The 42,197-nt window shown below is 34.4% G+C and carries 35 protein-coding genes, 1 other RNA gene and 1 pseudogene; 15 read left to right on the top strand and 22 right to left on the bottom strand.

Annotated features, from left to right (window positions below):
- Positions 1-2,890: protein translocase subunit SecDF (gene secDF, locus RMO83_RS00515; protein ID WP_310557712.1), on the top strand; the 2,890-nt coding region annotated here is incomplete at its 5' end.
- A gap of 394 nt (positions 2,891-3,284) precedes the next feature.
- Here the strand turns inward: secDF and lgt are convergent.
- The 5 genes from lgt to RMO83_RS00490 form a co-directional block, all read right to left on the bottom strand.
- A complete protein-coding gene (gene lgt, locus RMO83_RS00510; RefSeq protein WP_310557711.1) occupies positions 3,285-4,238 on the bottom strand; it encodes a prolipoprotein diacylglyceryl transferase in 954 nt (317 codons plus the stop codon).
- A 61-nt stretch (positions 4,239-4,299) separates the two neighbouring features.
- On the bottom strand, positions 4,300-4,581 hold the full coding sequence (gene yidD / locus RMO83_RS00505) for a membrane protein insertion efficiency factor YidD (protein WP_310557710.1): 282 nt from the start codon (positions 4,579-4,581) through the stop codon (positions 4,300-4,302).
- A gap of 234 nt (positions 4,582-4,815) precedes the next feature.
- A complete protein-coding gene (gene cysS / locus RMO83_RS00500; protein ID WP_310557709.1) occupies positions 4,816-6,300 on the bottom strand; it encodes a cysteine--tRNA ligase in 1,485 nt (494 codons plus the stop codon).
- 40 nt (positions 6,301-6,340) lie between these two features.
- A complete protein-coding gene (gene folE, locus RMO83_RS00495; RefSeq protein ID WP_310557708.1) occupies positions 6,341-7,012 on the bottom strand; it encodes a GTP cyclohydrolase I FolE in 672 nt (223 codons plus the stop codon).
- A gap of 131 nt (positions 7,013-7,143) precedes the next feature.
- Positions 7,144-8,340 carry a pyridoxal phosphate-dependent aminotransferase gene (locus tag RMO83_RS00490; protein WP_310557707.1) on the bottom strand — a complete coding sequence of 399 codons (1,197 nt, stop codon included), beginning with the start codon at positions 8,338-8,340 and terminating at the stop codon, positions 7,144-7,146.
- A 125-nt stretch (positions 8,341-8,465) separates the two neighbouring features.
- On the opposite strand from RMO83_RS00490, the gene RMO83_RS00485 reads away from it, so the two are divergent.
- The gene (locus RMO83_RS00485) at positions 8,466-9,797 is read left to right on the top strand and encodes a PDZ domain-containing protein (RefSeq protein WP_310557706.1); all 1,332 of its coding nucleotides are present in this window, start codon (positions 8,466-8,468) and stop codon (positions 9,795-9,797) included.
- Positions 9,798-9,852: 55 nt separating this feature from the next.
- On the opposite strand, the gene RMO83_RS00480 is transcribed toward RMO83_RS00485, so the two are convergent.
- Positions 9,853-10,239, bottom strand: coding sequence for a DUF1573 domain-containing protein (locus RMO83_RS00480; protein ID WP_310557705.1), 387 nt, complete (start codon positions 10,237-10,239; stop codon positions 9,853-9,855).
- 164 nt (positions 10,240-10,403) lie between these two features.
- Between RMO83_RS00480 and RMO83_RS00475 the strand changes: the two genes are divergently transcribed.
- Entirely contained in the window at positions 10,404-13,037 is a 2,634-nt protein-coding gene (locus tag RMO83_RS00475; RefSeq protein WP_310557704.1) for a valine--tRNA ligase, read from the top strand.
- 130 nt (positions 13,038-13,167) lie between these two features.
- Here RMO83_RS00475 and RMO83_RS00470 read toward each other — a convergent pair whose 3' ends face one another.
- From RMO83_RS00470 to RMO83_RS00455, 4 genes are all read right to left on the bottom strand, one after another.
- On the bottom strand, positions 13,168-14,478 hold the full coding sequence (locus RMO83_RS00470) for a hypothetical protein (RefSeq protein ID WP_310557703.1): 1,311 nt from the start codon (positions 14,476-14,478) through the stop codon (positions 13,168-13,170).
- A gap of 196 nt (positions 14,479-14,674) precedes the next feature.
- Positions 14,675-16,846: a TonB-dependent receptor domain-containing protein gene (locus RMO83_RS00465; protein ID WP_310557702.1), complete on the bottom strand. Its 2,172-nt coding sequence runs from the start codon at positions 16,844-16,846 to the stop codon at positions 14,675-14,677.
- 25 nt (positions 16,847-16,871) lie between these two features.
- Positions 16,872-17,969, bottom strand: a complete 1,098-nt coding sequence (locus RMO83_RS00460; protein WP_310557701.1) for a cytochrome c peroxidase — start codon at positions 17,967-17,969, stop codon at positions 16,872-16,874.
- 185 nt (positions 17,970-18,154) lie between these two features.
- Positions 18,155-18,628: a DUF6265 family protein gene (locus RMO83_RS00455; RefSeq protein ID WP_310557700.1), complete on the bottom strand. Its 474-nt coding sequence runs from the start codon at positions 18,626-18,628 to the stop codon at positions 18,155-18,157.
- A 298-nt stretch (positions 18,629-18,926) separates the two neighbouring features.
- Between RMO83_RS00455 and RMO83_RS00450 the strand changes: the two genes are divergently transcribed.
- Both RMO83_RS00450 and RMO83_RS00445 read left to right on the top strand, forming a co-directional pair.
- On the top strand, positions 18,927-19,523 hold the full coding sequence (locus RMO83_RS00450) for a pseudouridine synthase (protein WP_310557699.1): 597 nt from the start codon (positions 18,927-18,929) through the stop codon (positions 19,521-19,523).
- Positions 19,524-19,585: 62 nt separating this feature from the next.
- Positions 19,586-20,041, top strand: coding sequence for a tRNA (cytidine(34)-2'-O)-methyltransferase (locus RMO83_RS00445; RefSeq protein ID WP_310557698.1), 456 nt, complete (start codon positions 19,586-19,588; stop codon positions 20,039-20,041).
- A gap of 57 nt (positions 20,042-20,098) precedes the next feature.
- Here RMO83_RS00445 and RMO83_RS00440 read toward each other — a convergent pair whose 3' ends face one another.
- The 4 genes from RMO83_RS00440 to RMO83_RS00425 form a co-directional block, all read right to left on the bottom strand.
- The gene (locus RMO83_RS00440; protein WP_310557697.1) at positions 20,099-20,740 is read right to left on the bottom strand and encodes an alpha/beta fold hydrolase; all 642 of its coding nucleotides are present in this window, start codon (positions 20,738-20,740) and stop codon (positions 20,099-20,101) included.
- A 110-nt stretch (positions 20,741-20,850) separates the two neighbouring features.
- Positions 20,851-21,183 carry a hypothetical protein gene (locus RMO83_RS00435; RefSeq protein WP_310557696.1) on the bottom strand — a complete coding sequence of 111 codons (333 nt, stop codon included), beginning with the start codon at positions 21,181-21,183 and terminating at the stop codon, positions 20,851-20,853.
- Between the two features lie 117 nt (positions 21,184-21,300).
- On the bottom strand, positions 21,301-22,566 hold the full coding sequence (locus RMO83_RS00430) for a dihydroorotase (protein ID WP_310557695.1): 1,266 nt from the start codon (positions 22,564-22,566) through the stop codon (positions 21,301-21,303).
- Between the two features lie 30 nt (positions 22,567-22,596).
- Positions 22,597-24,525, bottom strand: coding sequence for a BatA and WFA domain-containing protein (locus RMO83_RS00425; protein ID WP_310557694.1), 1,929 nt, complete (start codon positions 24,523-24,525; stop codon positions 22,597-22,599).
- Between the two features lie 150 nt (positions 24,526-24,675).
- Between RMO83_RS00425 and RMO83_RS00420 the strand changes: the two genes are divergently transcribed.
- On the top strand, positions 24,676-24,978 hold the full coding sequence (locus tag RMO83_RS00420; protein ID WP_310557693.1) for a hypothetical protein: 303 nt from the start codon (positions 24,676-24,678) through the stop codon (positions 24,976-24,978).
- A gap of 186 nt (positions 24,979-25,164) precedes the next feature.
- Positions 25,165-26,277: a lactonase family protein gene (locus tag RMO83_RS00415; protein WP_310557692.1), complete on the top strand. Its 1,113-nt coding sequence runs from the start codon at positions 25,165-25,167 to the stop codon at positions 26,275-26,277.
- Between the two features lie 57 nt (positions 26,278-26,334).
- On the opposite strand, the gene RMO83_RS00410 is transcribed toward RMO83_RS00415, so the two are convergent.
- Positions 26,335-27,384 carry a glutaminyl-peptide cyclotransferase gene (locus RMO83_RS00410; RefSeq protein ID WP_310557691.1) on the bottom strand — a complete coding sequence of 350 codons (1,050 nt, stop codon included), beginning with the start codon at positions 27,382-27,384 and terminating at the stop codon, positions 26,335-26,337.
- An 88-nt stretch (positions 27,385-27,472) separates the two neighbouring features.
- Here RMO83_RS00410 and ffs point away from each other — a divergent pair.
- From ffs to RMO83_RS00380, 6 genes are all read left to right on the top strand, one after another.
- An RNA gene (ffs, locus tag RMO83_RS00405) (signal recognition particle sRNA small type) lies at positions 27,473-27,570 on the top strand.
- Positions 27,571-27,727: 157 nt separating this feature from the next.
- Positions 27,728-28,531: an SDR family oxidoreductase gene (locus RMO83_RS00400; RefSeq protein ID WP_310557690.1), complete on the top strand. Its 804-nt coding sequence runs from the start codon at positions 27,728-27,730 to the stop codon at positions 28,529-28,531.
- A 72-nt stretch (positions 28,532-28,603) separates the two neighbouring features.
- Entirely contained in the window at positions 28,604-29,260 is a 657-nt protein-coding gene (fsa, locus tag RMO83_RS00395; protein WP_310557689.1) for a fructose-6-phosphate aldolase, read from the top strand.
- A 656-nt stretch (positions 29,261-29,916) separates the two neighbouring features.
- Positions 29,917-30,195: a hypothetical protein gene (locus tag RMO83_RS00390; RefSeq protein ID WP_310557688.1), complete on the top strand. Its 279-nt coding sequence runs from the start codon at positions 29,917-29,919 to the stop codon at positions 30,193-30,195.
- Positions 30,196-30,249: 54 nt separating this feature from the next.
- Positions 30,250-32,544, top strand: a complete 2,295-nt coding sequence (gene bglX, locus RMO83_RS00385) for a beta-glucosidase BglX (RefSeq protein ID WP_310557713.1) — start codon at positions 30,250-30,252, stop codon at positions 32,542-32,544.
- Between the two features lie 304 nt (positions 32,545-32,848).
- Positions 32,849-33,808, top strand: coding sequence for an aldo/keto reductase (locus RMO83_RS00380; RefSeq protein WP_310557687.1), 960 nt, complete (start codon positions 32,849-32,851; stop codon positions 33,806-33,808).
- Positions 33,809-34,062: 254 nt separating this feature from the next.
- On the opposite strand, the gene RMO83_RS00375 is transcribed toward RMO83_RS00380, so the two are convergent.
- The gene (locus RMO83_RS00375) at positions 34,063-34,335 is read right to left on the bottom strand and encodes a type II toxin-antitoxin system YafQ family toxin (protein ID WP_310557686.1); all 273 of its coding nucleotides are present in this window, start codon (positions 34,333-34,335) and stop codon (positions 34,063-34,065) included.
- Positions 34,336-34,536, bottom strand: coding sequence for a hypothetical protein (locus RMO83_RS00370; RefSeq protein WP_310557685.1), 201 nt, complete (start codon positions 34,534-34,536; stop codon positions 34,336-34,338).
- Positions 34,537-35,352: 816 nt separating this feature from the next.
- Between RMO83_RS00370 and RMO83_RS00365 the strand changes: the two genes are divergently transcribed.
- Positions 35,353-35,772, top strand: coding sequence for a hypothetical protein (locus RMO83_RS00365; protein WP_310557684.1), 420 nt, complete (start codon positions 35,353-35,355; stop codon positions 35,770-35,772).
- An 88-nt stretch (positions 35,773-35,860) separates the two neighbouring features.
- On the opposite strand, the gene clpB is transcribed toward RMO83_RS00365, so the two are convergent.
- On the bottom strand, positions 35,861-38,491 hold the full coding sequence (clpB, locus tag RMO83_RS00360) for an ATP-dependent chaperone ClpB (RefSeq protein WP_310557683.1): 2,631 nt from the start codon (positions 38,489-38,491) through the stop codon (positions 35,861-35,863).
- A 154-nt stretch (positions 38,492-38,645) separates the two neighbouring features.
- Between clpB and ytxJ the strand changes: the two genes are divergently transcribed.
- Entirely contained in the window at positions 38,646-39,050 is a 405-nt protein-coding gene (ytxJ, locus tag RMO83_RS00355) for a bacillithiol system redox-active protein YtxJ (protein ID WP_310557682.1), read from the top strand.
- Between the two features lie 88 nt (positions 39,051-39,138).
- On the opposite strand, the pseudogene RMO83_RS00350 reads toward ytxJ, so the two are convergent.
- The 4 genes and pseudogenes from RMO83_RS00350 to RMO83_RS00335 all read right to left on the bottom strand — a co-directional run.
- Positions 39,139-39,438, bottom strand: a pseudogene (locus tag RMO83_RS00350) (argininosuccinate lyase); the annotation flags it as partial.
- A gap of 36 nt (positions 39,439-39,474) precedes the next feature.
- A complete protein-coding gene (locus tag RMO83_RS00345; RefSeq protein WP_310557681.1) occupies positions 39,475-40,347 on the bottom strand; it encodes a hypothetical protein in 873 nt (290 codons plus the stop codon).
- Positions 40,348-40,476: 129 nt separating this feature from the next.
- The gene (locus RMO83_RS00340; RefSeq protein ID WP_310557680.1) at positions 40,477-41,295 is read right to left on the bottom strand and encodes a hypothetical protein; all 819 of its coding nucleotides are present in this window, start codon (positions 41,293-41,295) and stop codon (positions 40,477-40,479) included.
- 148 nt (positions 41,296-41,443) lie between these two features.
- Positions 41,444-42,064: a hypothetical protein gene (locus RMO83_RS00335; RefSeq protein WP_310557679.1), complete on the bottom strand. Its 621-nt coding sequence runs from the start codon at positions 42,062-42,064 to the stop codon at positions 41,444-41,446.
- Between the last annotated feature and the right edge of the window lie 133 nt (positions 42,065-42,197).

The raw sequence follows: 42,197 nt of genomic DNA, 5'->3' as shown, positions 1-42,197 counted from the left end.
CGTTTCAAGTAAAATCAAAAGCGATGCTAAAACATTTGCTAAGGGTAATCCTGAAAAAGAATTAAAATATTTGGATTCCATTGGAAAGGAAAATGTGTTCAATCTTGGGTTTACCAATTTTACTTTCAACGAAGTAAAAGACAAGCAAATCAATAAAGGTCTTGACTTAGAGGGAGGTATCAACGTGATATTGCAAATTTCAGTTAAAGATGTTTTGAAAGGATTAGCTAATAATTCTAAAAATCCAGTTTTTAATAAATCCCTAGCCGATGCAACTGCAAATATGCAGGGAAATAAATCATACATCGACAAGTTTTTTGAAGCTTTTGAGGCTAACTCGAAAGGAACGGTAAAATTGGCTTCTCCTGATATTTTCGCAAACAGAACTTTGCAAGGAGAAATCGATTTTAAAATGACCGATAGTGAGGCTCAAAAAGTAATCAGACGAAAAGTAGATGAATCTGTAGATAGTGCTTTTGGAGTATTAAGAAAACGTATAGACAAATTTGGTGTTACTCAACCGAACATTCAAAAATTAGGCGAAACTGGAAGAATTCTTGTAGAACTTCCTGGTGCAAAAGACGTTGATAGAATTAAAAAGTTATTACAAAGTACGGCTCAATTGGAGTTTTGGGAAACCTATAAAATTGAAGAAATTGGTAATTTCTTGATGGCTGCAAATGAGGCATTGAAGAAAACTGAAATCAAAACTACCGAAGTTAAAACGGTGGCCAAAGATACATTGAGTGCTTTATTAACTGACAAAAAAGATTCAGTTGATGCTAAAAAAGGGAATAATCCAATTCTGGATAAAATTATTCAACAAGGTGGCGGACCAGTTTTGGGTATGTTTGCACCTAAAGATACTGCAGCTGTTGGAGGTTATCTAAGAAGAGCTGACATCAGAGCTTTATTGGCACCAGACCAGTTTTATGCTAAATTTGTTTGGGGGAAACCAACAACGCTTACTGATGCAAAAGGAAAAGTTATTGATGCGGTAGAACTGTATGCATTAAAAGGTAACAGAGACAATGTTGCATCAATGGGTGGAGGAGTTGTTACCGACGCTAAAGATACTTTTGATCAATCAGGAAAACCAGCAGTTTCGATGCAAATGAATGGTCAAGGAGCAAAAGCTTGGGAAGAATTGACAGGTAGAGCTTATACGCAAAAAAGTAGTATTGCTATTGTTTTGGACAATATTGTTTATTCGGCTCCAGGTGTTTCTAGTGGACCAATTTCAGGTGGAAGATCAGAAATTTCGGGAAATTTTGAAATTGCAGAAACAAAAGATTTAGCTAATGTACTAAGAGCTGGTAAACTTCCCGCCGCTGCAGACATCATCCAATCTGATGTTGTAGGTCCATCATTGGGTCAAGAAGCAATAGATAATGGAACGAATTCAGCACTTTTAGGATTGCTATTAGTATCACTGTGGATGATGGTGTATTACGGAAGAGCTGGTTGGTATGCTAATATTGCATTGGCGGTAAACTTATTATTCTTATTTGGAATCTTAGCCAGTTTAGGTGCTGTACTTACACTTCCGGGTATTGCTGGTATCGTGTTGACAATGGGAACTGCGGTAGATGCGAATATCATTATCTATGAAAGAGCAAAAGAAGAATTACGTTCGGGTAAAACATTAGATGAAGCCGTTATAGCCTCGTACAGTTGGAAAGGAGCAATGCGTTCTATTGTAGATGCGAATGTTACTCACATCTTAACGGGTGCCGTATTGTTTATTTTTGGTTCAGGACCGATCAAAGGTTTTGCAACTACATTATTAATAGGTATAATAACCTCTTTGTTTACATCTATCTTTATTGCTAGAATCTTCATTGACAGAAGAATTTTACAAGGTGGGAAATTATCATTTGTTACTAATTTTTCTAAAAACTTCTTTACCAACTTCCATTTTGATTTCCTTAAAATCAAAAAATGGACGTATGCTTTTTCAGCAATTGTAACTATTGTAAGTATTTATTCATTAGCTACAAATGGTTTAGATCAAGGAGTTGACTTTGTTGGAGGTAGAACTTTCCAAATCCGATTTGAAAAACCGGTAGAAGTTGAAGGAATAAAAGCAGAATTAGTTAAAGTTTTTGACGGAAGTGCCGAGGTTAAAATTATTGGTAATAACAATCAATTAAAAATAACTACAAAATACAAAGTTGCAGAACACGGAAGTGAGGCAGACGAAGAAGTTAACAAATTATTATATGATAATTTGAAAAAACATTATTCTGCTGGATTGACTTATGATAAATTTGTAAATGCTTATGAAGGTAAACAATTGGGTATTTTACAAGCTTCTAAAGTGGGACCAACAGTGGCTGAGGATATTAAAAACAACGCTTATTGGGCAGTTCTTGGAGCCATGCTTATTGTAGGATTGTATTTGGTTATCAGTTTTAGAAAATGGCAGTATAGTTTGGGTGCGATTGCAGCGGTAGTTCACGACGTAATATTTGTATTGGGAATTTATTCATTGTGCTATAAATTTATGCCCTTCGGAATGGAGATTGATCAGCACTTTATTGCAGCGATTCTGACCGTTATTGGATATTCAATGAATGATACTGTAATTGTATTTGACAGGGTTCGTGAATTTTTAGGAGGTAAAAAAGCCAAAGGAAATTTCAATAGTATCGTAAATCAATCTATTAATAGTACAATGTCAAGAACCATCAATACTTCATTAACTATGATTTTGGTATTATTGATTATGTTTGTTTTTGGTGGAGATTCAATTAGAGGATTTATTTTTGCAATGCTTATTGGTATTATTGTAGGAACGTATTCTTCGTTATTCATTGCAACTCCAGTTTTGTGTGATACAATGTCAGAAGAGGAGCATTTAAGAATCGAAATAGAACACAATACTTAGAATAAAAGTTTTATAATTATTGAAAAGACTCGAGTAAAATTCGAGTCTTTTTTTTGATATAAATATTTTGCGATGTCGTCACTACAGGAAAAGTGTTTAAAATATATAGTACTTATTGTAGTTTCGATAGCTGTAGCAGTCTATCAGAGCTTTGATGTCGAGTCATGCAGCTACTACTAATTTTCTAGGACAACCTATTAATAATATTAACTTTGTTTTTTACCAACGCTAAGTATTGCCGAAGTGTTGTTCAGTTTGTTGATAGTTTTTTTTAGACAAAACCAAATACTTCCTTTAACGGGGGATATTATAAAAAAACACCCCCAAATAGTGTCTAACTTTTTGGGGGTATTCTATTATATAACGATTTTGTTGCTATATTTTTTTTACTAAATTAGATGTGAACAGGTTTTTCTGCAGTAAAAACAAAATACAACCCTATTAATATAAAAGGAATACTGAGCCATTGTCCGGTAGATAAGAGGCCTAAAGCACTTTCGAAGCCACCTTGACTTTCTTTTACATATTCCACAATAAAACGAACTGACCACAAAAGTACAAGAAAAAGACCAAATAAAAACCCTGATTTTTCTCTTGCGTCGGTTTTCCAATACAAGAAAAAGAGTATGGCGAAAACAAAAATATAACAAACGGCTTCATACAATTGTGCAGGGTGTTTAGCAGGAACTTGAAGTAATAAATCAGCAAACTGTGGGTTGGTTGCTATGGCATTGTAAGCCTCATTTGGCGATGCTAATTGTGTTGAATTCACCGCTTCTCGCGCAGTAAACTGATCCCGTACAAATCGAATTCCAAAAGGAGAATTAGTTACGTTTCCAACAATTTCTGAATTGAAAAAGTTGCCTAAGCGGACGAATATCGCTCCACTTGCCACAGCAATAACAATTCTATCTAAAATCCACATTTGAGGTCTTCTCAAAATGTTTTTACTAAAAAAGTACATTGTGATTATTATTGAAATAGCTGCTCCATGGCTTGCCAAACCTTGATAACCTGTGAATTCCCAGCCATTTATGAAGTGAAAAAGTGTTCCTTCGGGATTTTCTCTAATGGGTAAAAGAATTTCAACTAAATGATTGCGATAATATTCCCAATCGTAGAAGAAAACATGACCCAAACGAGCTCCAGCCAATGTAGCCAAAACGATCCAAATAAATAAGGAGTCTAATTTTTCCAACGATTCGTAGTCACGTTCAAATATTTTTTTCATTATGAACCAACCCAATCCAAAAGCGATTACAAACATCAGACTATAAAAGCGAATTACAAAAAAACCTAAATCAATTCCTTCTGACGGATTCCAAATTATATTTAATGCTTGTGTCATATACTGTTTTTTATAGATTGTAAAAATATATATTTAAAGAAGAGTATGTCTTTATAAAAAGTTAATGTTTGTGAGAGCTTTTGTTTTTAGACTCAATGCTTTGAATTGATTGTGATGAGGACGGCACAGGGTCATAGTCCGTTTTTCCCCAAGGGTGACAACTCATTATCCTTTTTATTCCTAAATAACCACCATAAAATAACCCATGCTTTTGTAAAGCCTCAATCATATAACTCGAACAAGTAGGCTCAAATCTACAAGTGGAGGGCGTAAATGGAGAAATCGCAGTTTGGTAAATCCGAACCAAAAAGACAAAAGGAAATATAAGGGTTTTCTTTAACATACTTTATCAGAGTGTTCAGTGTTCAGTCTATGAGTGTTCAGTCTATGAGTGTTCAGTTTATGAGTGACTAGTGTTCAGTTGCATAGTGTTCAGTTAATAAGTGTTTAGATACTATTATATAAAATTTTTAGTAATCTGTCTACAACCTGTTCCCGAAGCTTCGGGACTAAATTCTGCAATCTGATTACTGATAAATGTAACTGACCACTAAAAAACTGACCACTGACCACTAAATTATTGGATACTAAAAGTAGTTCCTTCTTTTCCGTCTTTCAACTGAATTCCTAAAGCAATCAATTGATTTCTTATTTGATCTGACATTGCAAAATTTTTGTTGGCTCTAGCCTCATTTCGCATACCTATTAACATATTGACTACACCTTCTAGTTTTTCGTTGTTGTTTTCAACACCTTTTTCGTCTTTAAGTCCCAAAACATCAAAGATAAAAGTACTTATCGAATGGCTGAATAATTTTAAATCTTCGGCAGTCAAGCTGGCAGAATTATCATTTAACAAATTGATGTACCGAATTCCTTCAAATAAATTAGCAATTAGAATTGGAGTATTAAAATCGTCATTCATTGCGTCATAACAATTTTGATTCCAATCGGTTACTGAGAAAGAGGAAGTCGTGTTGGGCTGAATGGTTGCCATCAATTTTACACCTTCAAGCAATCTGTTTAATCCTTTTTCACTGGCTACCATGGCTTCGTTCGAAATATCCAAAACACTGCGGTAATGCGCTTGCAAAAAGCAAAATCGAACCACGTTGGGTTGAAATTTCTTTTCAAAAAAAGTATTTTCGCCCGAAAGCAATTCCATTGGTAAAATATAATTTCCAGTCGATTTACTCATTCGTAAACCGTTCATCGTAAGCATATTGGTATGCATCCAAATATTTACTGGTGTAGTTCCGTTACACGCTTTTCCTTGAGCCACTTCGCATTCATGATGAGGGAATTTCAAGTCCATTCCGCCTCCGTGAATATCAAAATGTTCTCCTAAATATTTGGTGCTCATTGCGGTACATTCCAAATGCCAACCTGGAAAACCTTCGCCCCAAGGAGAATTCCAACGCATTATGTGTGCAGGAGAAGCATTTTTCCACAAGGCAAAATCTTGCGGATTTTTCTTTTCGTTTTGACCGTCTAAATCTCTAGTGTTGGCAAATAATTCATCAATATTTCGGTTACTTAATTCACCATAATTTAATCCTTTTTTGTTGTATTCATAAACATCAAAATAGACAGAACCCTCAGTTTCATATGCAAAACCATCGGAAATTAGTTTTTGAATGAGTTCTATTTGTTCAATAATATGTCCCGTTGCTGTAGGCTCAATTGTGGGAGCTAAAAAATTAAATTTTTCTAAAACCTGATGAAAATCGACTGTGTATTTTTGGACCACTTCCATCGGCTCCAATTTTTCTAGCCGAGATTGTTTTACAAAACGGTCATTTTCTACATTTCCGTCATCGGTCAAATGTCCAGCATCGGTAATATTTCTAACATAACGTGTTTTGTAACCCAAATGCAAAAAATACCTGAAAATTACATCAAAAGACATAAAAGTTCTCACATTTCCAAGATGGACATTGCTGTAAACCGTAGGTCCACAAACATACATTCCAACATTTCCTTCGTGAATGGGCACAAAATTTTCTTTTTCTCCCGAAAGCGTATTGTATATTTTTAAATTTTGGGATTTGTATAGAGGCATTCTTGCGTGATTTGTGATTTGCTGTAAAAACAATAAACTTTTAAAACTTCGTTTCTAGCTTTATATATTCTAAAAGTTCTCTGCGAGTTTGTTCTTCTTTAAATTTACCCCCAAATTCAGAGGTTACCGTGCTGCTTTCGATGTCTTTTATTCCTCTTGAATTGACGCAAAGGTGTTTGGCATCAATAATACACGCCACGTCTTGAGTACCTAAAGCAATTTGAAGTTCTTGTACAATTTGCATCGTTAAGCGTTCTTGAACCTGAGGTCTTTTCGAATAAAACTCAACTATTCTGTTTATTTTTGATAGTCCAACAACCCTTCCGTTTGAGATGTAACCAACATGCGCTCTTCCTATTATGGGAAGTAAATGGTGTTCACAAGTAGAGTATAGGGTTATGTTTTTTTCGACTAGCATTTCTCCATACTTGTAGCCGTTTTCAAATGTCGAGGCTTTGGGTTTTCGGGAAGGATTTAGACCCCCAAAAATTTCCTTTACAAACATTTTGGCTACTCGATTGGGAGTTCCTTTTAAGCTATCGTCTGTCAAATCCATTCCGAGTGTAAGCAAAATATTTTCGACATCTTTTTTTATTCTTTCGATTTTTTCATCGTCCGATATATCAAAAGCGTCTTCTCTTACTGGGTTTTTTGCTGATGAACTAATATGATTGTTTCCTATTTCGTCCTGAAATTCTTCGTTGTTTATCATTAAAAGTTACAATTATTGTAAAATAAATTAGGGAGTAAAGATAATTAATTAAAGCTAAAAAATTTCTATAGCTTTTAATAATTAATTCTGATAAATTGTGTTCAATTTTGAAAATGAAATTATGAGTTTTCTTATTTTGAATTATAGACTTTAATGGCTTCTTTTAAGATTTGTACAGCACGAATTAAATCTTCTTTTTTCAATACATAAGCAATTCGAACTTGATTCAAACCTACTCCTGGAGTCGAATAAAATCCCGCTGCAGGAGCTACCATTACGGTTTCTCCATCTAAATTATAGCTTTCAAGTAGCCATTGTGCAAAATCATCGGTATTATCTACAGGCAGTTGCGCAATGCAATAAAAAGCCGCTTTTGGAGTGGTCACGATTACACCTTCAATTTTATTTAACTCAGTAATTAACGCGTCTCTTCGTTCTCTGTATTCAGAAATTACTTCGTCAAAATAACTTTGAGGAGTATCAATTGCAGCTTCGCAGGCGATTTGTTCAATTGTTGGAGGGCATAAACGAGCCTGAGCAAATTTCATTGAGGCACCAATAACTTCTCTATTTTTAGTAACCATACAGCCAATTCGAGCACCACACATGCTGTATCTTTTGGAAACAGAATCAATCATAATGACGTTTTGTTCAATTCCTTTTAGGTTCATAACCGAAAAGTGTTTGTCTCTGTCGTCGTATATAAATTCGCGATACACTTCGTCGGCAATTAGAAATAAGTCGTGTTTTTTAACCAATTCTCCTAATTGATTAATTTCTGATTCGGAATACAAATACCCAGTTGGATTATTTGGATTACAGATTAAAATCGCTTTGGTTTTTGGAGTAATCGTTTTTTCAAATTCTGCAATCGTTGGCAAGGTAAAACCGCTTTCGATGTTAGAAATCACAGGTACAACTCTTGCGCTTGATTCTGCTGAAAAAGCACTGTAATTGGCATAAAATGGTTCTGGAATAATGACTTCGTCCTCCGGATCCATAATGCTGCCAAGCGCAAATAATAATGCCTCAGAACCACCTGTAGTAATCATTATATCTTCAAACGAAACTCTTACATTTTGACTGGTGTAGAATGAAGCTAGTTTTTTTCTGTAACTTTCATAACCTGCTGAAGGACCATATTCTATAATATCTAAATCAATATTTTTTATGGCTTCAATGGCTTTTTCTGGACTTTTTATATCGGGTTGACCAATGTTTAAATGATATACTTTATGACCTTTTAGTTTGGCCAAGTCAGCAAATGGAGCCAACTTTCGAATTGGCGATTCGGGCATTTTTCGACCTCTAATTGAAATGCTAGGCATGTTTGTGAAAATTTGGTGCAAATTTGCGATTTTTTTTTCGAAATAAATCGATTCGATTCTGTTTATTTGTTAATAAAAGACCTTTAATATTCAATATTTTACTATTTTTATGAAAATATATTAGGATGAGACTACTATTCATTTTTTGTTTTTTTACTATTTCTACTTTACCGGTTTTTGGACAGGATGAATTTCAGTTTGAAAATGGAACCGATAAAGTAATTATCCCTTTCAAAATTATCAATAATTTAATATTTATTCCCATAAAAGTTAATAAGGTTGAATTGTACTTTCTCTTAGATTCTGGTGTTGAAGAAACCATTCTTTTTAGTATGGAAGATAAGAAAGAGGTAAGTTTTTTTAATGTTGAAAAGATATCTTTGAGAGGTTTGGGAAGTGAAACATCCATAGAAGGGTTAAAATCTAAAAATAACACTTTAGAAATTAAGGATCTAAAATCTGAAAATCACTTATTGTATATTGTTTTAGATCAAAGTTTTAACTTATCATCACACATTGGAATTCCTGTAAATGGTATTATTGGTTATAATTTTTTAAAATCGAATCTAGTTGAAATTAACTATGACAGAAAACGAATTACGGTATATAAAGATAATGAAAAGAATAGAAAACGAATAGTAAACAAATATCAAATGGTTCCCATAACTATCGAAAAATCAAAACCATATGTACTAGGTACTGCTAGTATCGATTCTTCCGAGATTTCGACGAAATTATTAATTGATATCGGCAATAGTGATGCCCTTTGGCTTTTTGAAAATAAAGATAAGTCAATAAAAATTCCGGCAAAAAATTTTGAAGATTATTTAGGAAAAGGGTTTAGTGGAGATGTTGAGGGAAGAAGAGCTCAAATTAAAAAATTTACTTTTTCAAAATTTGCATTTAGTAATCCGATAGTAGCTTTTCCTGATTCGACTTCTATAAAAAATGTTAGAATGGTAAAAGATCGCGCTGGTTCAATAGGTGCCGAAATTTTAAAAAGATTCAATTTAGTTTTTGACTATCCAAACCAACAATTATTTATAAAGAAAAACAGCCACTATAAAACACCTTTTTATTATAATAAAAGCGGCATCGAAGTTCAACACGATGGTTTGCAATGGGTTCAAGAGACGGTTAGTCTTGAAACTGTTCCAATTATAATAGGGAATGCTGTTGATAATAGAGGTAACAATTCAAATAATAATTTTAAATATAAATTTGTTTTAAAGCCAATTTACATAATTGCAAATGTTCGAAAGAATTCACCTGCGTCCGTCAGTGGACTGCAAAAAGGAGATGTAATTGTTAGCATTAATCAAAAACCTGGTTATGAATTCACTTTAGAAAAAATAAATTCAGTATTGAAATCTGAAGAGGAAAATTGGATAACTTTTGAAGTTGAACGTGAAAGCCAAATTCTAAAGTTTAAATTTCAATTGCTGAATGTATTATAAAACAAAACGCTTCTTAAAATTAATTACAAAGCGTCTTTACGAATTTTTATAGGTTTTAATCAGCAATAACATCGCCCTTAATTTTCAAAGGAATTCTGCCACCTTCATAATTTACGGCGTTTGATTCTACGGTAATAGTTTTTCGTATTGGACCAGGTATCATGCTGTATTTTACTTCAATTTTTCCAGTTTTCCCTGGCATTACAGGGTCGTTAGGTTTTGAAGGTATCGTAAAACCTGGAGTTGAAAGCACATTGCTAATAATTAAAGGGGCATCTCCAGTGTTTGTAAATTCAAAATAACGAACACCATTATCATTTTTTTTAGCGGTAGTTCCATAATCTATAGTATTGTCTTTTGCCTTAAATTCAATTTTAGGACCTTGGGCAAAACCGAAACTACTCATCAATACCATTGCTATTAAAGTGGCTCTATTTTTCATTTTGATTTTTTTTTAAATTCTGTTCAGTAAAATTACCTTTTTTAATTAAGCGTACAATTATTTATTTCTCTTTTTATACTGTACTTAATTATTTACTTTTGTTCCCTCTTTTAATTACAAATATCAGACCAAAGTATAATTTTGGTTTTAACAGTTGCTTTTTTATGACAATTCCTGCACAATTTGACGCAAAGACTATTGAAAATAAGTGGTATGACTACTGGATGAAGAACAATTATTTCCATTCGGAACCCGACCACAGAACGCCATATACCATTGTAATTCCTCCGCCAAACGTGACTGGAGTTTTACACATGGGACATATGATGAACAATACTATTCAAGATGTTTTGATAAGAAGAGCGCGGTTGAAGGGTTTCAATGCTTGCTGGGTTCCTGGAACAGACCACGCTTCGATTGCTACTGAAGCTAAAGTGGTAGCGAAACTAAAATCCGAAGGAATCAATAAATCCGATTTAAGTCGTGAAGAATTCCTAAAACACGCATACGATTGGACTGACAAATATGGAGGAACAATCTTAGAACAATTGAAACAATTAGGTTGTTCTTGCGATTGGGATAGAACCAAATTCACAATGGATCCTGATATGTCGGCATCGGTAATTAAATCTTTTGTTGATTTGTATAACAAAGGCTTGATTTATCGTGGTTATCGAATGGTCAATTGGGATCCAGAAGCCAAAACTACTTTGTCGGATGAAGAGGTGATTTATGAAGAGCGTCAAGGGAAATTATATTTTTTGAAATATAAAATTGTAGATTCGACAGAATTTGTTGTTGTTGCAACAACAAGACCTGAAACCATTTTTGGTGATACGGGTTTGTGTTTTCATCCCGATGACGAACGCTACCAACATTTGAAAGGGAAGAAAGCTATTGTGCCTATTTGTAATCGTGAAATTCCAGTTGTTTTTGACGATTATATTGATATGGAGTTTGGAACAGGAAGTCTGAAAGTGACTCCTGCTCACGATATCAACGACAAAAATATTGGAGAAAAATTCAATCTTGAAATTATTGATGTTTTTAACGATGATGGTACATTAAATAGTTTTGGATTGCATTATCAAGGCAAAGATCGTTTTGTAGTTCGTGATGAAATTGCCAATGAATTAGGAGCAATTGGAGCTTTGGCAAAAACTGAAGTCTACTTAAACAAAGTTGGAACTTCGGAACGAACCAAAGCGGTAATCGAACCTCGTTTGTCCGATCAATGGTTCTTGAAAATGGAAGATTTGGTAAAACCAGCAATTAAATCCGTTTTGGTGGATGGAGAAATCAAATTGCATCCAACTCGTTTTAATAATACCTATGCGCATTGGTTAAACAATATTCGTGATTGGAATATTTCCCGTCAATTGTGGTGGGGACAACAAATTCCTGCCTATTTCTACGGAGACGGAAAAGAAGATTTCGTCGTTGCAGAGAATATTGACGAAGCGTTGGCTTTAGCCAAAGAAAAAACTTCTAACTTACAACTTCTAACCTCTGACCTTCGTCAAGACGTTGATGCTCTCGATACTTGGTTCTCCTCTTGGTTGTGGCCAATGTCGGTTTTTGGCGGCATTATAGATCCTGAAAACGAAGATTTCAAATACTATTATCCAACGAATGATTTGGTAACTGGTCCCGATATTTTGTTTTTCTGGGTAGCTAGAATGATTATTGCGGGTTATGAATATACAGGCAAAAAACCATTTACAAATGTTTATTTAACAGGCTTAGTTCGCGACAAACAAAGACGAAAGATGTCGAAATCGTTAGGAAATTCGCCCGAACCGTTGGAATTAATTGAAAAATTTGGTGCCGATGGCGTTCGTGTTGGACTGCTTTTGAGTGCTTCTGCCGGAAACGACATTATGTTTGATGAAGAATTATGCAACCAAGGAAAAGGATTTACCAATAAAATCTGGAATGCTTTTAAATTGATTAAAGGTTGGGAAGTTTCGGATTCAATTCCGCAACCAGAATCTTCGAAAGTAGCGATAGAATGGTACGAAGCGAAGTTGCAACAAACTCTTTTGGAAATCGAAGACAATTTCGAAAAATACAGAATTTCCGATGCTTTAATGGGCATTTACAAATTGGTTTGGGACGATTTCTGTTCTTGGTTTCTCGAAATGATAAAACCAGCCTACCAACAACCGATTGACAGTTTGACATTGGCGAAAGCCATAGGAATGCTAGAAAATAATATGAAATTGTTGCATCCGTTTATGCCGTTTTTGACAGAGGAGATATGGCAATTACTGGCTGAAAGAACGCCAGATGAAGCGTTAATCGTTTCGACTTGGCCAGAAATGAAACCTTTCGACGCAAAATTGATAACCGATTTCGAAAATACAATTGACGTGATTTCAGGAATCAGAACCATTCGTAAAGACAAGAATATTCCGTTTAAGGATGCGATTGAATTAAAAGCGATTAACAACGATGCTGCTTCGACATATTTTGATGCGGTTGTGACCAAATTAGGAAACATCATATCATTAGAATATGTATCGGATAAAGTGGATGGAGCATTGTCTTTCCGAGTAAAATCGAATGAATATTTTATCCCGATTATTGGAAATATTGATGTTGCGGCTGAAATTGAAAAACTAAACACCGAGTTAATTTACACTCAAGGATTCTTGAAATCGGTTCAAAACAAATTGTCTAACGAGAAATTTGTAAACGGTGCACCAGAAAAAGTTTTGGCAAACGAAAGACAAAAAGAAGCCGATGCATTGGCTAAAATTGAAACCATCGAACAGAGTTTGGCTGGGTTGAAATAGGTTTTTATTCAATTTTTAAAATAAGAAACACCATCACAAAATAGTATTGAAATGGTGTTTTGGCTATAATATTAATGTTTGATGCTCTGCCGGTAGTCGGGAGCAAAAAGATCGCTAGATAAGGAATCAGTTATTGCCACGATAAGATTGGGTAACCTCCATTTGTATTTGGGATTTTATCTTGTTTCCAAGCATTTGGTAAAATGTTCTTATTTAGGTCATTTACAAAAGAAATTGTTAACATAAAGTTTTGTTCTTTGCTAATTCCTCTAATAAGGCCACTTTTAGAATCTAAAGTTATCGAACTATTTAAGTAATAACAATTATCAACCTCATTCCAAGAATAGTCGTATCCCTTAGCAATCGGGTTATTGTATTCTGAGGGCATTGAAATTTTACCTGTATTATAAGAGTTGTGTACACTACCTTTAATTTGAGTTCCGATAATGCCTGCAGCTGAACTAGGCGCAGAAATTTCTCCCCTATTATAACAATTAAATACATCACTCTTAACACCTAAACTAGCGTATCCATTAGACACTCCGATTATACCTCCTGCAGAAGCTGTAGTTGCCATAACTGTACCAATATTATAGCATTGGTTTACAACACAATCATATTTATCTCCTACTATGCCTCCAACCTTTGCACTGCCTTTTATGTTTCCTTTATTAAAACAACGATTTATTTGGCTATTACTATCTACACTTCCTATTATACCACCAACATATTTATTTCCGACAATGCTTCCGTTAAAGGAACAGCTATTTAAAATGTCACCACTATTGATATCACTATTTCCTCCTCCAATTATACCACCAACAAAATCAATTCCTCTAATGATTCCATCATAGGAACAGTTTTCTATTTTGGAGTTTGCTCCAATTTTTCCAGCAATACCTCCTACGTAATTAATCCCTTCGATATTGCCATTGATAATACTTAAATTCTTTACTGAAGTAGTGAAGCCCATACATCCAAAAAGCCCAGAAAGCTCAAGATTGTTGGTTGTTTTAATTTTTAAATTAGATATTTTTTTAAAATTCCCATCGAGATTACCTAAAAAGGTCAATACAGGAACTTTTCCAATTGGAATAAATGGAATATTTTTCAAATTAAGATCACTCATAATTTTGAAATATTTATTTGCAAAACGTTTCAAGGTATAATCTGCAGAGTATGGGTCGGTAGAAGATTCGTTTACTGCTTTTGATAAATAAACAAGATGTTCCGGAATTTCAATTTGATATGGATCACTTATGGTGCCAATTCCTTTTGTCCATATTTTGGGCACAATGGTTGTTGCTGCAGGTGAAGCTCTTTTTGCTGTTGCTATAGGTGAAGGAATTATTGTTGTTGGTGCATCGAGAAGAATTTCAGTATTATCACAAGAAAATAGTATTGCTATCAGAAGGAAGTTGCAAAAGAATCGGTAGTACATAAATTTAAATATTGAATAATGATAAATAAGGTAAAGGTAAACTAGTTATTGAATATTTTACTTGTGTAAACTATAATAATCTGAATAATATTCAAATGTACATAATTCTGTGACGGCGAATTTTTCGAAATTTAAAAATAAAAAAAATGAGATACTTTCTAAATTATTACGGGAACAAAATTGGTCTAGATTACAATTAGAATTTAGCTGTAAATCCTAAATAAAAGCTTCTTCCCACTGCGGGAATAATACCTGGTCCAGGATATTCATCCGTTCTACGAGTGAAATAAGACTTGTCTGTTAGATTGTTGACTCCTAATTTGATGGCGTAATTGTTAACTTTGTAACTAGCACTCCAGTCTAAAACCGTATACGAAGGAATATAACCAGCGACAGGATCTTCGCTAGTTATAACATTAGACGCGTCGCCAAAAGCATCGCCAACATAATTGTACTGTAAAGTGGTTGATAATTTACTTGTACTAAAAATTAAACCGATACGGTTGATCGTTTTGGCAGCAGCTTCGACTCTATTTCCTTTAAATTCTCCGTTAGTGTATCTCGCATCGATATAAGCAAAGGAATTGAACAAGCTTAAACCATAATTAGATTTCCAATTATAGTATTTTAAGATATTAAACTCAATATAACTTTCGATTCCTTGGTGCACACTATTGGCTATATTTTTTCTAAGAGAATAGTAATCGCCTGTAATGGGATTAGTGACTAATGTTATTCCAATGCGATTGTTGTACCCCAGATAAAATAATCCTAAATCAAAATTAAGATAGTTCTTGATGGTACCTCGGTAGCCCAAATCACTATTAAAACCTTCTGAGTCTCTTAGGTTAGGATCTGTTTTTGAACTAGTTCCAAAAGGTTCTAACTGGCTGTAATCTATCGGGCGATAGGCTTGAGAAATATTGGCATAAACACTCGTGTTTTTTCCGGGTTTTAATTCTAGACCAATTCCACCTAAAGCAAAAGTTCTGTTTCTGATTTCATCTGTTAGTTGTATATCGCCTTCCACTTCTTTGTGTCCTTTGGCAGTACTTCTCAAATATTCAAAGCGAAAACCCGGAGTAACAGTGAAATTTCTGGAGATTTTAAAAATATTTTCTACAAACGGAGCTAGATTTGTGGTGCTAAAATCTAAATTGTATCCCCAATCTCCTGAAATGGACAAGTCAAAATCATTATTTGTTGTTCCTTCTCCGCCGCCTTGACGCTTAAACCAAGCATAACTGTGACGGATTCCACCTGCTAAAGTTGATTTTTGATTTCCCACAGTATAATTTTGGGAATACCGTATTTCGGTTGTGATGTTGTTGATCTTTTCTGTGCCTACTTCTCGAGGTACATATTCATCGGTTATAGGGTCTATGTCATCTGTGGCCACAGCTCCACCATCTTCATTTCTCCAAACCAACGAACGACTGCTGAATAAATAGGTAGATTTAACACTCAAAGTACTGTTTTCTGCAGGCTTGTAATTTGCGTATGTTGAAATTATATTCCAAGGACTTTTTAGCCAGTTTCTTGCTCGGGTTGAGGTTTTTGGATTTGCAGAAAATAAACTATCAGTCAATCCGCCAGGCATTTTTATTTTATTGCGAAGCAGGGAATATTCAATACCAAAATTTAATTTTTCTGATGGATTGTACTGTAGTTTTCCAAATCCGGAAGCTTGAGTTTGCTCACTGTTTGGTCTGTATCCTGCCAAAGTACGGTATTGTAAAAAGCTGTAATAACTCCATTTCTTATGATTACCACCAACAGAATTGAAGGAATTAAACAAGCCGTAACTTCCAATAGTTTGCGCAGTTATAAATTCAAAAGGCTTATTTTTTGGCGCATCTTTAGTAACATAATTGACTAAACCTCCAAACTGTGATCCAAATTGTAAAGACGCTGCACCTCTAACAAATTCGATACGACTTACAGACTCCATCGGCGGCAGATAATATGCTTCATTATAACCATAAATATCTCCACTAATATTGTATCCGTTTTGACGGGTATTCATTTCTACACTTTGAGAAGGATTAAGGCCACGTGTTGCTATCCCGTTGGCAGTAAACCCGCTGCTTTCTGTTTCTACAATATTTAGACCTGGAATTCTTCCCAGTATTTGTCGGGTATTATTAACGGCTTTATTGGCATCGAGACTATCAATGAGAATGATTTCACTTTTCTTACCGGCATAAATAATTCCGTCTTTGCTTTCTGGCAAATGGCCAATACCATTAACGGTTTTAAATCCTTTAACTATTACTTCTTTCAATGAGTTTTGCAAATTCACTTGTGCGTTGATGCTTTGTACTCCAATAATAGCGAGTAGGGTAATCAATATTTTATTGAAATTCATATTGGTTTTTTTGATAGAATAATAATTATTTTCGGTAATGATCAGTAAGCGTTCTAAGAAATGCTTCCAGTTGTAGTTCTTCTTCTGCGGTCATTTTTAGATCGCCTAACTCATCTGTATTTACGTTTTTAAGCACTTCGGGAGGAGCAAATTCGCTAGGTTTGAGATCCCGAACATTATAAAAATGAATGACATCTTTTAAGGTTTTAAAAGAGCCGTTATGAAAATAGGGAGCTGAAACGGCGATGTTTCGCAGCGTAGGCACCCGGAATTTTCCATTGTGTTCCGGTTTTGAAACTATAGCACCAATTCCTAAATCCATAAAATTAGATCCCGCAGGATTTACGGCTGCAGATTGGTTGTAAAAAGGATTTTTTTCATTTCTGGGCACTCCAATATTGTCGTAGGTAAAATCAGTAAATAAAATTTTCCCTGTTCTTTCGTCCGGCTCTAAAACGTGGCATTGCGCACATTTTCCTTTACCTTGAAAAACCGCTAAGCCTTTCTTTTCATCATCTGTAAATTTGATTAACTGTTTATTGAAATAATCAAATTTTGATGTAAAAGAATTCACTTCTTTAGATGTTTCAAAAGCGACTAAAGCATCAGCAATGAAAGACATTTGTTCTTCGTCAGTTTTAGCTAGACCGTATTCCTTTTCGATTTCCGAAAAGTAAGCCGCTTTTCTTATCTTGGATACAACATTTGCTATGTTTCCATTATTCATCTCTAACCCTCCAATAAACGGATGAATGATTTGTTCTTTCAGGTTTAGAGATCGACCATTGAGAAAAAGGCCTCCAATAAAAGTTTCATCTGTAGTATTGTAAGAACGTTCAGGAGAAAATACATTGTATGCTAAATTCGGGGAATTGATGCTGGTAAATGCGCCGGATACTGCGCCTTCCGAAATATCTCTGTGCAAAGGATCGCTAAAACCGGTTTCAGGTGCGTGACAGGACGCACAAGACTGACCAATGGGATTTGATAGGTTTTTATCAAAGAAAATTAATTTTCCGATTACAGTTTTATTGTTTACAGCCGGAATATATTCTGAATCATCGGTACAACTTGAAAGCAATATTAGTGAAAGAAAGCAAATTAAAAAGTATTTCTTATTCATTTATTTAGATTTAATATAAATAACTATGCAAATATAAAAACCATTTTCGAATCCGCAAATCTTATTTAGACTAAATCTTAATAATATTTATTAAGATTTTATTAAGAGATGCTTTTCAGTAGTTTAAAACAAAAAAAATCTTGCTTTTTTAGGGCAAGATTCTGATAATAAGTAAAAAAATATTTTCAATCGGTTTTCTTCATCGAATAACGTATTGAAGTTGGTTTGCCTTGTTCAATTCCAGAAACTTCTATGAAGATTCTGTCTTTTGCAATGCGTTTGTACACAATTTTTCTTGGATACTCATTCTTTGGATTTTCAAAAACCAATTGTTTTTCAATTTCGATATTGTGGTTGAAAGTTACTGGTTTGTCGTTGTTTTGCCCTTTAATGGTCGAAATGTACAACAGATTTTCTCCTTTTTGTTTCAACTCGATTTTTTCAGAATGCAAGGTGTCTTTTTCTTTTATAAAGTAGCTTTCTCCAATATAAATACTGTCATTTGCTTTTTTCCAAATTTCTAATAGATTGCCCTCGTCAGACTTGTTTTCCCATTGTCCTAACAACCATTCTTTGCCTACTATTTTAGAAACTTCTTTCGATTTTTGACAAGAAGCTAATAGTAGAAGCAACGTGATACTATAAATTGCGTTTTTCATAAGTTGGATAATTTGAATGTGATCTTAAGATTTCAAAAATACAATAAATGAGGTCAGCGATACCGCAGATTTATCAAAAAAAACAATGAATAAATCAAATCTAGTAGAATCAAACGAAAAATCATATGCTGATGTTTGCAGAGTTATTCAACTGTAAGGATTTAGAATACATAAAAAAACATTCGAAAGAAACGAACTAAAGTTTGATAGATTGGCTTCGCTGTCCGTTTTTTTTAAGAACAAAAACTTCGAAATATATTTTAAAAACAATACTATCTTTGTCAGTCAAAATGCGATTATGTCACATCACCATTTCATCCTTCACAAACCATACGGCTATCTAAGTCAATTTATTTATGAGTTGAAGCGAAAGAAAAATCTTTTAGGAGAATTACACGATTTTCCATTCGGAACAATGGCTATCGGTCGCCTTGACGAAGATTCTGAAGGGTTACTTTTGTTGACCACTGACGGCAAAATGAGTGAAATGGTCCGAAGCACAAAAGTGGACAAAGAATATTATGTTCAAGTTGATGGAATCATTACGCAAGAGGCCATCGAGAAAATAAAAAAGGGAGTTGAAATTGGTTTCAATGGCACAAAATATAACACAAAACCTTGTGAGTCTTTCATAATTGATGAAATTCCAGTTTTTGGCGCAAGAGGAAAAAAAATACGAGATGAACGTCACGGACTAACATCTTGGGCTTCTATTACGGTTAATGAAGGCAAGTTCCGTCAAATTCGTAAAATGACTGCTGCAGTTGGTTTTCCTACTTTGAGATTGATACGTGTTCGAATCGGAAACGTACATTTAAATGATTTACAAGCTGGAGAAGTGAAAGAAGTTGGTGCTTTTTTTCCAATCCCTAGCTCGCAACTTCTAATTTCTTAATTTTAACTTCTAACTTCTAACTTCTAACTTCTAACTTCTAACTTCTAACTTCTAACCTTTCTATGTTAAACGTAGTCCTAATTGAGCCTGAAATACCTAATAACACCGGAAACATTGGTCGATTGTGTGTAGGTACCGAAAGCCGATTGCATCTGATTCATCCTTTTGGATTTGTAATAAATGATAAAAACCTGAAGCGGTCGGGTTTGGATTATTGGGTACATCTAGATGTAACCGAATATCAAAATATTGAGGAATGGATTAGTCAAATTCCAAACAAATCTCGAGTTTTTTTGATGAGTTCTCATTCCAAAAAATCCATTTATGAAGCCGATTTTCAAGATGGTGATTGGTTGGTTTTTGGTAAAGAAAGCGTCGGTTTGAGTCCCGAAGTTATGGCTAGATTCGACAATCACTTAACGATTCCAATGTCAAATTTAATTCGAAGTTTTAATGTTGCGAATTCCGTCGCGTTTGTGGTTGGCGAGGCAAAGAGACAGATTTTATTTGGCAGGTAACATTGTTCAACTAACTACTAAAACAGAATGTTAGTAAACCCTTCAATGGTAACTTGTTTATTGCAACCATTTTTTGAAATCATAAAAATTTTGCGGTGAAACTCCATGACCAATTGGGTATTCTTTATAAGTTGTGTTGATTCCCAAATTCTCCAAAAAAGGTTTTGCTTTTCGTCCCCATTCCACGGGAATTACTTGGTCAACGGTTCCGTGAGAAGTGAAAATTTTAAGATTCGAAAATGTATTTTTTAAATAGTTTTCTTCTAAAATATCTTGATTAATATAACCACTCATCGCCACCACTCTCTGCACTTTTTCTGGATGCGAAAGTGCTACAGCATAACTCAAAATCGTACCTTGACTAAAGCCAATTAAGGTCACATTTGTAGCATCAATGGCATAATTTGCAACTATTTCGTCGATGAATTTTGCAATCAATTCTCTAGAAGTCTTGGCTTCTTCATTATCAGAAAACTTTTTTTCGTCTGCATCAAAGTTGATGGCGTACCAAGCATAACTCCCGTATTGCATTGTATATGGAGCACGTACTGAAACGATATAATATTCGCCCGGAAGTTCCGCTGCAAAGGAAAATAAATCTTCTTCGTTGCTGCCATAACCGTGAATAAGGAGTAAAAGCGGATTTTTGTCTAGCTTTGTTTTGGGTTCTCTTACGAGATATTCTAGTGATAGATTCATAAAAAGTGTTCAGTTTATAGTAATCGGTTTTGCCTTCTGAAATGCTACACCAGTTCGCTATCGCTCGGGTCATAAATCGTTAATCAGCTCCCCAAGCTTCGGGACTAAAATCAAGAAATTGATGCAAACCATTTTTGGAAATAATTTCCCAATAGCGGAACTGGTTTTGTTTGTCCATTGATAGCGTTAAAAATGCCGAAAGTCCATAAAACAGATACAAAAACCCACATCGATGCTGAAATCATTGGACTATCAAAATTACTGATGATCAATCCCAATGAAATAAAAGTAATAGACAAACCCAACGCTTGGCGAATGTGGAAAGAGGCAAAGGAATTTTTTTCCTCTCCAGTGTTCATTGACATCGCAATCAAAACTCCAATGATTAATATGTAGCTTGTTATAGCTGCGGTTTTTCCTTTTTCGATGTTGTTACGTTCCATTTTTTGATTTAACCACAAAGGTCGCTAAGTTTTTTACACGAAGTTCACAAAGTGTTTATTTAGATAATTATTTATTAGTGTTCTTTGTGCCTTCTTCGTGCACTTGGTGTTTAAATTTTATCCTAAAACCAATTTTCCCTGATTGAAAATTCCATATACTTTCCCTTGTATTTCCGTTCCCAAAAAAGCGGAGTTCTTAGATTTTGACAAGATATTTTCAGCAGTAAAAATGCGTTGCCCTTCAGGATTGAACAAACTGATGTTGGCGGTTTTTCCTTCAGCAATGGTTTGTGATTCTCCCGAAATTTCGGGACAAAAAGTAGCTTTTCCGGCAGTCAATTTTTCGATTACTTTTTCCAAAGGTAAAACAGTCAACAGCGCACCAAATGCACTTTCTAAACCAATGGTCCCATCTTTTGCCAAATCAAATTCCATTTTTTTGTGTTCAATGTCAATTGGATTATGGTCGGTTGTAATCATATCAATCGTATTGTCCAGAATTCCATTCAGTAAGGCTTGTCTATCGGTTTCTGTTCTTAATGGTGGAGAAACCTTGCATCTGGTGTCAAAATTTTCCAGTTTCTCATCGGTTAAAACTAAATGATGTACTGCAACGCTGCAAGTAATGTTCAATCCTTTAGCTTTAGCTTCTTTAATTAATTCTACTGATTTTGCAGTTGAAATGGTTGGAATATGTAGTTTTCCACCGGTATATTCCAATAAAAATAAGTTTCTGGCGATTTGCAATTCTTCGGCAAGATTAGGAATTCCTTTCAATCCCAATCGTGTAGAAACTGCGCCTTCATTCGCAACTCCATTTCCTTTGATGTTTGAATCTTGGGCGAAAGCAATGACCAAACCATCAAAATCCTGAACGTATTGCAAGGCTATTTTTAGCAAATTAGCGTTATCCAAACTCTTGTTGTAATCTCCAAAAGCAATTGCACCCGCATTTTTCATATCGAATAATTCCGCCATATCTTTTCCTTCGCTTGCTTTGGTCAAAGCACCAATCGGGAATAGTTCTGTTGCAAAACCATTGGCTTTGCTTTTTACAAAATTAATCTGTGATTGATTGTCGATAATCGGGTTGGAGTTGGGTTGCAAGGCAATCGCTGTGAAGCCACTTTTTGCTGCAACATTCAATCCGTTTGCTATGTTTTCGCAGTCTTCAAAACCAGGTTCTCCAAGAGAAACACTACTGTCAAACCAACCTTGGGAAATATGTAAATTGTCCAGTTTTACTTCGTGGAAATTATCTGTATTTGGAAGTGAAGTTCCTATTTTTTGGATAATGCCTTCAACAATTAAAACATCAACGGTTTGATTGTGAAAAGGACTTTCTGCGTCAATAATTTTGGCTTCCCGGATGATTGTGTTCATAATAATTATATAATTATTTGAATTTCGTTTTTACTTTACGAATCGTATAATCGCCATTTCGGTTAGTAGAAAAAGCAATGCAAATATAACAAACCATTTCCAAATTTGATTGTCGGTTCGGCCGGTCTGTAGGGTATCGAAAACGGTTTCAATAGAATCGATAGTTTTATAGTCAGAAATTACATTTTCATTGGCTTGAGCCAAATCGCTTTCGGTTCTATTGTAATTGAAACTGATGTTTTGCAAACGTTCTTTTTGGTTGTAAATTCCAAAATTTCCGGCTTGTTCTGGAAAATCATTAAAAGTCATTTTTACTTTATCGTTCAGGATTTGTTGAATTGGAATAAAGGTTTCGGTCTCGTTTTGGATTTTTAAAATTTCGTCTTTTGACAACGTGGCATCAATCAAAAACGGATTGTTGTTGCCAATAGTTAGTGCAATCGTACCATTATTTTGATTGTTTATTCCCATTTTGTAAAATGTTGGAACAATCAAAGGCGACTGTTGAAAATTAGAATTTTCCAGATTAATTGGTGCAGCAAAAACATATACAGAAGAAATTGGGTTATTGATTGAAAGTAGAAATGCAGTTTGGTCTTCAAAATACAAAACGGCAGGATTAGGACTTGTAATTCCAAAGGAAGTTTTTGTTTTTGGATATTGGAAATTATTGATTTTGTTTTCGAAAACACCATTAAACAAAGGATGGTTAAAGTTAATTTTAGTGACAAGTTTTTCTTTGTTTTCTAAAGATTTGAATTGGATGTCTCCAAAGATTTTCAAAAACGGATTACTATTTGCCGTTGAAGTTTTTGCTGATGGAATAAGAACGAGATTTCCACCTTTTTCCACAAAAGATTTTAAAGTGGTTTGCAAGGCCTGCGGAATTTCATCCAGTTCGTTTAAGACAATGGTATTTTGCTTTTCGAGTGCATTGTAATCTAAAGTTTCGATCGGAAAATTGTTGAAGTTGAATTCACCAGCGGTGTAAATTCTAGACAAAAAATTAGATTTTTCAGATTGCCCAATACTTATTATATTGTGTTTTTTAGGTTTAGAAATGCTGAAATACAGGTTGTTGTCGTATTCTAATCCGTTGTCAGTAATGGTCACATAACCGTGGAAGTCCTTTTTCGGAATGGTAAAATAGATTGTTTTTTCCTTACTTTCAAATTTCGTCAGAGTCTTTGCAATAAGTTTGTTTTGATTGTATAAAGCCACTGGGATCTGTTTGTCTTTTTCACCAAAAGCAGATAATTTTAAGCCGATTTCATAAAAATCATCCAAATTTTGATGAATAAAAACGCTGTCAACCGAAGCGTTGTTTTTTTGTTCCGCTTCCGGAATAATGAAATACGTATTGAAATCGCCGTCAATACTTTTTACTTGTTTGGATTCCAATCCAACAGCGTCGGTAATCACGACAACATCTTTGTTAAAAGCTGATTTTCTGGATTTTATTTTTGCCATCGCGCTTTCCAATTGAAAGGGCAAAGCACTGTATTTTAGGTTTTGTAATTCGGTTCGAATGGATTTGATGTCGGTATTCCAAAACGTTTCCGAATTGGTAATTAGAGAAAAAGTTTGGTTTTCGGGAGTGTTTTCGAGTAATTCTTGGACAGCTCTTTTCAGTAGTTCCCCTTTTTGACCTTTGGCCTGCATCGAAAAGGAATTATCCAAAACGATATACATTTCGTTGGAACTGTTTTTAGCATCTTTGGCCTTGAAAAAAGGTTGTGCAAAAGCAATAATGATAAAAGTCAACAATAATAATCGAGTGGCTAAAAGCAACCATTTTTTGATTTTGGAACTCTTTCTGGTTTGAATGGAAAGTGCTCTAAGGAAACGAACATTGGTGAAATATTCTTTTTTAAAACGTCGCAATTGAAATAAATGAACCAGAATTGGTATAACCAACGAGAAAAGATAGTAGAGGATTTCCGGGTGTTTCAATTGCATTTTTCAAAGATAGTATTTTTGATTTATATTTTAGAAATTGGATTTCAGATTTTCTTGAAATTTAGTTTATATTTGAAGGATGGAATGTTAAAATAAAAGAAATGGTTACAAATTGTAACCAACTGAACTTGATTAAAGAATAATAGAATTATGAGCGATATAAAATTATTTGAAAATAATAAAGTGCGTTCCCATTGGGATGAAAGAGGGGAGCAATGGTATTTTTCGGTTATAGATGTAGTTCAGGTATTGACAGATAGTTTGGATCCTAAAGATTATTGGTATCGGATGAAAAAACGTGAAAAACTTTCAAGAATTGAGTTATCGACAATTTGTCGACAACTGAAAATGGAAGCTTCAGATGGTAAAAAATATGCTACTGATTTGAATATGTTAGCAGAAGCTTCGACTAAAGATATTTCGCAAGCGGTAAACCCAAGGAATTTTAGGTAAAGTCGAAAAGTAGCGCAACAAGGCGGAAATGTTGCTAAAGTTGCCTTGAAAGAATTGGAAGCGAAAACAGGCAAAAAAGTGGTTACGAGTATTTCTGCTAAAACACTTTTGGAGAATAAAAAGCAATAGCAATATCAATATCAATTTTAATCACAATAACAAATTCAATAACAAATTCAAAATATAATGAAACCAATCTATTTTTATTTATTACTAATTTTTACAACTGTTGTAGTGCAAGCACAAGAGAAAAAATTCAACCTATTAATTGGTACTTACACCAAAAGTTGCGACAGCAAAGGAATCTATGTTTATGAATTCGATTCGAATACTGGCGATTTTAAACTTAAAAGTAATACCGAAAATATTATAAATCCGAGTTATTTGGCGGTTTCTAGTGATAATAAATTTGTTTATTCGGTAAGCGAAAACGATAAAAAAAGTTCAGTTAGTGCTTTTGGATTCAATTCAAAAAGCGGAAAGTTGGATTTTATTAATTATCAAAACCCAAACGGACTGAATCCTTGTTATATAATCAATGATGAAAAAAACGTAATTACAGCTAATTATTCTAGTGGTACTATTTCAATTTTGGGCAAAAACAATGATGGAAGTATTGGCGAAGTGAAGCAAGTAGTGCAACACACCGGAAAAAGTATCAATGCCAAACGACAAGAAGCTGCTCACGCTCATATGGTGTATTTTTCTCCAGACAAAAAATATGTTTTGGCCATTGATTTAGGAACCGACAAGGTGTATTCATATCAATATAATGCAAATTCGGCAACAGAAGTTTTACAACTAAAAAGCAGTTTTGATGTTAAAGCAGGAAGTGGTCCTAGACATTTGATATTTAGTAAAGATGGAAAATATGTGTACGTTTTGCAAGAATTAGACGGAACTATAACTTCGTTTAGTTACGCTAAAGGAATTTTGAATAAAGTGAGCGAAACTAGAGTCGTTGCTTCAGATTTTAAAGGAGATATTGGCGCAGCCGACATTCATATTTCGCCAGATGGAAAGTTTTTATATGCTACCAATCGCGGAACAGCTAATGACATTTCTGCATTCAAGATTTTGAAAAACGGAAAATTGGATTTTGTGCAAAGGACTAGTACTTTAGGAAAAGGCCCTCGGAATTTTGCTATTGATCCAACAGGGAATTTTCTTTTGGTAGGACATCAATATACCAACGACATTGTGATTTTTAAAAGAGATGCAATAACTGGAAGCCTCACAGCAACTGGAACAAAGATAGAATTGTGTTCACCTGTTTGTTTGGTATTTACTAATATTTAATTTCCCGCTATTTCTTTATTCTTATTGAGAGTACTAAGGTGAATAGCCGTTCTTACATTATTCCGAAACTTTGATTTCGAACATTTTGTCCCAATTTTTTCCAGTGACAAAAATGGTTTTGGTTTTAGGGTTGTAAGCGATACCATTTAAAAAGTCGGTAGGTGCAGCAGTAATAAATTTTCGTAAACCTGACATATCCAAAATTCCCTCAACAGCACCAGTTTTTGGATCAAGAACTGCAATTAAATCTTTTTGCCATACATTCGTAAAGATTTTGTCATTAATCCATTCAAGCTCATTTATAGATTTTATCTTAAAACTTCCTGAATAAACATTTACATAATCAATCATTTTTTGAGTTGCAGGATCCATTCTCCAAATTTTTTCGGTTTTGTCGGTTTGGTAAATGTATTTTCCGTCATTGGTCATTCCCCAACCTTCTATATCTTTGTCATAAGTAAAGGTTTTTTCTAATTTCCAAGTAGTAGCATTATAAATAAAACCAGTTTTTTCCTCCCAAGTCAATTGATATATTTTGCCATTTAAAATTGTAATGCCTTCTCCAAAATATTGAGGATCTAGATTTGTTTGTTTGTAAATTTTACCAGTTTTATAATTGTATTTTCTTAAATAGGAAGCGCCTTTTAAACCTGTACTTTCATACAAAGTATCTTTGTAAAACTCTAAGCCCTCAGTAAAAGATGCAGTATCATGAGAATAAGTATTTACAATGGTGTATTTTAAGGCTTTAGGTATGACATTCGAAACCAATTCAATTCGAGTGCTAGCTTCTGAATTTTCACCTTCGAAATAAACCACCGCTTTCAGGTTCTGATAGCCTAATTTTTGGTCTTTTAAATTGAAAACTAATTTGGCAAGACCTTTTTTCGAACCAATTTTCACATCGTTATTATAATAAACAACACTATCAACGGTTTTTGAATTGGCGTTTAAAATTCCCAATTCCATAGCATCTTGGGATTCATATTTTTCTTTAAACTGAGACTCATCGAAAGTAAATAAAGTATTTTCACCTTTTTTCGCACCTCCACAATTAGTTAATGTGATACCTAATAAAATGATAAATAGGAAGTTATAATTTCTCATAAATTAAAATTTTGATGATGCAATATACAACGATATTTTATAGGTGCAAAACTCTTGCAAAAATATAAAAAGATTGTATATTTGCACCCGGCAAGTCCTACACGACCAGCTCCTGCAAAATCCCCCAGGATGGGAACATAGCAAGGGTACGTGGTTGAGCGGTGCGATGTAGGTCGCTTGCCATTTTTTAGTTCCTTTGAGACTGAAAACATCTGAGCGAAGCGAACTGAGTTTTTACTAATCTTTTCTACATTTTATCACGCTTTTTGCCGTGATTTTTTTATTTTTGGACCTATTTATCCCTCCAATTCCTAAATCTAAAATCTAAAATCCTAAATCTAAAATGGAAAAAGTAGTTCTAATCACAGGTGGTTCTTCGGGAATTGGGAAATCTATTGGCGAATTTTTGCACCATAAAGGCTTTGTTGTTTATGGAACAAGTAGGAATCCGGAAGGAGTTTTAAACTCGATTTTCCCATTAGTAGCTTTAGATGTTCGAAATATTGAATCAATACATTTGGCTTTGGCCAAAATCATTGCCGTTTCTGGCCGAATTGATATCGTAATTAATAACGCTGGTGTTGGAATTACAGGACCTTTGGAAGAAATTCCAACTGCCGAAATCAGGAATAATTTTGAAACAAATTTCTTTGGACCCATTGAAGTGATGAAAGCCGTTTTGCCACAAATGCGTTCCCAGAAATCAGGTTTGATTATTAATATAACTTCCATTGCCGGTTATATGGGTTTGCCGTATCGCAGCGTATATTCGGCTTCAAAAGGAGCTTTGGAATTAATCACCGAAGCCTTGAGAATGGAAGTCAAATCTTTTGGAATCCAGATTACGAATGTTGCTCCAGGAGATTTTGTCACTAATATTGCTTCGGGACGGTTTCACGCGCCTTTAATCAAGGATTCGGCATACGAAATTCCGTATGGGAACACGCTGAAATTGATGGATGAACACGTAAATAGTGGCAGTAATCCTAATGAAATGGGGGAAGCAGTTTATAAAATCATTCAAAATCCAAGTCCGCGAATTCATTATAAAGTAGGTGTTTTTATGCAAAAGTTTTCAATTGTTTTAAAGCGAATTTTGCCTGATAAAGTCTATGAAAAAATGTTGATGAATCATTATAAATTGTAATTTTACCAACTATAAACAACACCCGAGCCAAGTGAACGGGAGAAGCAAACAATTAACTATAAATATTTTACAATGAAATTTTTTATTGACACAGCAAATTTAGCTCAAATTAAGGAAGCACAAGCATTAGGCGTTTTAGACGGCGTAACTACCAATCCGTCCTTGATGGCAAAGGAAGGAATTACCGGGAAAAACAATATTTTGAAACATTATGTTGACATTTGCAACCTCGTTGATGGAGATGTAAGTGCTGAAGTAAATGCGTTGGATTTTGAAGGAATGGTCAAAGAAGGAGAAGAATTAGTCGATTTGCACGAACAGATTGTGGTGAAATTACCTATGACCAAAGAAGGTGTTATGGCCGCCAAATATTTTTCAGATAAAGGAGTTAGAACGAACGTAACTTTGGTGTTTTCTGCAGGTCAGGCTTTGTTGGCAGCCAAAGCCGGTGCCACTTATGTTTCTCCGTTTATTGGTCGTCTGGACGATGTTTCGACCGATGGTTTAAATTTAATTCAAGAAATTAGAGATATTTATGATAATTATGGTTACGAAACGCAAATTCTTGCAGCTTCGGTTCGGCATACAATGCACATTGTGAACTGTGCTAAAATTGGTGCCGATGTAATTACTGGACCGCTTTCAGCAATATATGGATTACTGAAACACCCGTTAACAGATATTGGTTTGGCTCAATTTGTTGCTGATTTCGAAAAAGGAAATAAATAAAAAGACTAGGAAACTGAATCGCATCCTTGATTTTTTTCCAATAGTTGTTTTACTAAAAAGTTAAAACCCATTAAATCAAAGTATTTATTGGGTTTTTTATTGTAGTTTTCCAAATTGGGGGTACAAAATTAGCTTCCGAAAAGTGTAATAGGAAAATTTTTAATATGATCATTTTAGTAGGGTTTTTTAAAACTAAAACCTATTATAACAATAGAAAACATTATTGAAGGTTTAAGAAAACTCATCTCGAAATGCTATCATCATTTAATTCCTTTAAATCTGTAAGTCATTACAATTGTAATGAAAAATATAGTTCTTTATAAAGGTGCTGAACCTATTTTATAATATTAAGATAGTATCAAAATTCATTTTGAATTAGTAACCTATCGATTTTTATAAAAGACCTGTGAGATTTTAAAAGTCTAACAAGTCTTTATACTTAGAAATAATATCTAGTTCCTATTTTATAAAGGGGTTTTTGTACTATCGGGAAAAAATAAGTTTAGACTTTTTTAAGGTTTATTTTGATATTTTTATAAATTTCACCTTTAAAATTATTTATTTGGGATTATTTTAGATTAAAAATTGACAGTTTTGTATCTTTTCTAAAAATATAAATTCATTATTTTTACAGAATGCAATTTAATTAATTTAAAATGATTTTTAGAAAATTTTTACTTCACATAGGACTGTTCACTTTTTCCTTGCTTTGTTCTTGTCAGAATGCAGAAATTAAAATCACAGTTTTTTCTCAAGCTAATCAGTTTGAAAATGCAGGAAAAGAAGGTGTTTTTCATCAAGCTGCAGCAACAATTAAAAACTATACTGTCGTCTTTCAATCTGATAAAGTAAAATTGCCTGTGAAAATAAGGTTTGCTTGGAAAAACACTGATCAATCAACTCTTTTTAACAAGGCCAATTTACCTGCTTCTTGATTTATTACAGAATAATTGACAAATCCCAAAATGACAAATTCAATACCTATAATTATGACTAACAAAAATTTAGTTTTCGCTGGAATGCTAGTACTAAACGCATTTGGAATTATCAATGCACAACAAAGACCTCATTTAGACAAAACAAAATCTACTGAAGAGCGTATTAACTTGTTGATGAAACAAATGACACTTGAAGAAAAAGTAGGTCAAATGAATCAATATAATGGTTTTTGGGAAGTAACAGGTCCTGCGCCAAAAGGAGGAAATGCAGAATTGAAATACGAACATTTACGCAAAGGATGGGTCGGTTCTATGCTAACAGTCCGTGGTGTAAAAGAAGTTCGCACCGTTCAAAAGATTGCTGTTGAAGAAACTCGTTTGGGAATTCCATTAATTATTGGTTTAGATGTGATTCACGGTTACAAAACCTTGAGTCCTATTCCGCTGGCAGAAGCTGCAAGTTGGGATATGGAAGCAATCAAAAATTCGGCACAAATTGCCGCTGACGAGGCATCAGCTTCTGGAATAAATTGGACTTTTGGTCCAATGGTTGATGTTTCTCGCGAGGCACGATGGGGACGAGTGATGGAAAGTTCTGGTGAAGATCCTTTTTTGGGAAGTAAAATTGCTATTGCAAGAGTACAAGGTTTTCAAGGAGACACAAAAGCTGATTTGTTGAAAGTCAATACCATTGCGGCTTGCGCCAAACATTTTGCTGCGTACGGTTTTGTTGAAGGCGGAAAAGAATACAATACCGTTGACATCAGTAATTCAACGCTGTACAATATGGTTTTTCCACCATTCAAAGCTGCAAACGATGCTGGCATTCGTACGTTTATGAATTCTTTCAATACCCTCAATGGTGTTCCGGCAACTGGAAATAGCTTTTTGCAAAGAGATATTCTAAAAGGCAAATGGAAATTTGACGGATTTGTTGTGAGCGATTGGGGTTCTATTAAGGAAATGGTATTTCATGGCTATGCCAAAGACGGAGCACAAGCAACCGAAAGAGCAATAAATGCTGGATCAGATATGGATATGGAGTCATATAACTATGTTAATGATTTAGTTAAATTGGTTAAAGATGGCAAAGTAAAAGAAACTTTGGTCGATGATGCGGCACGCAGAATTCTTCGCGTAAAATTTGAATTAGGCTTGTTTGACGACCCCTATAAATATTGTGATGAAGTTAGAGAAAAAGCCACTATTGGCAACAAAGCCAATAATGATGGGGTTTTGGATATGGCCAAAAAATCGATTGTATTGTTGAAAAATGATAATAATTTGCTACCGCTAAAAAAATCTGGACAAAAAATTGCGTTAATTGGGGCGTTAGCCAATGATAAAAACAGTCCCTTAGGAAGTTGGCGGATTGCTGCTGATGACAATACTGCTGTTTCAGTTTTAGAAGGAATGCAACAATACAAAGGTAACAAATTGACCTTTGAAAAAGGGGCTGATTTAACCATTGAGAAAACCTCTTTTCTTAATGAAGTGGTTTTTAATACCACAGATAAAAGTGGTTTTGATGCTGCCAAAAAAGTTGCCGCAAATGCTGATATTGTGGTTATGGTTTTAGGAGAAATCGGTTTTCAATCAGGTGAAGCACGAAGCAGAACCAATCTTGATTTTCCAGGTTTGCAACAAGAATTATTGGAAGAAATTTACAAAGTAAATCCAAACATTGTTTTGGTTTTGAATAACGGAAGACCGTTGGCATTGCCTTGGGCAGCGGAGCATATTCCGGCTATTGTTGAAGCTTGGCAACTGGGAACGCAAACGGGCAATGCTGTCGCTCAAGTGTTGTATGGCGATTATAACCCAAGTGGTAAACTGCCAATGTCGTTCCCTAGAAATGTAGGTCAATGTCCAATTTATTACAACTACTTTAGTACAGGAAGACCTTTTAATTCCGAGAAAAACGTGTTTTGGTCGCATTATTCTGATGTGGAAAAAACGCCGCAATTCCCATTTGGATTCGGATTGAGCTATACGACCTTTACCTATAATAATTTAAAAATCAACAAAGCGGCTTTCGCCAAAGGAGAACCTGTAAAAATTTCGGTTGAAGTGACAAATTCTGGAAATTATGACGGAAAAGAAGTGGTTCAATTGTACCTACACGATGAGTTTGGCAGTTTAGCGCGACCCGTAAAAGAATTGAAAGGTTTCGAATTAATCGAATTGAAAAAAGGCGAAACCAAAACCGTTACAATGACTTTGACCGAAAAAGAACTAGGTTTCTTTGACAATGAAGGTAATTATTTGATAGAAGCGGGAACTTTCAAAATTATGGTAGGAGGAAGCTCTGACAAAGGTTTGGAAAGTGGTTTTGAGTTGAAATAAAAAATTAGAGTCACGAATTTCGCAAGGTTGTACTAATTAATTAGCACCCGTTGGATATAATTCAATTTTATTCTTTTAAACGCATAGAAGCATAGTTTTGTTGATTTTTATTAGTCGTTTCACTTAATTTTAGAATACGTTAGGCTATGTGAAAACCAAGAATTGGTCTATCTTAATCTTTTTTCTATGATTCTATGTGTTTGAATTTTTTATTTCTGAAAATTTAATAATTGCACCCAGCGGGTTAATTAGTGTAAATTTGTGAAATTCGTGTTATATATTAGTACCATTTTAAATTATTCAAATGAAATACAATAGATGTGGAAAGAGTGGTTTATTATTACCACAGATTTCCTTGGGATTATGGCATAACTTTGGTTCGGTAGATTCATTCGAAAATGCAGAAAGTATTGCCGTCGCCGCTTTTGATAAAGGAATTACCCATTTTGATTTAGCCAATAATTACGGACCAATTCCAGGTTCGGCGGAAACAAATTTTGGTAAAATCCTAAAAAATAATTTCCAGGGAAATTTGCGAGATGAAATCGTGATTTCTACCAAAGCGGGTTACGGAATGTGGTCTGGACCTTATGGTGATTGGGGCTCACGGAAGTATTTGTTGTCGAGTTTAGATCAAAGTTTGAAACGAATGGATATAGACTACGTTGATATTTTCTATTCACATCGCTTTGATCCCGAGACACCACTAGAGGAAACGATGATGGCTTTGGATTATGCGGTTCGCAGCGGGAAAGCTTTATATGCGGGAATTTCCAATTATAATCCAGAGAAAACTGCCGAAGCGGCAGCGATTCTAAAACAATTGGGAACACCTTGTTTGATCCATCAAGTGAGATATTCGATGTTTGAGCGCACGCCCGAAGAAGGTTTGCTTGATGTTTTGGAAGATAACGGAATTGGTTGCATCGCCTTCTCACCACTGGCACAAGGACTTTTGACGGATAGATACTTAGATGGAATTCCCGAAAATTCTAGAGCCTCCAAAGCCGAATTTTTAAAACCAGAACACATTACCGAAGAAAAAATTAAGGTAATCGTGGCGTTGAATGACATCGCTCAAAGTAGAAACCAGTCTTTGGCTCAAATGGCGTTGGCTTGGTTGCTCAAAGACAATAGAATCACCTCAGTCTTGATTGGCGCCAGCTCAGTGAGACAATTGCAGAACAATATTGACGCCTTAGGGAATATCGATTTTACTAAAACAGAATTGGATAAGATTGAAGCTGTTTTGGCATCGATGTGAAATTGAAATTTATTCAGTATTATCAAAGATTTTCAAAATTGTTAGCGCTCCCGAAAGCTTTCGGGATGCAAATTGTGCCCATTTTAATTGGAATTTAAATTATGGTTTGCCCTCGTTGATGGGCGTAGGTTGCACCCAAGCGACAGCGAACGGACGAATATTTAGTGCAGATATAGGACGTCCGGGCTGCAAATCCGCTATCGTGCAGGAGAATATTTGTTGTTTATCTAGGACATCGGGTTTTAAAAAAGTAACTAAAATAAGTCGCTGTGAGTTCCTGTTCTTGTAAGTGTAATAAGTTTTATAGTTTCGTTTTGCTCCCAAACCAGTAACCAGTCTGGTTGTATATGGCATTCCCAGAAACCGCTATAATCACCTTTTAAAATATGAGGTTTATGTTTTATTGGAAGTTTGCCTTCAATCACAAGGGTTGTAACCACTTCGTCAAGGAGTTCCATATTTAAACCTCGCTTTTTGGCAAGTTTAACATCTTTTTTAAACTTTCCTGTTTGCTCTAAATTATACATTTAGGAATACAGTTGTTTTCTAAAGTCATCTAAACTTAAAGGGGTTGTTTTTCTTAACCGAGCATCTTGTATTGCTTTTTCGGTTTCGGAGTTGTAACGAGGTTTCTCAGCATTTTTAAAAACGCCCAACGAGAGTATATAAGCAATGGTTTTTTTTGCGATAACGTTACGAGCATCATAAGATAGTGTTATTGTGGCCATACCAGTAATTTTTTAATACTACAAAGATATAAAATATTTTAAACTTAAAAACCGTGATAAAAGCATTTAGAATACCCTTCGACTGCTATTGTTGCTTTATATTTTGTAACCACTTCTGCCTGCGAAGACCAGACTTTTTAGCTAATTCAATAAGCAATAAACACAAGCCGAAAAACAAGTTGCTAAAGTTGTAGCTTTTTATAGTTGTGGGTGCGAAGTCGGGAGACTTCGCAGAGCCCCACGGCTTTTGAGGAACACTTCGAAGAGCTTGGTATTATCAAATAGCAGAAAGAAGTTAAGAGACAGAAGTTAAGAGCTCTTCATTTTTGCGAAAAAGCCAAATGATTTCATTTGGTTTTTGACTTTATTGTTTGGTACGATTGCAATCGTATTAAGTTAAGCCCATTTAGTGGTCTCTTCAAATGGTTTTTAATATTAAAGCTTGTCGCATTTTTTAATAGAGAACTTGAACAGATGATCATTGATTAAAGAACCGACTTGTTCTGATTCCAAACGACTAATTTCTGATCAAAAGCATCAATTAAAACGATGATGAAGGTTTGCTCAAATCTGAATAAATTAAAAAATAAAAATTTTATTTATTTCTTAATTTCTTAAATAGAACTATTAGATTTGTCATATTTAAATCACATAATTTATAAATTGAATTTTATGAAAAGAACACATTATACTCTTATTTTGTTTTTTTTGACACTCGAAATTTTTAGTCAAAGTGTAAAACTAGAAATTGTAACAAAGTAAAATGATACCATAAAAGAATATGGATTAAAAAGGAGTTATGACTTTGAAAATTCAATGGTCTTAGATTTACAAGAAAAATTAGTTGTTTTTAATTTGCAAGGTGAAAAAAAAGTGTTTTCTCCTAATGAGATTAAATCTTTTAGATTTACTAATGATGGAAAAGTAGTTGAATTTATTAACTTAGAAGACAGATTATTTGGATTTTTAATGTATTCTAATAAATTAAAATTATTAAAAGTAATAAAACCGGGATATACAGCTATAAATTTTTATGTAATTGTGAGACCAAACAATGGCAAGAATTCATTTATTGAGGCAATGGGATTAGGAAGACTTATCTCTAAAAAAGTTATTACTCGAGAAATAACTGATTGTCCAAGCGTATTAGAAAAGGTTGAAAACAAAGAATTGAAAATTAATGGAGAAATAGGAGTTATAGAGTTGATTAAAGATTATGAATCAAGCTGTTTTTAGATTTTTATCTAATCATTATTAGACATAAAATAAAAAAGACTTCACAAGTTTCTAAAACTATGAAGTCTTTTTTATTTGAGATACTCACTTAATTAACTACATCACTCTGATTCCTAAACACCAATTTCCCATCAAAAGCATCAATCAAAACGATGCTATCTGTAGTTATGGTTCCTGAGAGAATCTCTTTCGATAATTGGTTGAGCACATCTCTTTGAATTACTCGTTTTACCGGTCGAGCACCAAATTGCGGGTCATAGCCTTTCTCAGAAAGATAATCAATCGCTTCTGGTGTGGCATCCAAAGTAATGCCTTGTAGTGCCAGCATTTTTTTGACACTTTTCAATTGCAAGCCTACGATTTGCGCAATATTAGCATGGGTCAAAGGCGTAAACAACACGATTTCGTCAATACGATTGATGAATTCTGGGCGAACAGTTTGTTTCAATAAGCCTAAAACTTCTGCTTTGGCGGCTTCGGTAGCGGCTTCCCCCGAAGCGTCGGGGCTTCCTTTTTTTCCAAAGCCTAAATTATCGAATTTCTCTTGAATTATCTGGCTTCCCATATTGCTAGTCATAATGATAATCGTGTTTTTGAAATCGGCTAGACGGCCTTTGTTATCTGTCAAACGTCCTTCGTCCAAAACTTGCAACAAGATGTTGAACGTATCTGGATGCGCTTTTTCAATTTCGTCCAACAGAATCACAGAATAGGGTTTTCTTCGGACGGCTTCGGTCAATTGCCCGCCTTTGTCATAACCTACATATCCCGGAGGCGCACCTACCAATCGGCTCACACTGTGGCGTTCTTGGTATTCGCTCATATCGATTCGTGTCATCGCATTTTCATCATCAAATAAATATTCGGCCAAGGCTTTTGCCAATTCGGTTTTTCCAACACCAGTTGTTCCCAAGAAAAGGAAAGTTCCCACAGGTTTTTTCATATCTTGCAATCCGGCGCGGCTTCTGCGAACGGCATCGCTCACAGCTTCGATTGCTTCTTCCTGACCCACGACGCGCTTGTGTAATTCTTCTTCCAGCTGTAAGAGTTTTTCTTTTTCGCCTTGCAGCATTTTCATCACTGGAATTCCTGTCCATTTGGCTACGACTTCAGCAATGTCTTCGCGGGTAACTTCTTCTTTGATTAAAGAACTACCACCAATTTGATTTTCTATTAATTGCTTTTGGAAGACATCCAATCGTTCCTGAGCTTCCTTGATTTTTCCGTAACGAATTTCGGCTACTTTTCCGTAGTCGCCTTCGCGTTCGGCACGTTCCGCTTCGTACTTGAAGTCTTCGATTTCAGTTTTTACAGCTTGAATGTTATCGACTACATCTTTCTCAGATTTCCATTTGGTGAAGACTTCGTTGCGGTCGTCTTTGAGGTTGGCCAAATCCATTCCCAAAATTTTGAGTTTGGTTTCGTCTTTCTCTCTTTTGATGGCTGCAATTTCGATTTCCAATTGCATAATTTTTCGATCCAAAACATCCAATTCTTCGGGTTTAGAATTGATTTCCATTCGAATTTTAGAAGCCGCTTCGTCCATCAAATCGATGGCTTTGTCGGGTAAAAACCGGTTGGTAATATAGCGTTGTGATAATTCGACAGCGGCAATAATGGCATCGTCTTTTATCTGTACTTTGTGGTGAGTTTCATATTTATCTTTGATGCCTCGAAGGATGGAAATCGCACTTTCGGTATCGGGTTCTTCAATCATTATTTTTTGGAAACGTCTTTCGAGTGCTTTGTCTTTTTCAAAGTATTTTTGATATTCGTCCAATGTTGTTGCGCCGATAGCACGCAATTCGCCACGTGCCAAAGCCGGTTTCAGGATATTGGCGGCATCCATCGCGCCTTCGCCACCGCCAGCCCCCACCAGCGTGTGAATTTCGTCAATGAACAACACAATATCACCTTCGGCAGCGGTAACTTCTTTCACGACTGATTTTAGACGTTCCTCGAATTCCCCTTTGTATTTTGCTCCGGCAATCAAAGCTCCCATATCCAATGAAAAAACAATTTTGTCTTTCAGATTTTCAGGAACGTCACCATCTACAATTCGATGCGCTAAACCTTCGGCGATGGCGGTTTTACCAACACCAGGTTCACCCACCAACATTGGGTTGTTTTTGGTTCGACGCGTTAAAATTTGCAACACTCTACGAATTTCTTCATCACGACCAATAACGGGATCGAGTTTTCCGTTTCGGGCTAATTCGTTGAGGTTTTTGGCGTATTTGTTTAAAGCATTATAGGTTTCCTCTGCAGATGCGGAGGTAACTCGTTCGCCTTTTCGGAGTTCGTCGATGGCTGCTTTCAAACCTTTTTCGGTTACGCCTTGGTCTTTTAGGATTTGGGCGACTTTGCTTTTGGAACCAAAAATAGCTAGGATTAAATGCTCAATCGAAACGAATTCATCATTCATTTTTTTGGCAATAATTTCGGCTTCATTTAGTGTTGAATTTGCTGTTCTGGATAGCATAATTTCGCCACCAGAAACTTTGGGAAAGCTTTGTATGGTGCTGTCTAAAATTTGTTGGAACAACGGAACATTGACATTCAGTTTTTTCAAAATGAAAGGTGCTACATTTTCATCGACTTCGAAAATAGCCTTGAGAATGTGTTCGTTTTCTATTTGTTGTTGTCCAAAACTTTGCGCCAATTGCTGTGAAAGCTGAATGGCTTCCTGCGATTTGATGGTAAATTTATTGATGTTCATTTTTTTTATTGTTTGTAGTTTGTAGTTTTTTGTTTGTAGTTATTTGACTAACTTCGTCAAATAATCGTCAAAAGGTATTCCATCCCTAAAGTTACGACATTATGACTGAAGATAAAGTAATTAGGAACGACAAAATGACTTAAATAAAGACAAAATGAGTGTATTTGATAATATTTTTGGAAAAGCAGGGAATCAGAATTGCTCGGACATTAAAATCAATTGGATTCCATTGACTGATTTTGGTCAGTTGGATGAAATTACTAGTTCTTCAAACGAAAAACCGGTTGTAATTTTTAAACATAGTACGCGTTGTATCGTTAGTCGTACCGCTTTGAAACAATTTGAGGCAGAGACGTTGCAATGCAACGTCTTTACTGAAAATAACGTTTTATTTTATTTCTTGGATTTATTAGAGCATCGCGATATTTCAAATGAAATTGCGAATCGTTTTGGAGTGTATCATCAATCGCCACAATTGTTGTTGATTAAAGAAGGAAAATGCGTTTATGATGTTTCGCACAGTGATATAGATGTTGGGGAGTTGAAAGGGAAATTGTAAATAATTCTAGTTTCTAAAAAAAGTCACCGCAAATTCGCAAATTAAAAAATAAATCTAATTTGCAAATTTTCGGTTTATTTTTTTGTTTTTAAAATGCCAATCTCATTTTCGCTTTTATTTCCCCTAAACAAAGGTTGTTTATACTTCCTTCGTGTGTATGTTTGGTTTCTTTTGGCGATTCAAAAGTGCCGTTTTCTAGTTGTGCGGCGACAGCTTTGTAAGCATCTCTAAACGGCATTCCTGCTACAACCATTTCATTTAAAGTATCGACTGTAAATAGGTAATCGTATTTTTTGTCGGCAAGAATATTGTCTTTTACCTTGATGTCTTTGATGGAAAAAATGGCAATATCCAAACAAGCTTTTAGGTTTTGAATCGCTGGAAACAATCTTAGAGGTCAGGGAACGGATAGCGGGTGCTGTTATTATTTCGTTATTGCTTTTAGTTCATTAAAAATCAAATAAGAAATGCTAGTTAGTGAACTAATTAAATTATACAAAATATCATCATATTTATTAGGAAATCCATCTTTATTATTTAACTCAATCTCCAAAAGAATAATGAGATCATTAGATTCTTTGAGTGGGAAGAACGAAGATATAAAATCATATTTTTCTTTATCGTATTTTCCATTATTCCATAAACCTGATTTTTTTAAAATCTTTTCTATTAATATTTCTTTTTCTGTTGTTTGACCTCCGCAATGAACTATTATATGTCGAAAATGTTCTATTACATTTATTTCAAATCGTAAGTTTTTTTCTAATTTATTACAAATCTCTAGATTTTTGTATTCAGGAAAAACATTTCTAAATTTAGTCAGTATGCTATCAGGTATATCTTTTTTTGTTTTTGCCTGTTCTAAAAAGAATGAATAATCCTTGCTTTCAAGTTCAGATAAGACAATACTCCCATAATCCTTGAGCTGCCAAATATTTTTATCTTTATAACCTAAATACGCGTAAGACTTTATTAGATATTCTCTAAATATTTCAAAAGATTCGGTTAAAATCCATTGGTATTGCTTGTTTTTATGGAGCACTATTTGTTTAATATTTTCATCTACGGTGCTTCTAATATTTTTATATCTTATAGTTTCACCACTTTTAATATCTTGAATTAAAAAGAAGTCAACAGAGTGAGTAGAATTTTTATTTCCTGTTACGTCTTGCTCTTTCTCTTTTTTTTGATGCAATCTTTTTATTTCATTCACAGCAATTTCATTTATAGATCTTTTAGCTAAAATAAGCTGTTCCGATTTAAGAATATATTCATCAAATATTTCATCTAATTTCATACCCTAAGTATTCTGATTTTATTATACTTACGCCTAACTTATAAATACCACCAACGAACTTTGACACCCCTAAAAGGTATAAATGTAATACTTTTTCTTGTTTGCTAAGCTATCCAATGTAATCAGTATTTACTTGCCATTATGCAGTTGGTGGCGCTTTGGGTAATCTATTCTCTTTTGATTATTCCATCCTGGTGTATGCCAATTGTAATTTTGTTCAGGATCTTCAAAGCCGTATGTTCCTGTTCTACTATCCATAATTTTAATTTTATGACCTCTTTGCCATAAAAAACCAATATTGATGTCGCCCTCGGTCTCTAAAATTGTGTCTTTGTAGGCAACGGTATTTATTTTACAACCCGTGTACCATTCAGGTAAGTTGAGAACTAACTTTTCTGCAATTTTTAACCCCTCTTTTGTGAAATTAGTTTTGTTTTTTTGCCCATAAATAACAATACCACCCATTAGAGTATTTAGACCACAATAGGCACTGGGGCCAAAAGAATCATAATAATCAGTTTTAAAATTTGGATAGTTTTCAAAAAGTTTATTTGTGTGTTCTTTCAATATTGGTTCTACTGATTCACTATAATATAAATCTATTTCTTTAAGAATTGACACAGGAATATTTAATTGTTCAGCGACTTGAGAATAATATGGTCCAGTTGTTCCAAGTTTACCGCCATTGTTCCATCGCTCAACCCATAAGTAAAAATAAATATCTTTTACCTCATCCATACTGAATTTGCTTAAAGATTGCGGAAGTTCTGGAATTTGTGGTTCTGTTTCGATTTCAAGTGTTAAATTCTCATCTGTTTTATCGTTAAATAATTCATTCTTTGATGTTGCAGGGCTATTTTCGGTAATAGCGGGTTCAAAATTTGTAGTTGTGTTTTTACAACTAACTGTAGTTAAGATAAATACGACACATAAAAAGTAATTTTTCATTTTGGTTAATTTTTTTTGAATTATTAGATATTTGTTTTTTGTAGAATTATCTGACTTAAGGATTTAATCACTTGCATAGCATATGCTGCCTTTGGACTACATACTTATATTATCAATATTTTTAGTGCAAATCCACAAGAGCAGGCTGTTAATTTTGTTCCCACGGGAATTTAATTTGTCCAGGATTCCAAAAGAAGATTTTGTCGTTTATTTCAAAGGAAATTGGTTTCTGTGATTCTAAAACATTTTTGCTATTATTTTTAGTAATCATCTCTGACATTTTAATGTTTATGATTTCATCGAATTCGCGTTTTATATCTTCAATTTCCTTTGGAACTTTCCCAAGCCATTCACTAATAAATACGGATGTCATATTCCAACCATTTGTTTGCATTTTTTGCGTATATATAAATGCAAATTCAATTGTAATGGTTTCTCTATCCAAAATGTCCTTTACCATATTCTTGAATAATTTATGCGGAAGGCTATTTAAACCTGTATTTAGAATAACTATTCCACAATTTTCGAAGTTTTTATTTTTTTTAAATTGCTTTATTTGCTCACTTGCGGATTTAAAATGATTTTTTATAGTGTTTTTGATGAGACGATGATATTCTGCAGTTAATTCGCCAAAATCTAGTGAAGGATCAATGTTTATAGAATAAGATTTAATGTTTTGAAAAACTTTAGCGATGCTTTTTTGTCTATCTTTATTTTCAAGGCTCTCTTTTTGTAAGTCTTTTAATTCTAGAAGTATGTTTTTAATCATTGTTGTCCGATAAAAACTTGAAAAGCTACTATTTATAAGCATTTCAACTGTTTTGCTTGTTTTTTAGTGTTCTTTGTAGAACTCAATATTTGAAATTTAGAAAAATATTTTTTCAAATATTGAAGTTTTAAGA

The sequence above is a fragment of the Flavobacterium sp. genome (assembly GCF_031423415.1).
Lineage (GTDB): Bacteria > Bacteroidota > Bacteroidia > Flavobacteriales > Flavobacteriaceae > Flavobacterium.
The sequence above is the reverse complement of the archived record's forward strand: the minus strand, read 5'-3'. Positions and strand labels throughout refer to the sequence as shown.

Coding starts and splice junctions, on each gene's coding strand:
- lgt (WP_310557711.1), bottom strand. CDS start 4,238: ATGACACAAGCATTAAATATAATTTGGAATCCGTCAGAAGGAATTGAT.
- yidD (WP_310557710.1), bottom strand. CDS start 4,581: ATGTTAAAGAAAACCCTTATATTTCCTTTTGTCTTTTTGGTTCGGATT.
- cysS (WP_310557709.1), bottom strand. CDS start 6,300: ATGCCTCTATACAAATCCCAAAATTTAAAAATATACAATACGCTTTCG.
- folE (WP_310557708.1), bottom strand. CDS start 7,012: ATGATAAACAACGAAGAATTTCAGGACGAAATAGGAAACAATCATATT.
- RMO83_RS00490 (WP_310557707.1), bottom strand. CDS start 8,340: ATGCCTAGCATTTCAATTAGAGGTCGAAAAATGCCCGAATCGCCAATT.
- RMO83_RS00485 (WP_310557706.1), top strand. CDS start 8,466: ATGAGACTACTATTCATTTTTTGTTTTTTTACTATTTCTACTTTACCG.
- RMO83_RS00480 (WP_310557705.1), bottom strand. CDS start 10,239: ATGAAAAATAGAGCCACTTTAATAGCAATGGTATTGATGAGTAGTTTC.
- RMO83_RS00475 (WP_310557704.1), top strand. CDS start 10,404: ATGACAATTCCTGCACAATTTGACGCAAAGACTATTGAAAATAAGTGG.
- RMO83_RS00470 (WP_310557703.1), bottom strand. CDS start 14,478: ATGTACTACCGATTCTTTTGCAACTTCCTTCTGATAGCAATACTATTT.
- RMO83_RS00465 (WP_310557702.1), bottom strand. CDS start 16,846: ATGAATTTCAATAAAATATTGATTACCCTACTCGCTATTATTGGAGTA.
- RMO83_RS00460 (WP_310557701.1), bottom strand. CDS start 17,969: ATGAATAAGAAATACTTTTTAATTTGCTTTCTTTCACTAATATTGCTT.
- RMO83_RS00455 (WP_310557700.1), bottom strand. CDS start 18,628: ATGAAAAACGCAATTTATAGTATCACGTTGCTTCTACTATTAGCTTCT.
- RMO83_RS00450 (WP_310557699.1), top strand. CDS start 18,927: ATGTCACATCACCATTTCATCCTTCACAAACCATACGGCTATCTAAGT.
- RMO83_RS00445 (WP_310557698.1), top strand. CDS start 19,586: ATGTTAAACGTAGTCCTAATTGAGCCTGAAATACCTAATAACACCGGA.
- RMO83_RS00440 (WP_310557697.1), bottom strand. CDS start 20,740: ATGAATCTATCACTAGAATATCTCGTAAGAGAACCCAAAACAAAGCTA.
- RMO83_RS00435 (WP_310557696.1), bottom strand. CDS start 21,183: ATGGAACGTAACAACATCGAAAAAGGAAAAACCGCAGCTATAACAAGC.
- RMO83_RS00430 (WP_310557695.1), bottom strand. CDS start 22,566: ATGAACACAATCATCCGGGAAGCCAAAATTATTGACGCAGAAAGTCCT.
- RMO83_RS00425 (WP_310557694.1), bottom strand. CDS start 24,525: ATGCAATTGAAACACCCGGAAATCCTCTACTATCTTTTCTCGTTGGTT.
- RMO83_RS00420 (WP_310557693.1), top strand. CDS start 24,676: ATGAGCGATATAAAATTATTTGAAAATAATAAAGTGCGTTCCCATTGG.
- RMO83_RS00415 (WP_310557692.1), top strand. CDS start 25,165: ATGAAACCAATCTATTTTTATTTATTACTAATTTTTACAACTGTTGTA.
- RMO83_RS00410 (WP_310557691.1), bottom strand. CDS start 27,384: ATGAGAAATTATAACTTCCTATTTATCATTTTATTAGGTATCACATTA.
- RMO83_RS00400 (WP_310557690.1), top strand. CDS start 27,728: ATGGAAAAAGTAGTTCTAATCACAGGTGGTTCTTCGGGAATTGGGAAA.
- fsa (WP_310557689.1), top strand. CDS start 28,604: ATGAAATTTTTTATTGACACAGCAAATTTAGCTCAAATTAAGGAAGCA.
- RMO83_RS00390 (WP_310557688.1), top strand. CDS start 29,917: ATGATTTTTAGAAAATTTTTACTTCACATAGGACTGTTCACTTTTTCC.
- bglX (WP_310557713.1), top strand. CDS start 30,250: ATGACTAACAAAAATTTAGTTTTCGCTGGAATGCTAGTACTAAACGCA.
- RMO83_RS00380 (WP_310557687.1), top strand. CDS start 32,849: ATGAAATACAATAGATGTGGAAAGAGTGGTTTATTATTACCACAGATT.
- RMO83_RS00375 (WP_310557686.1), bottom strand. CDS start 34,335: ATGTATAATTTAGAGCAAACAGGAAAGTTTAAAAAAGATGTTAAACTT.
- RMO83_RS00370 (WP_310557685.1), bottom strand. CDS start 34,536: ATGGCCACAATAACACTATCTTATGATGCTCGTAACGTTATCGCAAAA.
- RMO83_RS00365 (WP_310557684.1), top strand. CDS start 35,353: ATGGTCTTAGATTTACAAGAAAAATTAGTTGTTTTTAATTTGCAAGGT.
- clpB (WP_310557683.1), bottom strand. CDS start 38,491: ATGAACATCAATAAATTTACCATCAAATCGCAGGAAGCCATTCAGCTT.
- ytxJ (WP_310557682.1), top strand. CDS start 38,646: ATGAGTGTATTTGATAATATTTTTGGAAAAGCAGGGAATCAGAATTGC.
- RMO83_RS00345 (WP_310557681.1), bottom strand. CDS start 40,347: ATGAAATTAGATGAAATATTTGATGAATATATTCTTAAATCGGAACAG.
- RMO83_RS00340 (WP_310557680.1), bottom strand. CDS start 41,295: ATGAAAAATTACTTTTTATGTGTCGTATTTATCTTAACTACAGTTAGT.
- RMO83_RS00335 (WP_310557679.1), bottom strand. CDS start 42,064: ATGATTAAAAACATACTTCTAGAATTAAAAGACTTACAAAAAGAGAGC.